32 protein-coding genes (2 of these 32 cut by a window edge) are annotated in these 44487 nt (G+C 37.1%); 11 read left to right on the top strand and 21 right to left on the bottom strand.

Annotation, left to right across the window (positions count from 1 at the left end; all coding sequences use genetic code 11):
* From IPM92_00900 to rpsA, 4 genes are all read right to left on the bottom strand, one after another.
* A protein-coding gene (locus IPM92_00900; GenBank protein ID MBK9106960.1) for a lycopene cyclase domain-containing protein crosses the window boundary here: on the bottom strand, positions 1-678 show its 5' portion. It extends 126 nt beyond the left edge of the window; only the first 678 of its 804 coding nucleotides appear in the window; it begins with the start codon at positions 676-678; the stop codon falls past the left edge of the window.
* 17 nt (positions 679-695) lie between these two features.
* A complete protein-coding gene (locus tag IPM92_00895; protein ID MBK9106959.1) occupies positions 696-1538 on the bottom strand; it encodes a phytoene/squalene synthase family protein in 843 nt (280 codons plus the stop codon).
* Positions 1535-3010 (bottom strand): phytoene desaturase, encoded by a 1476-nt coding sequence (gene crtI, locus IPM92_00890; protein ID MBK9106958.1) that lies wholly within the window; start codon positions 3008-3010, stop codon positions 1535-1537. The genes IPM92_00895 and crtI overlap by 4 nt, the downstream gene beginning before the upstream one ends.
* Positions 3011-3122: 112 nt before the next feature.
* Positions 3123-5483, bottom strand: a complete 2361-nt coding sequence (gene rpsA, locus IPM92_00885) for a 30S ribosomal protein S1 (protein ID MBK9106957.1) — start codon at positions 5481-5483, stop codon at positions 3123-3125.
* 456 nt (positions 5484-5939) lie between these two features.
* Here rpsA and IPM92_00880 point away from each other — a divergent pair, with 456 nt between their 5' ends.
* The 6 genes from IPM92_00880 to IPM92_00855 all read left to right on the top strand — a co-directional run bounded on the left by IPM92_00880 (position 5940) and on the right by IPM92_00855 (position 12939).
* Complete coding sequence (locus tag IPM92_00880) at positions 5940-7598, top strand: AMP-binding protein (protein MBK9106956.1); 1659 nt, start codon at positions 5940-5942, stop codon at positions 7596-7598.
* 244 nt (positions 7599-7842) lie between these two features.
* Positions 7843-8709 (top strand): hypothetical protein, encoded by an 867-nt coding sequence (locus IPM92_00875; protein ID MBK9106955.1) that lies wholly within the window; start codon positions 7843-7845, stop codon positions 8707-8709.
* A 173-nt stretch (positions 8710-8882) separates the two neighbouring features.
* Positions 8883-9596, top strand: coding sequence for a glycosyltransferase family 2 protein (locus IPM92_00870; protein MBK9106954.1), 714 nt, complete (start codon positions 8883-8885; stop codon positions 9594-9596).
* Positions 9597-9666: 70 nt separating this feature from the next.
* Positions 9667-10332, top strand: coding sequence for a hypothetical protein (locus IPM92_00865; GenBank protein ID MBK9106953.1), 666 nt, complete (start codon positions 9667-9669; stop codon positions 10330-10332).
* 359 nt (positions 10333-10691) lie between these two features.
* Positions 10692-12197 (top strand): replicative DNA helicase, encoded by a 1506-nt coding sequence (dnaB, locus tag IPM92_00860; protein ID MBK9106952.1) that lies wholly within the window; start codon positions 10692-10694, stop codon positions 12195-12197.
* Positions 12172-12939 (top strand): rRNA pseudouridine synthase, encoded by a 768-nt coding sequence (locus tag IPM92_00855; GenBank protein MBK9106951.1) that lies wholly within the window; start codon positions 12172-12174, stop codon positions 12937-12939. The genes dnaB and IPM92_00855 overlap by 26 nt, the downstream gene beginning before the upstream one ends.
* A gap of 665 nt (positions 12940-13604) precedes the next feature.
* Here the strand turns inward: IPM92_00855 and IPM92_00850 are convergent.
* Positions 13605-14069, bottom strand: a complete 465-nt coding sequence (locus tag IPM92_00850) for a hypothetical protein (GenBank protein ID MBK9106950.1) — start codon at positions 14067-14069, stop codon at positions 13605-13607.
* Positions 14070-14375: 306 nt separating this feature from the next.
* Complete coding sequence (locus IPM92_00845) at positions 14376-14891, bottom strand: hypothetical protein (protein MBK9106949.1); 516 nt, start codon at positions 14889-14891, stop codon at positions 14376-14378.
* Positions 14892-15056: 165 nt separating this feature from the next.
* Here IPM92_00845 and IPM92_00840 point away from each other — a divergent pair, with 165 nt between their 5' ends.
* The 3 genes from IPM92_00840 to IPM92_00830 all read left to right on the top strand — a co-directional run bounded on the left by IPM92_00840 (position 15057) and on the right by IPM92_00830 (position 18893).
* Complete coding sequence (locus tag IPM92_00840) at positions 15057-17336, top strand: aconitate hydratase (GenBank protein ID MBK9106948.1); 2280 nt, start codon at positions 15057-15059, stop codon at positions 17334-17336.
* A 53-nt stretch (positions 17337-17389) separates the two neighbouring features.
* A complete protein-coding gene (gene mscL / locus IPM92_00835; protein ID MBK9106947.1) occupies positions 17390-17737 on the top strand; it encodes a large conductance mechanosensitive channel protein MscL in 348 nt (115 codons plus the stop codon).
* 76 nt (positions 17738-17813) lie between these two features.
* Positions 17814-18893, top strand: a complete 1080-nt coding sequence (locus IPM92_00830) for a 2Fe-2S iron-sulfur cluster binding domain-containing protein (GenBank protein ID MBK9106946.1) — start codon at positions 17814-17816, stop codon at positions 18891-18893.
* A gap of 310 nt (positions 18894-19203) precedes the next feature.
* Here IPM92_00830 and IPM92_00825 read toward each other — a convergent pair whose 3' ends face one another.
* The 13 genes from IPM92_00825 to IPM92_00765 all read right to left on the bottom strand — a co-directional run bounded on the left by IPM92_00825 (position 19204) and on the right by IPM92_00765 (position 41148).
* The gene (locus tag IPM92_00825; GenBank protein ID MBK9106945.1) at positions 19204-20703 is read right to left on the bottom strand and encodes a T9SS type A sorting domain-containing protein; all 1500 of its coding nucleotides are present in this window, start codon (positions 20701-20703) and stop codon (positions 19204-19206) included.
* A 76-nt stretch (positions 20704-20779) separates the two neighbouring features.
* The gene (locus IPM92_00820; protein ID MBK9106944.1) at positions 20780-24055 is read right to left on the bottom strand and encodes a T9SS type A sorting domain-containing protein; all 3276 of its coding nucleotides are present in this window, start codon (positions 24053-24055) and stop codon (positions 20780-20782) included.
* A 766-nt stretch (positions 24056-24821) separates the two neighbouring features.
* Positions 24822-25103: a gliding motility-associated C-terminal domain-containing protein gene (locus tag IPM92_00815; GenBank protein MBK9106943.1), complete on the bottom strand. Its 282-nt coding sequence runs from the start codon at positions 25101-25103 to the stop codon at positions 24822-24824.
* Positions 25064-27217: a hypothetical protein gene (locus tag IPM92_00810; protein ID MBK9106942.1), complete on the bottom strand. Its 2154-nt coding sequence runs from the start codon at positions 27215-27217 to the stop codon at positions 25064-25066. The genes IPM92_00815 and IPM92_00810 overlap by 40 nt, the downstream gene beginning before the upstream one ends.
* Before the next feature lie 5 nt (positions 27218-27222).
* Positions 27223-28644, bottom strand: coding sequence for a hypothetical protein (locus tag IPM92_00805; GenBank protein ID MBK9106941.1), 1422 nt, complete (start codon positions 28642-28644; stop codon positions 27223-27225).
* 559 nt (positions 28645-29203) lie between these two features.
* On the bottom strand, positions 29204-31597 hold the full coding sequence (locus IPM92_00800; protein MBK9106940.1) for a gliding motility-associated C-terminal domain-containing protein: 2394 nt from the start codon (positions 31595-31597) through the stop codon (positions 29204-29206).
* Positions 31598-31606: 9 nt separating this feature from the next.
* The gene (locus tag IPM92_00795; protein ID MBK9106939.1) at positions 31607-33028 is read right to left on the bottom strand and encodes a hypothetical protein; all 1422 of its coding nucleotides are present in this window, start codon (positions 33026-33028) and stop codon (positions 31607-31609) included.
* Positions 33029-33587: 559 nt separating this feature from the next.
* Positions 33588-35972 carry a gliding motility-associated C-terminal domain-containing protein gene (locus tag IPM92_00790; GenBank protein ID MBK9106938.1) on the bottom strand — a complete coding sequence of 795 codons (2385 nt, stop codon included), beginning with the start codon at positions 35970-35972 and terminating at the stop codon, positions 33588-33590.
* A 10-nt stretch (positions 35973-35982) separates the two neighbouring features.
* Complete coding sequence (locus IPM92_00785) at positions 35983-37401, bottom strand: hypothetical protein (GenBank protein MBK9106937.1); 1419 nt, start codon at positions 37399-37401, stop codon at positions 35983-35985.
* Between the two features lie 555 nt (positions 37402-37956).
* Positions 37957-38490, bottom strand: coding sequence for a hypothetical protein (locus IPM92_00780; GenBank protein MBK9106936.1), 534 nt, complete (start codon positions 38488-38490; stop codon positions 37957-37959).
* Between the two features lie 48 nt (positions 38491-38538).
* Positions 38539-38907, bottom strand: coding sequence for a glycosyltransferase family 2 protein (locus IPM92_00775; protein MBK9106935.1), 369 nt, complete (start codon positions 38905-38907; stop codon positions 38539-38541).
* Positions 38908-38936: 29 nt separating this feature from the next.
* Entirely contained in the window at positions 38937-40247 is a 1311-nt protein-coding gene (locus tag IPM92_00770; protein MBK9106934.1) for an ABC transporter permease, read from the bottom strand.
* Entirely contained in the window at positions 40240-41148 is a 909-nt protein-coding gene (locus tag IPM92_00765; protein MBK9106933.1) for an ATP-binding cassette domain-containing protein, read from the bottom strand. The genes IPM92_00770 and IPM92_00765 overlap by 8 nt, the downstream gene beginning before the upstream one ends.
* Positions 41149-41297: 149 nt before the next feature.
* Between IPM92_00765 and IPM92_00760 the strand changes: the two genes are divergently transcribed.
* Positions 41298-41480, top strand: a complete 183-nt coding sequence (locus IPM92_00760) for a hypothetical protein (protein MBK9106932.1) — start codon at positions 41298-41300, stop codon at positions 41478-41480.
* On the top strand, positions 41468-41764 hold the full coding sequence (locus IPM92_00755; GenBank protein MBK9106931.1) for a type II toxin-antitoxin system RelE/ParE family toxin: 297 nt from the start codon (positions 41468-41470) through the stop codon (positions 41762-41764). The genes IPM92_00760 and IPM92_00755 overlap by 13 nt, the downstream gene beginning before the upstream one ends.
* A 96-nt stretch (positions 41765-41860) precedes the next feature.
* On the opposite strand, the gene IPM92_00750 is transcribed toward IPM92_00755, so the two are convergent.
* Positions 41861-42685 (bottom strand): outer membrane beta-barrel protein, encoded by an 825-nt coding sequence (locus IPM92_00750; protein ID MBK9106930.1) that lies wholly within the window; start codon positions 42683-42685, stop codon positions 41861-41863.
* Positions 42686-43506: 821 nt separating this feature from the next.
* Positions 43507-44487, bottom strand: partial view of a quinolinate synthase NadA gene (nadA, locus tag IPM92_00745; GenBank protein MBK9106929.1) — the 3' portion only. 33 nt of this gene lie beyond the right edge of the window; only the last 981 of its 1014 coding nucleotides appear in the window; its start codon lies off the right edge, out of view; the stop codon is at positions 43507-43509.

The following is a 44487-nucleotide window of genomic DNA, read 5'->3' as shown; positions in this document are numbered from 1 at the left end:
TTCTTCAGTGAATAATCCTGTCAACATCCCATTGAACAGATACATCGGAATTAAATTCCATAAAAATGACACCATAAATACGGCGATCCCTTTCCATCGCCATAGAATTGATAGACTTACAACATAAATGGCCCCAGCCAAACTCCAGGAACTATATAAATGATCAAAATTGAGCAGATATAACAAGGTCAGAACTGCCAACATGATCCAACTTAAGTACCCATCTACCTTTCCACTCCAATCAATTTTTCTTTTTACAATCTCATAAATAAACAAACTGCAAAATGGTATTATCCAAAACCAGATCCATTCCTCAATTGGCAGTCCTATCCATTGGATACCCGAATAGTACTTCGGATTGAAACCCCAAATACCCCAGCTCGTAAAAAAATAATCCCACAAAATGAAACAAGTGGACAAAATGAACATGGGTTTAACATATTGCTTCCAAAATGTCTGACGATACTGAAACCAATTCAGAATGATTCCAAAAAACAAAACCGGCAGGCCTGCTATTAAATGATGAATCAAATAAAGGTTTTTATTTTCCAGAAAACTTACAGATATCAATGGCCCTGCTTGCCTTATCTGTTCAGCTTGTTTAATATCGAAGCAAACGAGTGGCCCATAAAATAATAGGAAACCTAAACCCAATGTTATGATCAATTTTAAACGCATTCCCTGAAAACTGGAATTTATAGGAAGCCCAATTTGTATTTAATACCATATTTGACCAACATCAATATCTTATGGCCATTTGAAACCCTGAATCGCCTCAATAATACTTCAGATGCCCGGGCTTTTTGAATCGTTTGCAACAGAGCCCTGAAATACTGTTGCGCAAGATAGACTCCAAATCGCACACTGGCAGGCAAATTGCGGATGCCTTCTTCACTTATCTTTAGTTCTTCGATAATTTCATCTTGAATTTGATCTTTCATGGCGTCAGTAAACGCATCCATGCGAACTCCCGGAAAATATATTCGTCCCCGTTCTTCAAAATCGCTTTTGATATCCCTTAAAAAATTAATCTTTTGAAAAGCAGACCCCAATGCTCTTGCTGGCTTCTCAAGCTCTTTATACGCTTCCACTTTCCCTTCGACAAAAACATACAAACACATCAATCCTACCACTTCAGCTGAGCCATAAATGTATCTATCCAATTCCTGACGCGTATATTCCTTTTTAAGCAAATCCATTTCCATGCTCTCAAAAAAAGCTTCTACCAATAATAAATCAATGCCATATTTATTAACGGTTTCCTGAAAAGACTGTAATACCGGATTGGTGCTCATATTACATGTAACAGCCAAATAAGTATCCTCCTTGAATTTCTGAAGTATTGCTTTCTTGTCACATTCACTGAAGGTATCCACGATTTCATCCGCGATTCTGACAAAACCATAAATACTGTTGATAGCTTCTTTGTAATCATTTTTTAGAAATCTTATACCCAGCGAAAAGGATGTACTATATGATCTCGTCAGAAGTTGGCTGGTTCCAAAACAAAAATTCCGGTAGGTCTGAAAGTTACTCATAATTTTAACTTTTGTAAAAGTGTAGCACTCAATTGCCCCGATATCAAAGATGGTGGCAATCCGGGTCCGGGATGTGTTAACTGACCGGCAAAGAATAAATTCGTCAATTTATGATGTTTGAGTCTAGGCTTCAAAACAGCTGTTTGCATCAGCGTATTTGCCAAACCATATGCATTTCCTTTATAACTATTGTATAACTCCACAAAATCCGAAGGTCCCATTTCCATTTTGAACAAAATCTTATCGACAATAGAAGTGCCGGTCTTTTTTTCCAATCGCCGAATCACTTTTTCAAACAATTTTTGTCGCTCTTCTGGTTGGTCTTGAATTCCAGCTGCTAAAGGCACCAGAATAAATAAATTTTCTTTCCCCTTTGGTGCGACCAATGAATCGGTCTTTGATGGTACACATACATAAAACAAGGGATCCTCAGGCCATTCGGGATGATCGTAAATACTTCCGGCATGGCGCTCAAAATCAGTGTCGAAAAACAAGTTATGGTGTAACAATCCATCTATTGTTTCTCCTACTCCTAAATAATATAACATTGCTGAGGGGGCCATCACACGGCTTTCCCAATATTTTTTTGAATATTGCCGGTGCTCATGGGCTAACAAGTGTTCGTCGACATGATGATAGTCGGCAGTGGCTACAACAGCGTCGACAAAAACTTCCCGATTGTTTACCAAAATACTTTTTACATGATGTGAATCACAGTCTATTTTTTGAACATCGGCCATGAATTCAAATTTGACCCCTTTTTCAAGGGCAAGTGCATATAAAGCCTCAAATAATTTGATCATTCCTCCTTTTGGATACCAGGTCCCCAATTCCATTTCTGCATAATTCATCAAACTATATAAGGCAGGCGTCTGAGATGGTTTTGCCCCCAAAAATAAAACCGGAAAACACAACCACTGTCTTAGTAACTCATCCTTAATGTTTTTATAAACTACAGATTCCAAGGATTGAAACATTTGCAAACGCAAGGCAGCCTTCAACAAATCCCAATCAAAATATTCCGACCACTTCAAACTTGGTTTGCGGACAAAATCGCGCATACCAGTTTCATATTTATATTGAGCTTCTTTGAGAAATTTTCTAAGAAAGATTCCACTTCCCTTTTCCCGATGTTCAAACACCTCAATGCATGCTTCTACACCAGCAGGTACATCAAGGATTCCTTCTTTATGAAAAATCCTAAAAGAAGGATCCAGCCTAAGCAATTCAAAATAATCCCGGCTGGATTTGCCATAGTCGTTAAAAAACTTTTCAAAAATATCCGGCATCCAATACCAGCTTGGCCCAAGGTCAAATAAAAATCCATCTTTCTCAATTTGTCTGCCTCTGCCTCCAAAACTATTGTTTTTTTCATAGACGATAGGCTTATATGCTTTATCTGCCAACTCTATTGCGGCGGCCATCCCACTGATCCCTGCTCCAATGATTGCGACTGATTTTTTAGATGCCATACCCCAAAAAACCACATAAATAAGTTTTTGTTTAAGTTTTTGATATAAATATTTAAACAAAAAAGGGCCTGATTAAAATCAGACCCTTATAAACTTGCATTTTTTCTATGAATTATTCTGCTTTGCCCCCTTTAAGGCTGTCCTGAAGAGCTTTCAATGCATCCCAGTCCTCCGCTGCTGCTAATGCTGCTTGCTGAGCCCAGGTTCCCGGATCGTGCATTTTATATCTGGAACCTCCTTTTTCTAACACTGCGTGGAGTTGTTCCTGGCTCGCATTGGCTAATGATTGAAAACTGTCAATGCCATCTGCTGCCAGTAATTCGGCGATTTTTGGACCAATGCCTTCGATGATTTTCAGATCATCGCCTTTTGCAGCTTTGGCCTTCTTGGCTGGTTTTACAGACTCGACAGTTTCTTCAATTGGGGACACTTCCTCTGTAATTTCACTTGCCTTCACTTCAATAGTTTCCGTCACGGGCACGGTTTCGACAACGACCGGAGCTTCAACAACTGCATGCGTTTCGATAACTTCTGCAGGAGGAACAAAGGCTTGCGGCTTTGGCTGCACTTCTCTCAATTGTTCTTTTAAAGAAGCAAATCCTTCCAACTCACCTAAAGTTGAAATTTCCATTTTTGATTGTTGTTTTTCCGGAGCTTTCTTGGCTTTTGGTGCTTCCGGATCTTTAGTTTCTTTTTTCACATTTTCATCCGCTGTCTTTTTGATATCTTCCAGATAACGGCTGTGTGAAACCATGATTTTTTTATCATCCCTGTTAAACTCGATAACCTTTACAGTCAAATGTTCATCCACACCTGCCTGAGAATTATCTTCCTTTTTCATATGTTTTACCGGAGAATAGGCTTCCAATCCATATGGCAATTGAACCGTATAACCTCTTTCATCTTTACGGATTACGGTGGCTTCGTGATAAGAACCTACCGGGAAAACAGTTTCGAAAGTATCCCATGGGTTTTCTTCAAGTTGCTTGTGGCCCAGTGATAATTTCCTGTTTTCGGAATCAATTTCCAGTATTAAAACCTCCAGACTGTTTCCAACTTTCGTATATTCTGAAGGATGGTTATAACGTTTGGTCCATGATAAATCTGAAATATGAACCATGCCTCCTATGCCTTCTGTCAACTCAACAAAAACACCATAAGGGGTAAGGTTTTTGACCATACCTGAATGCCTTGAACCCTGAGGGAATTTTTCGTAGATTTTGGTCCATGGGTCTTCCGAAAGTTGTTTTAAACTTAAAGACATTTTGCGCTCTTCGCGATCCACAGTTACCACTTTTGCTTCGAGTTCCTGTCCTAAAAAGAAGAAGTCTTTTGCATGTACCGGTTGGCTATTCCAATTCACTTCTGAAACGTGTATCAGACCTTCTACTCCGGGTTGAATTTCTAAAAATGCCCCGTAATCTTCAATGTTGACGATTTTACCTTTTACAATTGACCCTTCGGTGATATCCTGTGACATGACATCCCATGGATGTGATTGCAATTGTTTTAATCCAAGAGAAATTCGCTTTTTGTTTTCATCAAAATCCAAAACAACCACATTGACCTTTTGATTTTTCTCCAACACTTCCATTGGGTGGTTAATCCTACCCCAGGAAATATCCGTAATGTATAACAAGCCATCAACGCCACCCAAATCGAGGAATGCACCGAAATCGGTAATGTTTTTGACAGTTCCTTCCAATACTTGTCCTTTTTCAAGGGTTGATATAATTTGTTCGCGTTGTTCCTGAAGATCACCTTCAATAAGTGCTTTGTGCGAAACAACCGCATTCTTAATGGTTTCGTTGATTTTTACAACTTTGAATTCCATTAATTTACCTACATATGAATCGTAATCGGTGATCGGTTTGATATCGATTTGAGATCCGGGTAAAAAAGTTTCCAGTCCATTACAATCTACGATCAAACCACCTTTGGTTTTGCTGATAACAGTTCCTTTTATTACTGTACCATTCTTATATGAATCCACCAGGTTTTCCCAGGCTCTCAATAATTTAGCTTTCTTTCTCGACAGGACCAAATGACCTTTTTCGTCTTCTGTTTTCTCTACATAAACTTCAATCAAATCGCCTAATTTGATTTCCATATCGCGAAATTCAGTCTTGGCGATCAAACCATCAGATTTGTAATTGATATCCAGAATCACACTGTTTCCGGTCACTCCTGCAACACGGCCCATGAGGACCTGGCCATCAATAATCGAATTAAAAGTAGAATTATAGTCTCTTGTATAATTGCTACGTTGTTCATCAGAATAATTCAGGGCGTTTTTTGAACCGATCATCCAATCGAATTCGTCATGGGCACCCACTATTTCATCGGGGTTTACCAGAACTTCCAGGTCAACAATTTCTTCAATAAGATCTTCTTTTTCTTCCTGGATTGGACTCATCGCTTCGATATCCTCGTCTTTGATTTCGTCCGGATTTAAATTTTTTTCATCCAACATTTTGGCATATTTTAAAGGTTAATAAATAATTTTTAGCGGCGCAAAGGTATAGTTTATTGACTAATTGAAGCTATTGAAATGAACATACAGCAATTATTAACAGGCAGTTTTAAAGCGAACCTTCCGATTTGAAAGTTATCAAAAGACAATTATGAATATTTTATATTTGTTATATGCTGATTTTAGTGGATTTGGATTGGAATTGGAGGTAAATACCGAGCTATTAAAATCAAAACTGGAAGAAGTCTAAAATTTAAATTAATTTCGAATGCCGTTGATATCCTGCCCCATTGGCTGCTTTTTTTTTGGAGCTGAGTTCGTTCCGGAAGCCGGATTATTATTTATGGGCTTAGTTTGGTTTAACTCATTAAAATTTAAAACCCAATTCGCATAAAAAGCCCAGAGGTCTAACCCTGAATGAAAGGTATGGTGTAATTTCACAACAAAAATCGAATGATGTCGGAACAGCGACCCTGGTTGAAAAATTATCCCGCTGGGATTCCCGCCAATATAAATCCGGCTGTGTATCCTTCTTTAAAGGAGTTTGTTGACGTAAATCTGGAAAAATTTGCCCCTTTGAAAGCATTTACGCTGATGGGCAAGTCCATTACTTATAGCGAGCTAAACCAGCAATCCGCAGCTTTTGCAGCATATCTCCAATATAGAGGTATGAAGCCGGGCGACCGGATTGCTTTAATGATGCCTAATCTCCTGCAATACCCCATTGCTATTATCGGGGCTTTGCGTGCAGGTTTAATCATCGTCAATGTGAATCCGCTTTATACTCCAAGAGAATTGGAATTTATCCTGACTAATTCAGGTGTGAAAGCCATTGTTATCGCTGAAAATTTTGCCCATACTTTAGAAAAAGTCATCTCTAAAACAAAAATTGAAATTCTAATTCTCACCAGCATCGGCGAATTATTAGGCGGTATCAAAGGAACATTGGTCGATTTTACGATTCGCTATATCAAACGGATGGTCCCTAAGTTCAATTTATCAAATACAGTAAGCTTTTCGATAGCATTGCGCCAGGGATCCAAACAAGCTGTCCGAAGTTTTTCAGTGCAATCCAATGAGCTTGCACTTTTACAATATACGGGCGGCACCACGGGCATCAGTAAAGCGGCCATGTTGAGCCACGCTAATTTGCTTGCCAACATCGAACAAATCAAAGCCGTGATTTGCTATTATTTGAAAGAACGGGAAGAAACCACTTTATCGCCGCTTCCCATGTATCATATTTTTGCTTTTGCTGTAAATATCATGGCAATGATTTCGATCGGTGCAAATACAGTATTAGTCATCAACCCAAGAGATATAAAATCTGTAGTAAAAGCATTTAAATCTGCTCCGATAAGCCTGATGACAGGAGTGAATACCCTTTATAATGCGATGCTGCAGGACGGAGACTTCCTCAATTCAGATTTCAAATCTTTAAAAGTCACGGTAGCTGGTGGTATGGCTTTGCAATCAGCCGTTGCAGAGAAATGGAAGGCCATTACCGGGTGTTACCTCACAGAAGGATATGGCCTTACGGAAGCTTCCCCAGTGGTCAGTTTAAACCCCATTGACGGCAAAGGAAAAAACGGAAGTGTTGGCTTACCCGTTCCATCTACAGAAGTTAAAATTATAGATGAATCAGGCAGGAGCTGCGGACCAAATGAGATTGGAGAAATTCTGGTGAAAGGCCCACAAATCATGTTGGGGTACTTCAACCGTCAAGACGAAACTGATAAAACCGTCAAAGATGGATGGTTATACACGGGAGATATTGGTTATATGGATACAGATGGGTTTTTCTTCGTTGTTGATCGCAAAAAAGATATGATCAATGTATCCGGATTTAATGTCTATCCAAACGAAATTGAAGAAGTCATTTCAAGACATCCTAAAGTTCTTGAAGTAGCAGTAGTGGGGATTCCCGATGAACGTTGCGGTGAAGCTGTTAAAGCCTTTGTTGTCAAACGCGAATCAGATCTTACTGAAAGTGAATTGAAATCATATTGTAAGGAAAATCTCACCGGATATAAATTGCCAAAATTTTATGAATTCAAGGATGCGCTTCCCAAAACAAATGTTGGAAAAGTTTTAAGGCGTGAACTCAGGAATTGATCGCTTGTTTTTCAAAAGATTAGTTCTCATAACACAGAAATGAAGTTCATAATGGGTCTTCAAATAGAAACCTGGAAAAGTTATTTGATAAATATCCACAGCTTATGAGATTAAAATAGCCTTGCCCCGGAAATTCCCAAATGTCAAATCTATTTTATTTTTCTTTTAAATGTACTGCTTTTTGCTTTTATTTGCAATCCTATAAGGGCTAAATCATTCTTTAACATTAAAAAACCAAATCATCATGAATCGAATTTCTAGTGCTGCTTACCTGCTAATTTTAGGAGTCCTTTTTACTTTCAGTTCTTGTAGTGAGGACGATCCGATTCATGTCAACCCGGGAATTAATTTTGCCAGCGGAACTGGTCTCATCAGCAGCGATATTTCAGTGCCTATTTATACACCTATTAAAATGAGTTTGACAGCCGTTAAAGGAAGTCAAGCTTTAAAATACATTTTGGTAAAAGTTGATGGTGTCCAGATGCCACCCTTATCTTTTTCAGTAAATGGTACGGGTGCACCAGCTAATCCTGCTTTACTGCTGGGTGCCGATAAGGATGGCATCACCAATACTTATGAGTTTCTTCCTTCCACAGAACCGGATACTATTGTATACGAATTTACAATTGCAGACGATAAAGACAGCCTTATCGTAAGTAGTATCTCAGTTATTTTTACGGCAACTCCTGCCACTATAAGAGCTAGTGGACTGATCGTTTATAATTATTCAGGAAACAGACATGGAGGGCTGGATTTGTATAATGCAAAAGTGGTTTCAGGCAACGATCCCAATGCTCACATTAGGGATTTTGGAGTCGTTGATCCTCAATCTAATTTTAATTGGGTTAAAAAATTCACACCCCTACAAGGTTCCATCATTAAAAACCCAGGCTCCGGCTTAAGTTTTTCAGAAATCAACTACCAGGAGGATATCATTTATTTGTTCGACAAGGGTTCCAATGATGTAGGCTCAATTGATACCAAGGTTCTTGCGAAAGGTGATTTTTTTGTTGTGAAAAACGGTACGAGTTATTTTGCAGTCAATATTGATAATTTGACTTCTACCGCTAATGATAATTTGGATAATTACGAGATAACATTTAAGAGATAATATCTCTTTTAGAATCATTGAAAACAAGCCATAAAAATCTAAGTTTGGATTAATGAAACAACTGTAAATCCAGTAAGCATTTCTTTTGAAATTAGAATAATTCATTAAGTCAAAGCGGTTTATAAAAATTTGGATATTCTGAATTCGAGTTGCACATAAATAGAATATAAAATTTGCAAACCTTATCTGTCGTCATACCTGTTTACAACGAGGAAAGAACAATACATCTCATTCTCGATGCCATTGCAGAAGTACAATTGCCCGGTGACCTGAAAATGGAAATTTTACTGGTCAACGATTGTTCCACAGACCAAACTGAAGTTCGTCTATTGCAATACATTGCAGCGCATCCCGGCAGAAATTATGTTTACCGCAAACACGAAATCAACAAAGGAAAAGGGGCAGCCCTTCATACTGGGATTAAAGAAGCAAAAGGCGATCTGATCCTCATTCAGGATGCAGACCTCGAATATGATCCCCGTGAATATCCTTTGTTGCTTCAACCTATATTAGAAAATAAAGCAGATGTAGTTTATGGATCGCGTTTTATCGGCGGTAAACCACATAGAATATTATTTTTTTGGCATTCGATTGGCAATAAATTCCTGAGCTTTTTATCAAATGTTTTTACCAATCTGAATCTGACAGATATGGAAACGTGTTATAAGCTTTTCAAATCCGATGTCATCAAGTCCCTGGATCTGGTCGAACGTCGATTCGGCTTTGAACCGGAAGTGACCGCAAAAATTTCGCGGATAAAAGGACTCCGCATATTTGAAGTTGGAATTTCCTATTATGGCAGAACCTATGCCGAAGGAAAAAAAATAAACTGGAAAGATGGCATCAGAGCCATTTATTGTATTCTGAAATATCGCTTTGTAAGCTGAAATTATTGTTAATTTCGATAGTCAATTGAATCTTTATGCCAACTTAATTGTCTTTACAATAAATACAAGCATGAAAAACCTATTCGTATTATTATTCCTTTTCTTTTTGACAGCTTTTATGCAAACTGTGTCCGCACAAGTTGAAGAATCCAAACAATCCATGAGTCTCGGAGTGCAAAATGGATTAACTGTCGTAATCCCGGAAGCTAAAGAAGATTTTATTGAAGACGTCCTGAAAAAATATCTTAAAGATTGCGGCAAACTGAAAAAGAATAAAAAGGCAGGAGAACATTTTATTGTAGCTGCCACTGTTCCAATGCTCAATAGCGGCGGACCTATGGACCTATATGTCCAAATTACTGATTATAGAGCCACTATGTTTTTTGATTTAAAAACAGCATTTCTCAACTCCAGAGAACATTCGGATTTGTATGTAAAAGCCAAAGATTTTGTCCAAGAATTTTCCTACGAAACGCAAAGGGAATTGACCCGCGAAATGTTGGAAAAAGAATCTGATAAGCTTAAAAAACTAAATAAAAAATTGAAAGATCTGGTTAGTGACAATACAGATTATCACAAAGACATTGAAGAGGCCAAGGCAAAAATCAAAAAGCGGGAAGAGGAAATTATTCAAAATAATAAAGATCAGGAAGCTGCAAAAGCTCAGATCGAAACTCAGACAAAAGCTCTCGAAAGCGTGCAAAAGAAACTTCAGGCTATTGGAAAGCTCCCATAAGACACATTATAAAATTTATTTATAAATACTTTTTCACATATAAGATTTCTGAAATTCCCTGTTTTTCAGATTTTCAGGTATTCCTGTAAAAATAATCGCCCCTCTAGCTCCCGGCGATAATATTTCTTTAAACTCCTAAAAATTTGATTGGCAAACCCTTAGCTTACATAAAATAATCATATTAATTTTTTATTTAATATGTATATTTGTAGTTGGCTTGTTCATTGGAAGTTTTCAACATTTTTTTAACATATATTTATCTGTTTATGAACATTCCATACATCATATTGAACTTTTTTATGATTTGATGAATTCTAATCTTTGTAGTCACTATTCATCACAAAACATATTTCTCATTAATGGCCGAATCCCTGAAAGACAGTTTAAAAATTAGCCAAGGAGGCTTGCGATATAAAAATCCGGAGCATAGTCCAATTGCTTATGAACGCATTCAGCCTCAGGCAAATGAACTCGAAGAAACCGTTCTGGGAGCCATCATGCTTGATAAAGATGCTATATCCATAGTATTGGATATTCTGCAACCTGAAAGTTTTTATAAGCCGGCCCATCAAAAGATCTACCAGGCTATGGTAAAACTTTTTCAGTCGAGTCAACCCATCGATACGCTTACGGTTAGGGAAATCCTTCATAAAACCAATCAACTTGAGGAGGTCGGTGGTCTTTCCTACATCCTCGAATTGGCCAATAAAGTTGCCTCGTCTGCAAATCTTGAATATCACGCCCGAATTGTGGCACAAAAATTTGTGCAACGCGAACTCATACGGATTTCTACGGGTATTATCCAGGATTCATTTGAAGACAGCAAGGACGTATTTGACCTTTTGGATGCCGCGGAGCAAGGACTCTACGATATTACGGATAAATATCTCAGGAGAGGTTATGAATCTGTGGGTTCCCTGGTTCGCATGGCCAAACACAGGCTTGAAAACATGATCCACCATGAATCCGGAATATCCGGAGTTGCCAGTGGTTTTCCGGAACTCGACAAAATTACTTCCGGATGGCAAAGGTCGAATCTAATTATCGTGGCAGCCAGACCAGGTATGGGAAAAACCGCTTTTACTTTATCCATGGGCAGAAATGCAGCTATGGATCACAATGTACCCGTAGCCCTGTTTTCCCTTGAGATGAACAATATCGAATTGGTCAACAGGCTTTTGTCGATGGAATCTGAAATTGAGGGTGGGAAAATGAGAAATGGAAAATTAGATGAAGATGACTGGACCAAACTCAATCATGCGATTACCAAACTCGGAGAAGCACCAATTTTTATAGATGATACACCATCATTGAACGTATTTGAATTACGTGCAAAATGCCGCCGTTTACATCAACAATATAAGATAGGGCTGGTCATCATAGATTATTTACAATTAATGACCATAGGTGGGGCAGATAAAAAAGGAAGCCGTGAACAAGAAATTTCAACCATTTCCAGAGCATTAAAAAGTTTGGCTAAGGAAATCAACATACCAGTTATCGCACTTTCGCAGTTAAACCGAGCAGCTGAAACACAAACCAAAGAAAACAAACGCCCACAGTTATCAAACCTGAGAGAATCCGGTGCGATTGAACAAGATGCGGATATGGTCATGTTCATTTACCGCCCTGATTATTACGACCTAGAAAGCAATTATGATATGCCCAAAGGAAGCACAGAATTGATCATCGCAAAACATCGTAACGGTGCAACCGGAACTGTAAATATGCGTTTCATCGATAAGTATGCTAAATTTGTTCCGGCCGACAATACATTTGATCCATTTAGCCACATGTCATCTGCAACTCCAAATGTGATCATTAAACAATCAGCAATGAATGATGAAGAACCCACGCCATTCTAAAAAGAAACCAGAAAAATTACCGCAAGAGCCCGTATCCAATTTTCGTTTAAATAAATTCATTGCCCATTGCGGAATTTGTTCGAGAAGGGAGGCAGCTGCATTGGTTAAAAGCGGGCATATCCAAATAAACGATAAAGTCGAAGACAATCCGGCATATATCGTCCAACCCACGGATAAAGTAAAATATCAGGGAAAACTTCTCAAAACCGAAAGCAATAAAATTTATCTTCTGCTGAATAAACCAAAAAATGTAATCACGACCCTCAATGATGAACGCGGCAGAAAAACGGTTTACGATCTCATCAAATCTGAAATCAATGAGCGGGTATATCCTGTTGGAAGACTCGACCGCAATACTACGGGTTTGCTGGTTTTGACCAACGATGGAGATCTGGCTCAAAAATTATCGCACCCATCTTATAAAATCAAAAAACTCTACCACGCCAAACTCAACAAACACCTGACCAAACGCGATTTTGAAACGATTGCAAATGGTGTTAAACTCGAAGATGGCATAGCAGAAGTTGACAGTATTGATTACGCCAATGAAAAACGAGACGAAATCGGTATCCAGATCCACAGTGGAAAAAACCGGATCGTACGCCGCATTTTCGAACATCTCGGTTACGAAGTTGAAAAACTAGACAGGGTCTTATTCGCCGGGCTCACTAAGAAAAACCTACCCCGTGGACGATACAGATCTTTGACAGAGCAGGAGATCATTCATTTGAAATATTATTAGGAAAGAAGGCTAAAGTCCAAAGTTGAAAAGAAAATATCGGGAGGAGTATGGATTATGGAGAATGGAGCAAAGAGTTTGGAGCAAAGATTCCTGATATGAAGAAATTATTCCATCAATAGTTGATGATAATTTCGGAAGGAGCTAATAATGCAGTAGATAGACTTTTGTTAAATAATGCCTTTAAGCTAATGTTTGGAAGCAGAATTTCCTGATTTAAAGAATTTGCAGAATTGGAATTAAGTGAAAATGGTAAAACTGACCATGATCTAAGAAATTAAAAAGAATTTCCGGTTTAATGGAAAAGTATGCTTTTGGGATTTCGAAATTCCATAAAAATTTATGACTCCAATATTTTGATCTATAATTTGCAATAAATCGCTGTAAAAGGCTCGAAACAAAGAAAGAATAATAATCTAAAATTAGCTGTAGTCCATTGAACAAACACTTGTTAGTTAAACTAGCAACCTACAAATCAGTAATAAGAAGTTTGCAGTTTTTAGTTCTCAGTTTGAAAAAGCCTAACAGACTATCAGACAAGCAGACAAGCAGACTAACAGAATTCTTCCAAGCAGTCAAATAGTCAAGCAGACTTCTTCCTACCTGCCTGACAAATCGCCAAACATCCAGCTTGCTCCGGGATGTTTCAAACCATCAAAACTTATTCCTTAAAATGCGTAACCCAAACTAAAACCTACATAATAAGGCCAGAAAAATCCATCTGCCAGTACTGGTGTAATCGCTGCTTTCCACATAAACCCCCCATCTTCAGGTTGCCTGCGATAACCGAAAGTCATCGTGCCTACAAAATGATCGATATCTTCTTCAAAAAATTCTTCAGTTCCGCCAACATAAGTTGCACCCAAGCCCAATTCAAAATATTTGCCATTTTTTCCTAACAGCCAGTTGAGCTGGAAGGGTATCAGTACTGCCCCATTATCTCCTTTTCCGATGTAACCCAATCCTGCGCGGCCCCCAATTCCCGTAGGTTTAGCTGTAAAACGCGTATCGTAGTTAAAGCTGAAAATCAGTCCGTTGCCCAATAACTCAGCATACACAGATTGGTTGCTTTGGGAATAGCCCATATTCAAAGTAAATACGAGCGCAAAAAGATAAATAAATTTCTTTTTCATCATCATAAATTTATACTCAAACATACGCATTTTAATCAAATTAAACGCATAAGTATATTGGGGAATAGGCTAAAGGTGAAAGGACAAAAGGAGACCAGATTTTGGAGCACAGAGCAATGATTATGGATTATGTGCAAAATTAATAGTCTAAATAATAATTTTAAACAGCTTAAATTTATTTCAACTAACATACGTTAGTATATGATGTCCCCAAACAGTCATGGATTGAAATTTTATAATGATCATCCATGATTAGACCATAAACCAAATATTTCCACTTACGGATTTTGGCTTTAAGCTTTTCCCCTACTTTAAAAACACATCAAATTGCACCACCACAAAATGCTCCGACACTCTTCCCGGCACCGCCCGAATATTCAATTCCAATTGTAAAACAAACTCGGGTAGCATGATCAATTCCTTAACATCTGACAATCCCGGAAGCAGAAACAATTGCTCTCTGTCATCAATATTATCGTAGATATCGCCGATGTACAATTTATTGCCTGGATCAGAAGGATCATATAAACTTACATGGGCTTCTGATACCAGTTTATAACTGATTTCATTGTCCAATACCGGACTGATCAACACCTCTCGTGGACGGATCAGGCGGATATTTTCATTGCCCAAATTATTTCCCAGTAAAAAAGCTACCCAGGCTGTGGGTAGCCTTTGTTCGTAAACATGAGTGAGCAAGGGATTTGCAGCAGCATCTAATTCGATCCGCATCCGATATTCCAGTTTAAAGTCTCCTACTTCTTGTTTGGAACAGGACAAACCCATAAAACCGAATACCAGCAGGATTAAACATTTATGCATACCAAAGAATAAGGTTCATAACGCAAAATACTATTCACAAATTATAAACAAGAAAGCATCAATTCCTATGTGAAATACAGGAACATACGCCTGACTACTTTGTTCTTTCTTTGGAATCCGCTATCATTGCGGCAAATTTCAAAATAGCTTTAAAATCTATACGACATGAGCAATTTACCATTCGATATTGATATGCTCCGCAAGCATTATTCCAGTTTCTCAAATCGGGTTGCGCAGGTCCGCAAAAGTTTAGGTCGGCCACTGACACTGACTGAAAAAATATTATTTAGTCATTTACACCCTGATTCTCCGCTCAGAGACTACCAAAAAGGCAAAGATTACGTGTTTTTTGCCCCTGATAGGGTAGCTATGCAAGACGCTACTGCTCAAATGGCCTTGCTTCAATTTATGACCTGTGGAAAGCAAAAGACAGCAGTACCAACAACAGTTCATTGTGACCATTTGATCCTGGCGGAACATGGAGCACAGCAAGATATGAAGGCCTCACTGAAAGACAATGAAGAAGTTTTTGATTTTTTAAAATCCATATCTAACAAATACGGCATTGGTTTTTGGAAACCCGGCGCCGGGATCATCCATCAGATTGTACTTGAAAATTATGCATTTCCGGGTGGAATGATGATTGGTACGGATTCACATACACCAAATGCCGGTGGTCTCGGAATGATCGCAATAGGTGTTGGCGGCGCAGATGCAGTTGATGTGATGTCCGGCATGGCCTGGGAATTAAAAATGCCCAAAATCATTGGCGTACATCTTAAAGGAAAACTTTCCGGTTGGACTTCTTCAAAGGATGTAATCCTCAAAGTTGCCGGCATACTTACCGTAAAAGGCGGTACGGGTGCCATCGTCGAATATTTTGGAGAAGGCGCCCAATCGCTGTCCTGTACCGGAAAAGGTACTATTTGTAACATGGGTGCTGAGATTGGTGCTACTACCTCCACATTTGGTTATGATGAATCGATGAGCCGTTATTTTAAAGCCACCGGTAGGGCAGAAGTCGCTGAACTTTGCGATGCGATTGCACCGGATCTCACCGGAGATTTTGAATGTTACCACGAACCCGAAAAATATTTTGACCAGGTCATCGAAATAGACCTCACCACGCTGGAACCCCATATCAACGGACCTTATACCCCAGACCTTGCCTGGCCCTTGTCAAAATTTGCCCAGGCCGTTAGAGACAACAATTATCCCCAAAAATTAGAAGTCGGACTCATTGGATCTTGTACTAACTCTTCTTACGAAGACCTTTCCCGCGCTGCTTCACTGGCCAGACAAGCTGTAGCCAAAAACTTAAAAGTGAATGCTGAATTTACAGTCACACCAGGCTCTGAACAAATTCGCTATACGGTTGAACGCGATGGACTTCTGTCAGATTTTGAGAAAATGGGTGGAGTTGTATTAGCCAATGCCTGCGGGCCATGCATCGGACAATGGAAAAGGCATATCGACGATCCAAATAGAAAAAACTCTATCCTCACATCGTTCAATAGGAATTTTACCAAAAGAAATGACGGACTCACGAGCACACATGCGTTTGTGGCTTCCCCCGAAATAGTTACCGCTTTGGCGATTGCAGGTGACCTTTGTTTCAATCCGATGACGGACACCTTGACCAATAAAAATGGGGAACAAGTCAGACTCGATCCGCCAACTGGAGTAGAATTACCACCTGCCGGATTTGATGTCAAGGATGCTGGTTTTCAAGCACCGGCAACAGACGGAGCAGAAGTGAATATCATCGTCAATCCCGAAAGCAAACGCTTACAATTATTGGCACCTTTCGTCCCTATAAGTTCTAATGAGCTTGCTTCCATGCGATTGCTGATCAAGGCCAAAGGAAAATGTACCACGGATCATATATCCATGGCAGGTCCCTGGCTGGAGTTCAGAGGACATCTCGAAAATATTTCCAACAATTGTTTAATCGGTGCGATCAATGCATACAATGACGAAGCCAATAAGGTTATTAATTTCGTGAACGGTGAATACATGGCAGTTCCTGATTCTGCGAGGTTATACAAAGCCAAGGGTATCTCTACTGTAGTTTTCGGGGAAGAAAATTACGGTGAAGGTTCTTCAAGAGAGCATGCAGCAATGGAGCCGCGGTATCTCGGCGTAAAAGCAGTGATCGTCAAATCCTTTGCTCGTATCCACGAAACCAATTTGAAAAAACAGGGAATGCTAGCTTTGACATTTGCAAATCCGGCAGACTATGATAAAATACGGCAGGACGATCTCATCGATCTCGTAGGTTTTGATGAAATGAAACCGGGCAATCCATTAACTATTAAACTGAATCATGCCGACGGAACTACAGATTCCTTTGAAGTTAATCATACCTATAACGAGCAACAAATCAATTGGATTCGCGAAGGTTCGGCCTTAAATAAAATCAGGAAAGAACTGCAATCTGTTTAATTTAGCGATGTTAAGTTTGTTTATACCATTGTTCATCTCTAAATGAAATAATTATGTTTAAAGAATTTAAAGAATTTGCAATTCAGGGAAACCTCGTTGAAATTGCAGTTGGCCTGATCATGGCTACCGGTTTTGGTGCAGTTACAGCTGCATTTGTAGACGGCATCGTCATGCCCGTTGTTGGAAATATTTTTCAGATTGGTGATTTGAACGCTGCCAAAATTTTACTGGCACCCGAAGTAAAAGATGCAACGGGTGCGGTCACCACACCGGAATCATCTATTTATTACGGCAAATTCATTTCGACCTTTATCAATTTTCTGATCATTGCCTTTGTCATGTTTTTGATCCTAAAATCAGTCCATAAACTTAAAAAAGAAAATACCGCTCCAGCCGGTTAATGCTTAAAAATAACGAAGGCGATCCGGATACTTCTACCTATACGCAGAAGTATCCGGGCTCCTAAAAAAACAAACGATGGAATTTTATAAAGTCAATGTTGCAGAAGTCATAAAGGAAACACCTGATGCCATAAGTATAGGTTTCGAAACAGAAGCATTAAAAGAAATTTTTGATCACTTTATTCCAGGCCAACATCTGACTTTAAAACTGAATATCAATAATAAGGAAGTCAGAAGATCTTATTCTATTTCATCTATCCCGCATGAACCGCAATTGAGAATCACCGTTAAACAGGTTAAAAAGGGATTGGTATCTAATCACCTCGTTGAAAAAATTGATAAAGGCAGTGTCCTCGAAATCTCTAAGCCCGAAGGACATTTTACGATTACGCCCGATCCTGAAAAATCGCATTCTTATTACTTCTTTGCAGCCGGAAGCGGTATTACTCCTGTCCTTTCGATGATCCGTTCACTACTTGAACACGAACCCAAATCAACTGTGCATCTTTTATATGGAAATAGAAAAGAAGATAATATTATTTTTTACGAAAAGTTAAAATCACTGCAAACAAAATACGAGGGTCAGTTTTTTGCTGAGTTCACGCTTTCTCAAAGCGGCAAAGGATTGCTTCCATTTTTCTCATCTTCGAAAGACCATTGGACCGGATGGAAAGGGAGGATCAATAAAAAACTCATAAACACATTTTGTGAAAAATATCCATCCAGGACCAAAGAAAAGAGTTTCTACATCTGTGGCCCCGGCAATATGATTGAAGATGTAAAAAAAGAATTAACCGCATTAGGTAACGATCCAAAAACCATACATGCTGAATATTTCAGCACACCGGCCACTACCGCAGGTGATTCAAAAGCTGCATTCGTTTCATCCGCAAACATCACCTTCCATCTCAACGGCCAGCAGCATCAACTTCAGATACCCGGCAACAAAAAAATTCTTGACAGCCTGATGGATGCCGGTTTCGATCCACCCTACTCCTGTTGCAGTGGGGCTTGCTCCACCTGTATGGCCAAAATCATTAAAGGCTCCGTCCACATGGATGTAGCGCTGGCCCTTGAACAGGATGAAATTGCTGCAGGTTATATTTTGACCTGTCAGTCGAGACCAACTTCAGAGGAATTGGAGATTAAGTATTGAAAGATCTAGGCTGAAGGGTAAAGGCTAAAGTGAGTTTCTGTTAAAACTCATCCTATTCCGCAAATTCTTTAATTCTGTAAATTCTGATGCTGATGAAGAGAGGCTAAAGGTATAAGTTTGAAAGGGTAAAGGAAAGAGGAGCGTTTACAAGTTTAAGCTATAAACTAACGTTCGTAAGTTATGTTTATCAGGCTGTATCAACTTTAGCACGTAAGCTTTACATTCAATCCATCATCAACCTGCATCTATTCCACTAATCTCTATTTCTATGCATTTTTAACAATAATACACATAAAGACTATGGCATCCTCTATTCAAATTTAACTAGCTTTCCTTTAGCCAATACTCCTTCATTTGAATAAATAAAATATGTATACAAACCGGAAGGCAAATTTGATAAATTAAACAAATAATCTGTCTGAGAGAAGTTTAAGTTCTCTTTAAAAACTTCCACTAAATTCATATCGTAGAGCACAAAATGAACATTTGCCTGATTCACCAGTTCAATTTCCAGTTGAATCTGATCGTGAAATGGATTGGGATACAATTTTGTGAAGACAGAATTTACTGGGATCTCAATTTTTGTAACAAACTTTATTGAACTATCGCACATAAGACCTGTCCCTAGACGATAATTTGGAAAATGAGGCAGGCTGGCTCCATGAGTGCTGGGTAAAGCCAGACCTTGCTGTACAAGATTACATGCTTTCCCTGGAAGGTCAGGATATTTTATCACACTCAGCCGATCTGTGCCATTATAACTCGTAATGTAAATCCTGCAATCCGGACCCAGTTGGGTCATGCAAAAAAAATTAAAAAATGGGGGGAATGGACTACCTACCCAATTGAAAGTATCGATCAATACTTTCGAGCCTTCAAAATCGGTTGCTTCCAAATCAAATTGAAATAATTTCTTATACGAACTGGCATATACAAATCTTGAATTTGGAGACACAGCAACCCCACCAACGCCTACCGGCTCGTTTAATACAACATTTTTAAAATTAGAAAGCAATCCCGTCTCCCTGTCAATGTCGTACACATATAAACCATCTATTGTATTGTACCGAACAAATTTCTTTCCGTTTGGTGAAAAACAGGTATTTCCCCTAAGTACACCATTAGTATTAAAACTATCGCCAATGGTCTGATAATATGGCCCTAAAACTTCATTATCAGTTACCAAAAAGCGAATATATGTATTGCTATTATACTTCGTATTAAATACCCACCAATACCGGTTATTGGCATGCTTTATAGCAGTCATTTCTCCTGTTTGAACACTGGTATCTTCAAGTAATGGGACATTTTTTAAATAAACATTATTGTTGGTGTCTGGCTTTAAACTTCTTGGTACAAAGCCAGCAGGATGGCTGAAATCTACCACTGTATAGTATAAGTATTTGGTACGTATATCAAGTCTTGGCTCATAAACCCAAACAGTACTTACATGAAATATGTAATACTGATCTGGATTTCCAGGATTAGGAATACTGATCATGGTTTGATGACCGGCATTATAGCCACCTCTATTACTACAATCATCATTTCTTAATGATCCTGTATTGAGTTTGTCACCATCTTTTATAACCTGATGTTTTGAATTAAATATTTTACAGCCATTAGAATAAAAAAGTAAATTTCCATTTTCATCACTAATACTGGTATTGGTTGATGTAATTCCAGCATTGGCATCTTGAATACTTAAGCGGAGTGAATCCCGACCAAAATTAAGGATCATGGCATCTCCATAGTAAGATCTGAAAACCCAATTTTGATCATGCAATTGCTGAGTAAAACATCCAGACAAAATACACACATTTATGAAAGAGAATAGAATAACGAACCTATTCCAAATTGTGATTGATGAGTTGGCCATAGGAAGCTTATTTATTAATTATCAACTTTTTAGTAGAAACACTGCCATCTCCAAATAGTAATTTTACAAAATAGCAACCAGGTAATAATGATACATTCACCTCGAGATTATGATGATCAAAAAGCGAATTATACACTCGTCCATGCATATCTAAAACAATTACATTTGATATTTCTGTCTGCTCAGCGTTTTTCACACAAAACACCCCACTTGATGGGTTTGGATAAATGATAAATCGCTCATCTGATTTTACTGTTTTGTTACTCAAGATCAATGGTTCTGGCAAATTACATGAAATATCATCGTCGTATTCAGGTTCTTCACGAACAAGGTCAATTAAAAATCTTGCCCGCAAAGTAGCATAGCCCCCTTCCTTAATGCATAAGTTAGCAATAGAATCTAAAACTAAAATGTTCTCTACTATTATTTCTTTATCATGATCTCTAAAATATTGAAGATACACTTCATTAATCGCTTTCAGACGTGCACCGCTAATCGTGCTTGGAACAACCAATTCATTTAGGATAATCGTTGAATCGACCCCGGCAATCAAAATAGAGTCTATCGTCGAAGCAATGTCATTTGCTTCCATCTGCAATGTATCAATCTGATTTTGCAAGAGAGTTATCAAGCTATCCGCATTTCCCTCTTCTAGTAAAGTTGAAATTTGCGCTGATAATGAATCAATTTGATTACTTAAGCCTTCTAAGGCAGTCAAAGGTGTGAAAATTGCTTCTAATCCCTGATTTGTAAATCTTTCTTCAACCCTGTACAATTGTCCAATTTCACTGGGAGTTTTTAAATTATAAAAATCCACAATGTTCGAATGCCAATTTCCGCAGCTGTCAAATGAATTTAGAATTGCATATGATTGCGCTTCAGCTTGCCATTGGAGTGCTTCCCCGAAGTCTTCTCCCATAAATACCGAATCTAATATTAATTCAAATTGCCCAAAATCGCAGACCAACGGTGGGAGTTCTTGACTGGAACTGCCGCACTGACCGGGGCAAGTTGGTGCATTGCCAGCATTTGCCAATGGGACAAACCAATCTCCTTGCCCATTGGCAGACCAACTTGGCAAAAAACAAGTTCTTTCAATTGGATCAACTATAAATTGGGATGCCATTATTAGTGGAACATTTGTATTCGCATTAAAAGCATTGCTCGGGTTGTATGCATCCGGAAGATCCCAGCAATTGCCCTGATGAGATTTTACTCCTATGATGGACCCATTGTCGATGTATAAGCCAACTCCTCCATCCATGTTATTTCCAAAAAATAGGGACCCCATGCAAGGCAATGAGAAGAAAAACCCTTTATCAGCAAATTGACTTGTATTACACCGTAAATAAGGTCCAGTCAGCGTTGAATGGTAAGAAATTTGATCGGAGAGTAAAGTCCCTACAACATCATTGCAAAATATTCTATTAAATACTCCCGATGTAGAAAAGGATTGTGGTGTTAAATCTATACCCTTCTTATTTGAACCTATCAAATAAATATCATTGTGATCTATTAGACCTCCGGAATTATTTTTTAATAGAATTCCATGTTTCGCCAGTCCGTTTACCCAAATTTGATTGTACTTAATTTCACAACTTTTGCTTTGGCAATCAGCAAGTTTAATTCCTGCTAAGTCTAGTTTAAAGTTTGAGCCCAAAGGTGGATCTATAGTTATGGTATTATCTTCTATTCTAAAATTTTGATTATAATTACCAACTATTTCTATTCCGATTTGGTTGGCCGTTATTGTGTTTTGGTAAATAAAATGGCTTCTATTTGAATTCGTTATTTCGATTCCTTTGCGACATTGATAAATATTGGAATTCATAAATTCTACCTGATTCCTTATACTCTTAATTCCAATATCACAATTATAAATAGAATTGTCTGCGAAACCATATATTGCCCTGCTTCCAGTACCAGTACTATATACAGCCACTCCGGTATAATCAATTGAACCTTGATTTTGCAATCTTGGTATGGTTTCTATTTCTGCACCTTGCAAATATATACCGGCGTTGCTCTCCGCATAAATGCCTGTATGTGCTTTTCTGAGACCACTATATGTTAATTCTGCAGATGCATTATTACTTAATTTTATCCCAATATTTGTATAAGTCCCAATTTTTACTAACTGTTGGCCAGAATAATAAGGTAGCCAATTGGTTTCTTCGGAAGTTAAACCCGAACCAGCTATATAACTATACGAATCATCGGATGTAATATGTATCACATTATTATGGAGCACAATCCCATCAAGAAAAACAGATGATTTTGACAGCGAATTTATACCAATTTCAGCATCTCTGATTTCACAAATACCTGGATTTCCGTTCGAATCATACATATCAATAAATAGATGAGTTCCAGGTTTTACTTCAATGCCTTTCCACATATGAGAACAGCCATGGATTACAACATTGTTTATCCGTTTTGAAGATGAAATATCATCGACAATTATTTTCCCGCCTGGACTAACAAGTACATCAGTGTTTTGAAAACCATAATCATCGTCCAAATACATCTCACCATCTACATAATATCCTTCGGCATTCATTTCGTCTCGAGGTACATTTGCATTTTCAATATATAAATCGGTTAAACTAGCTGAAACCCGGTATCCTTTGACATTAGTATACTGATCGTATCTGTCATTACTTGTGTTATTTTTATCGTATGTATATATAGTAGAATATTGAAAGTTTGCAGAAGTTCTTGAAATAAAATCAATTCCGCATTCAAGGGCCTCAATTTTATCATTGTCCTGGTCCCAGTAAGAAGGTATTATTCCTTCATAAATGTACATCATGGTTGTCTCCGTTTCTGTCAATGATATTGGGAAATATTCAATATGCTCTTCTGGAGTACCTGCATCAACAAGCACTTTTAATTTGGGCTCAATTAATTTATAAAATTTCTTATAAACTTCGATGACAATTTCCAGTGTAGCAGTTTTACAATTTGAAGTAGTACTTACAAAAAATGGTACACTAAGCACTCCTTTATCACAACCTACTCTAAAATAATTTCCATTAGAATTTTGAGAACCCTCATTGATACTAATACAAGCATTCAAACTATAATTATTGCCGGAATTTCTTTGGGTAAGCTTTGTTTCCTGGGAAGTTAAAACGATTAACTCCTTTTTGCCTTTGTAAAAAGAATCTTTCTTGTTTTTACCCTCTTCAACATTCAATTTAAAAGGATAACAAATGTTCCTGCAAACATCAATATCTTTAATAGTTGTGTCAATATTGTCTAAAGCGATATTATTATTCAAATGTTTTACTTGATCTTGACAATAATGACTCAAGCTTTTTGAATCCCAGTAGGATAATTCAAAAATGTCTTTGAGAAAACGAGAACACACGGTTGTAGATAAAATTATCGGATTGGAGCTTAATTCTGAGACATTAATCGCAATAACAAAACAAAATATTATTCTGCCCCCCCCCCATTTTCAAAAAATTAAAAAAGGTTTTCATATATTAAAATTAGAGGTTAAAAAATCAAAATTAAGTTTTTGAGAAAACAATTACCTCCACTCTTTGCAATTCGCATTGCTAATATATTACAAGAATACCAGGAATCCAAATAAAATGTGGAATATTTTTAATACAACTTAAAGAAAATTCTGATTCAGAGGTAGAGAGGCTGAAGGTGAAAGGCTAAAGACCAAAGGCTAAATAGATGACAAAATACCATTACAGTTAAACCCGTCCTATTCTGTAAATTCTTTAATTCTGTAAATTCTGCTTCTGACGAAGAGAGGCTCAAGGTGAAAGTTTGAAAGGGTAAAGGAAAGATAGGATAAATTAGCAGATTTTAAAAACAAACTAACGTTCGTAAGTTGATTTTATCAGACTATATCAACATTAGCACGTAAGCTTTACATTCAATCCATCATCAAAATTCTTCTTCAGACAATCCGAATCTCATCAGAAGCAGAATTTACAGAATTAGAAAATTTCCAGAATCAATAATTCCCTGAATATGTTTTACATTTGGCATAGGCAAAACTTTAGAAAAAGCAATTCCATGAAGTACTATCGCAACAAGCTTATCGTACCCACCACATGCTTCACCTGATTTTGATCGTCCGTCAATATCAATTTAAAGACATAAACACCCGGCAAACATTTTTGGCCTTTGTTAATGCCATTCCAGCCGGTGTCGCCACTGCCGATTTCATCTTTTAACATAGCATAAGTCCTGTTACCCCAACGATCAAAGATCTCCAGTGATACTCCTCTATATCCACTTCCAAAGGTGACATTCCAATAATCGTTTACGCCATCTTCATTTGGTGAAAAACATTTGGATAAAATACATTATAGTCGAGATCTAAAATTACAACCAGTACATATTCTTTACTGCAACCATTGCTGTCGGTTGCGACGATCATATAATGACCTCCCTTTTCCGGATTTATTTCATATTGCCACTTTCCAAGCATTCTACTTCCTTCCTCCGGAAGCAATTTCATATTCGCGATGTTCTGATTTTGATCCAATATCGACAATAACTCCGGAATTCTATCTTTGACGATGATCGTATCCTGATAACGAATTGAGATCTCCGGTGGCTCGAGCAATTCAAATGTATCCAGATATAAACACCGGTATTTGTCATAGAATCCTAAAATGTATTCTCCTGAAGCCAATCCATCAAATTTACCGTTGGTATTTATTTCTGTTCCAAGAACATATTCATGAATTCCGTTCTGTTGTTTTACAGACAAGTTGCCATTTCTATCTCCAAAACATTTAGGATGGATCAACTCCAATTCATAATGAATTGGCTCCGGTTTTGATACCTTGAACTGTACATCGTATTGACAATTGTTTTGATCAGTTACTTTTGCCTGAAATTCTCCATCATCTCTTATCTCAATACATCTGGAGTTTCCACCGGAAGACCATATATAACTCTTACCCCCTGAAATACACAATTCATTTTTGGAATTATTACAAATAATAGAATCTCCCGTTATTTTGATATCTTCCTTTGCATACGAATTTATCATAAGTAACTCTACTGAGTCGCAACCATTGATATTCTTCCCATGCAATTTAACCATGGTATCTCCGGGATAATGGACTCTACCACGGACATCCATTAACGAATCATAATAACAAATTGCTGTGTCTGTGCTTATCATTTGCAACTTACTAATATTCAAATTACAAATGGCTTGCCGGCTGACATTGCCTTCAGCAAATATTTTGATGACAACTGCGCGATCTCCTTCAGTTCTATTTAAAATGCCATCATGGACATAACGCAGTGATTGGATGTATACTTTAAGCTGATTTACATTTACAATCCCCGGCAATATGAAAGAATACAATGAATCATTTCTTTGTCTTAAATTGTTTTTAAATGTTGAATCCGCTAGGATGATTCGCTCTGCGCCCAAATCTTTCATTCCACTTATCCTGATCTGCATACTATCAACCCCGAGATCCGATTCAATATACAGATCCTTATCAGATATAGGCAATGCGTCTCGTCCACAGATGATTTGCCTGTGTTTGAAATCATATGGATATAATCCCGAACTATTGTCCCGGTCAAGGTCCAACAAAAATTCACATTCAGGGTCGCTTGATAAGATATCGTCAAAAGAAGTCAGGCTTTGTAAAAAGGTCTCTTGCCCATGAGGATAAATATGTTCGCCCAAAGGGGTAAATAAATCATTGATATAATCATATTCAAAAAGATACAAGGTATCTCCCAAGCGGTCATTTGGCATTTGAAATAAGCAATCCCATACAGCATGAGAATAGGGGTATCCGGAAACAATTAATTTTTTGTCCTTGCAACTATTATACTTAGTGGTGAGGCCTGTGATTTTAAAATCGGGCTGACGTAAATTGATTACATTGTAATTAGTATCTAATACAATAATTTCATTAGAAAAAGTATTTAAAGCTAATACAACATCATTAATGATAACAAAGTCTCTAATTTGATTTATTGTTCCATTTTCAAGATCTACTAATAATTCAATATTTGAAAAATCAGGCTGGCTTCTAAAAAATGTTCTCCGTCCTTTATTATAACTAGATTCAAAATAAAGCCTGCCTAAATAATCAACAAATAAATCTGAAAATGATGACCAAAAAAAGCCAATATTTCTAGATACAATATTTGTATCACAAACATTAAGATCCAGTAATTTTAAATCTGTAATGCCTCCTCCCATTGCTGGCGACCCAGGAGATTGTCTAGCCGTAGTATAAAGTAAACCATTTTGATTATATGAAATTCGGTACAACCTAAATGTTTTATTACAAAATATATCTTCAAAATCTATGTAATTATTAGATACTTTTACAGAGTGGTATGTTGCACCGCCATAATATGCTAGTATATCTTGTGCGACTATATCTACACAAAAGCCAAGAACTGAAAAATACAACAGCCAAATTATTCTCATCTACATTATTCATTTATGTATTTGAAAACATAATTTGCATCTCCATCTATTATTCTTATAAATAAATTATTAAAACCCGAAATGTTAATTTTTAGCGGATTAAATCCAGAACTTACAATCACCCTCTCAATTTTTAAAATCCTACCAACTAAATCCAAAATTTGAAGCTCGATTTCAGCTGGATTCATCCCATAATAATAAATCCCATCTTTTAAAACTACAAAGGAAGTATTAGCAGAACTATTATAACTCAATTCTAATTTTGGCTTTAGACTTGCTAAATTATAATCACCCGCTTCAAATTTTTTTCGCTGGTCAATATATAAATAATTATTTATATCATCAATATTTTTTACTACTTCCAATTCAATTCTAATAACGTTCTCATTAGCAATACTCTTTACTACTCTATTAAAATTATAATTTAAATACCATGCAAAAAATTCATTTTTTGATTCATTTATCTTGTATTTAATATTTAATTTTTCATTTGTAAACACACCTTTTACTTTAAGGTAGTCAAAGTCAACTTTAACAGGTAATTGAAAATATGTTATACCAAGATCAGACAATTCAAAATAATAATCCAATTGAACTGAAGTGCCAATTTTTAGGGAATTAGTTTGGTGGTCATTTTTTCCAGAAATAAGTCTATCCACTCCTTCCTTATCTGGTTTAAAACTATAAGAGTCGCAAACCCAATCATTTGGGTTGGATTCATTATTATCTAATTCTCCAATTTTTGTCGTCCTGAAATAAGAATATTGAGGTTGCGTAGTCGACGAGCTAAGTGTAGATGAAGAAACATTTAGCCAAAATATATTACCTGACCATCCATCGGATATGGTCCATGAGTAGGGATCGCTTTGAAATGAACCCCAGTTGTTGTTAATCTCTTGAGCACTAAACCATTCCCAGCTATTACGCGTGAATTCAATGTCTTCTCCAACTAAATCCTCAATTTGTTCAGCATCATCACTATCAATTTCATGGTTATCATTGCAATCGGCAGCCACCATTTTATAAGGATCAGTAATGTATTCCACATCATTTACATGCCTTAAAATAATTACCGCATCAGCGACTGAAATCCCATTTTGATAATCTTCTAAATCATTAGCACTATAAGGTGTAATTGAAAGATCATTATCACTTCCATTTAATGTCGGGCTTACTTTAATTGAATCACCATACGAACTTGGGCATGACCCGGTGCAGGGTTGTTTCATATCATCATCATTAGGAAAAATGTTTTCTACCCTAAAACAGTGATTCATTACTCCAAAACTATAATTTCGAAATAATGATTTTCCTGTAAAATAGATTCGAGTTGTTTGTGAATTCAAATCAATCACAAATAGAGCTAGGGTCAAACAAAATATTATTCTGCCCCCCCCCATTTTCAAAAAATTAAATAAGGTTTTCATATAATAATATTAGAGGTTAAAAAATCAAAATTAGGTTTTTGAGAAAACAACTACCTCCACTCTTTGCAATTCGCATTGCTAATATATTACAATAATACCAAGAATCCAAATAAAATGTGGAATATTTTTAATACAACTTAAAGAAAATTCTGATTCAGAGGTAGAGAGGCTGAAGGGGAAAGGCTAAAGACCAAAGGCTAAATAGATGACAAAATACCATTACAGTTAAACCCGTCCTATTCTGTAAATTCTTTAATTCTGTAAATTCTGCTTCTGACAAAGAGAGGCTAAAGGTGAAAGTTTGAAAGGGTAAAGGGAAGAGGATAGATTAGCAGGTTTTAAAAACAAACTAACGTTCGTAAGTTGTGTTTATCAGACTGTATCAACTTTAGCACGTAAGCTTTACATTCAATCCATGATCAAAATTCTTCTTCAGACAATCCGAATCTCATCAGAAGCAGAATTTACAGAATTAGAAAATTTCCAGAATTAATAATTCCCTTAATATGTTTTACATTTGGCATAGGCAAAACTTTAGAAAAAGCAATTCCATGAAGTACTATCGCAACAAGCTTATCGTACCCACCACATGCTTCACCTGATTTTGATCGTCCGTCAATATCAATTTAAAGACATAAACACCCGGTAAACATTTTTGCCCATTGTTAATGCCATTCCAGCCGGTGTCGCCACTGCCGATTTCATCTTTTAACATAGCATAAGTCCTGTTACCCCAACGATCAAAGATCTCCAGTGATACTCCTCTATATCCACTTCCAAAGGTGACATTCCAATAATCGTTTACGCCATCTTCATTTGGTGAAAAAACATTTGGATAAAATACATTATAGTCGAGATCTAAAATTACAACCAGTACATATTCTTTACTGCAACCATTGCTGTCGGTTGCGACGATCATATAATGACCTCCCTTTTCCGGATTTATTTCATATTGCCACTTTTCAAGCATTCTACTTCCTTCCTCCGGAAGCAATTTCATATTCGCGATGTTCTGATTTTGATCCAATATCGACAATAACTCCGGAATTCTATCTTTGACGATGATCGTATCCTCATATCGAATTGAGATCTCCGGTGGCTCGAGCAATTCAAACGTATCCAGATATAAACACCGGTATTTGTCATAGCATCCTAAAATGTATTCTCCTGCAGCCAATCCACTAAATGTACCGCTGGTATTTATTTCTGTTCCAAGAACATATTCATGAATTCCGTTCTGTTGTTTTACGGACAAGTTGCCATTTCTATCTCCAAAACATTTAGGATGGATCAACTCCAATTCATAATGAATTGGTTCCGGTTTTGATACTTTGAATTGCACTTCATATTTACAATTGTTTTGATCAAATACTCTTGCCTGGAAAACTCCATCGTTGCTGATCTCGATACATCTGGAGTTTATACCTGAATACCAAATAAAGTTGCTACCCCCTGAAATACACAATTCATTTTTGGCATTATTGCAAATAATAGTATCTCCAGTTATTTGGATATCTTCCTTTGCTAAAGGCTTTATTATAAGGAGCTCGACAGAGTCGCAACCATTGATATTTTTTCCCTCCATGTTAACCATGGTATCTCCGGGATAATAGATTCTGCCTTGTTCATCCATTAACGAATCATAATAACAAATTGCAGTGTCTCTTCCTATCAGTTGCAACTGACTAATACTCAAATTGCAGATGGCTTGCCGGCTGACATTGCCTTCAGCAAATATTTTGATGACAACTGCACGATCACCCTCTGTTCTGTTAATAATGCCCTCATGGACATAACGCAGAGATTGAAGGTATGCTTTAAGCTGATTTACATTTACGATCCCGGGCAATATGAAAGAATACAATGAATCATTTCTTTGCCTTAAATAGTTTTTAAAGCTAGAATCCGATACGATAATTCGCTCTGCGCCCAAATCTTTCATTCCACTTATCCTGATCTGCATACTATCGACACCGAGATCAGATTCAATATACAAATCCATATCGGATAAAGGCAATGCGTCTCGTCCACAGATGATTTGCCTGTGTTTGAAATCATATGGATATAATCCCGAACTATTGTCCCGGTCAAGGTCCAACAAAAATTCACATTCCGGATCGCTTGATAAGATGTCGTCAAAAGAGGTCAATGATGGAATAGTTGCTCTTCCCATGTGCGCATAATAATGCTTACCCAGGAATTTGAATGTGTCGACTTTGTAATCATAATCAAAAAGATAGAGCGTGTCATTCAATTTATGGTTAGGGTTCTTTTTTAAAGAATCATATACAGCATGTGTATAGGGGTATCCTGAAACAATAAGTCTGCGGTCTTTGCAATTGATGTATTTGGAAGTCAACTTTGTAATGTGAAATCTAGGGTTTATTATTCTTTGTATAATATAATTAGTATCCATTATATACAGTTGATTGTAATTATTGTTCAATACAATTACATCTGTTCCCAAAATGACCATGTCATGGATCAGAGGTTCTGGAAAATCACTCACACTCCTTAATACTTGTATGTTATTAAAACCTTTATCGCAACAGTATAACTTTATTGAATCAAACGGATTCATCCTATCGCAACAATATATGCGACCCGAGTAGTCAACAAATAAATTGAGAGGAGAAATAGTATTTTCTGAGGTATGAGTAATAATTGTTGTATCGCATTTTAATAAGTCAACATACTTTAAATCAACATTAAATACGATTGAATTGCCTTTTTTACTGTAATAGCTACTTGTAGAATAAAGTAATCCATTTTGTTGATAACATACTGTTCCAAACCCATAAGTCTTATTGCAAAAATTATCTTTAAATTGAGTGAAATCATTTGAAATCAATATCGAATGATAGGTATTGTACCCGTAATGCACAATAATGTCCTGCGAAGATGCAATTTGTGAAAATAAGATGAACAAGGCTAAATAATAGTTGAGCCGCATAGACGTAAGCTATTTAACCATTTTGATCAAATGTGTTTTTTCAATATCAAGGATACGAATGAATGATATGCCTGATGTTGATTTTAAAATTGCATCATCGTTGTATCCTGGAGTTATCCATAATTTTTTTGAATACACCAATTGCCCGGATAGGTTAAAAGTCTGAATTTCCACTGGCTTACTCTCAATCCCTGAATAATAAAGTCTATCGGCACATAAAACATAAAGATCCTTTGGATACGCGATATCCCCAATTTCTACATAGGGTATTAAATTTTCTAAATCAGGATTACCCGCCTCAATCTGCCATTTACGGTTGATAGAAATCACTTCATCCAGTTTTCTTACTTCCTGTATCACCTCTATTTCCAGAGTAATCAGATCTCCATCAAAATGACTTTCCTTTTGCTGAAATGCATCTCTATTGAGAGCATAAGCAATGAATTCGTTGTTTGACACTTTTTCCTTATACTTTATGCTCATATTGCTGGACATATGTACATTTTTAATCCTCAGAAAATCATAATTGATCTTCAATGGCATTTGAAAATAAGCCACTCCTCCTTGTTGTTTTTCACACTTGAAATACAATTTAAAGCTAGTTTTGGGTTTGAATATGGTATTAAAGACTTCCGCATCTTTGGATTTGATTTGGTGGGCCTCATCGTTATCACCCACCAAACTGTAGGTTCCGCATACCCAGTCATTGGGATTACTTTGGTTGTGCACGTCCCCCACTTTGGTACAGGTGTAATAAAAAAACTGAGGCTGGGTGGTTCCAGAAGTTAAAGTAGACGTGGACACATTCAACCAAAAAATATACCCTGAATATCGATCTGAAATTGTCCAGGAGTAAGGGTCACTTTGGAATGAGCCGTAATTATCAATAATTTCTTTTTGATTAAACCATTCCCAGCTATTCCTCGTAAAAAGCAAATCCTCACCGATTAGATCTTCAATTTGTTCAACATCATCTTCGTCGATTTCGTTGTTGTGGTTACAATCAGCTGCAACCATTTTGTATGGATCGGTAATATATTCTTCATCATTCACATGTTTTAAAATTACAGCAGCATCTCCTATGGTAACTCCGTTAATGTAATCATCAAAATCACAAGCACTATATGGGTGTACGGAAAGATCATTGTCATTTCCGTTAGAGGCATCGCTTGCATCAAATTCTCCTCCATAAGAGGAAGGACATGATGATGTACAATCCGTTACAGGTGTAGTTGGGCCATAATTATCAATTCTGTTCTGAACAGTGAAACAATGATTCTTGACTCCAAAATTGTAATTTCGAAAAAGGGAATTCCCGGTAAATGTGACTGGGGTGCTTTGTGAATTAAGATCGCCCATGAATAAACTAAGGAAAGAACAAAATATTATTCTGCCCCCCCCCATTTTCAAAAAATTAAATAAGGTTTTCATATAATAATATTAGAGGTTAAAAAATCAAAATTAGGTTTTTGAGAAAACAACTACCTCCACTCTTTGCAATTCGCATTGCTAATATATTACAAGAATACCAGGAATCCAAATAAAATGTGGAATATTTTTAATACAACTTAAAGAAAATTCTGATTCAGAGGTAGAGAGGCTGAAGGGGAAAGGCTAAAGACCAAAGGCTAAATAGATGACAAAATACCATTACAGTTAAACCCGTCCTATTCTGTAAATTCTTTAATTCTGTAAATTCTGCTTCTGACAAAGAGAGGCTCAAGGTATAAGTTTGAAAGGTTAAAGGAAAGAGGAGCGTTTACAAGTTTAAGCTATAAACTAACGTTCGTAAGTTATGTTTATCAGGCTGTATCAACTTTAGCACGTAAGCTTTACATTTAATCCATCATCAAAATTCTTCTTCAGACAATCCGAATCTCATCTGAAGCAGAATTTGCAGAATTAGTAAATTTTCAGAATTAATAATTCCCTGAATATGTTTTAACATTTGGCATAGGCAAAACTTTAGAAAAAGCAATTCCATGAAGTACTATCGCAACAAGCTTATCGTACCTACCACATGCTTCACCTGATTTTGATCGTCCTTCAATATCAATTTAAAGACATATACACCCGGCAAACATTTTTGGCCCTTGTAAATTCCATTCCAACCGATGTCGCCATTGCCAATTTCATCGTTAGTCATAGTATAAGATCTGTTACCCCAACGATCAAAGATCTCCAGTGATACTCCTCTATATCCACTTCCAAGGGTGACATTCCAATAATCGTTTACGCCATCTTCATTTGGTGAAAAAACATTTGGATAAAATACATTATAGTCGAGATCTAAAATCACGACCAGTACATATTCTTTACTGCAACCATAGCTGTCGGTTGCGACAATTTTATAGTTACCTCCACGTTCCGGATTTATTTCATATTGCCACTTTCCAAGCATTCTACTTCCTTCCTCCGGAAGCAATTTCATATTCGCGATGTTCTGATTTTGATCCAATATCGACAATAACTCCGGAATTCTATCTTTGACGATGATCGTATCCTGATATCGAATAGAAATCTCCGGTGGATCGAGCAATTCAAACGTATCCAGATATAAACACCGGTATTTGTCGTAGAATCCTAAAATGTATTCTCCTGCAGCCAATCCACTAAATGTACCGCTGGTATTTATTTCTGTTCCAAGAACATATTCATGAATTCCGTTCTGTTGTTTTACAGACAAGTTGCCATTTCTATCTCCAAAACATTTAGGATGGATCAACTCCAATTCATAATGAATTGGCTCCGGTTTTGATACCTTGAATTGTACATCGTATTGACAATTGTTTTGATCAGTTACTTTTGCCTGGAAAACTCCATCATCTCTTATCTCAATACATCTGGAGTTTGCACCGGAAGACCATATATAACTCTTACCTCCTGAAATACACAATTCATTTTTCGCATTATTGCAAATAATGGAATCTCCTGTAATTTGAATATCTTCCTTTGCTAACGGTTTTATCATAAGCAGCTCGACAGAGTCGCAACCATTGATATTTTTTCCCTCCATGTTAACCATCGTATCTCCGGGATAATAGATTCTGCCTTGTTCATCCATTAACGAATCATAATAACAAATTGCAGTGTCTCTGCTTATCAGTTGCAACTGACTAATACTCAAATTACAAATAGCTTGCCGGTTGACATTGCCTTCAGCAAATATTTTGATGACAACTGCACGATCACCCTCTGTTCTGTTTATAATGCCCTCATGGACATAACGCAGAGATTGAAGGTATGCTTTAAGCTGATTTACATTTACGATCCCGGGCAATATGAAAGAATACAATGAATCATTTCTTTGTCTTAAATTGTTTTTAAATGTTGAATCCGCTAGGATGATTCGCTCTGCGCCCAAATCTTTCATTCCACTTATCCTGATCTGCATACTATCGACACCGAGATCAGATTCAATATACAAATCCTTATCGGATAAGGGAAAGAAGTCTCGTCCACAGATGATTTGTTTGTGTTTGAAATCATATGGATATAATCCCGAACTATTGTCCCGGTCAAGGTCCAACAAAAATTCACATTCAGGGTCGCTTGATAAGATGTCGTCAAAAGATGTAAGGCTTTGTAAAAAAATTTCTTGCCCATGTGGGTATATATGTTTGCCCAAAGGGGTCAATAAATCATTGATATAATCATATTCAAAAAGATACAAGGTATCTCCCAAGCGGTCATTTGGCATCTGAAATAAGGAATCCCATACAGCATGAGAATAGGGGTATCCGGAAACAATTAACTTTTTGTCCTTGCAACTATTATACTTAGTCGTAAGCCCCGTTATTTTAAAGTCGGGCTGAAGGATGCGTTGAAAGTTAAAATTATTGTCTATTACAAATATTTCATTAAGCGTACTTAAAACAAGTATTGTATCTCCTAATATGACCATATCTCGCGATATTGTGCTACCAAAATCCACTAAGGTATCAATATTAGAAAAATCTACATTACATCTATACATTCCACGTTTATTCACAGTTTTAGATCCTTGGTATAACTTTCCCAAATAATCCACAAATAAAAAATAAGGGCCCGAATAAAAAATTCCTCGTGTTCTGCTAATAAATGAGGTATCACATTTAAGAACGTCAAAATATTTTAAATCTGTAATTATTCTGCTCATCCCTGAAATATGATCAGCAGCTATATGATTCCATGAAGTATATAATTGCCCCTTTTCTTGGTAAGTTAAATCTCCATGGACAAAAGTCTTATTACAGAATATATCTTCGAACTGCGAATATCCATTTGATATTTTAACTAAATGATAACTTGTTCCTCCATAGTAGGCGAGGATATCCTGCGCTTTTAAATAATCCAGATTTAAACTAAAAAGTATCAATACAACTAATACTCGCATACAACAAATATCAGTAATTCACTTTTATCGTATAAGCTCTGTCATGATCAATAATTCTAACAATTTGATATGTCTTAACTCCTATTATTTCCTGAAAATCATTGTAACCCGGATTTAACATTACAATAAGCTTTCTTATCAATTGCCCTGACAAACTAAAAAACTGTAGCTCTACTTTATGGCTAAGTGCTCCAGAATAATAGATCCGTCCATCGTTTATGTAATATGGATCACTTGGCCGTTCAATATCTTTAATTTCTATGTAGGGCTTCAAATTTAAAAAATCTATATTACCTGCCTCCAGGTTTTTCTTACCATTGATGGATAGTACCTGATCAAGACTTCCGACATCCTGTAAAACTTCGATGTCTAAAGTTACAAGGTATCCCCTACAATTATTTTTCTGATTGTCCATTAAATTTTTATTGATGCAATATGCAATAAATTCATTTTTTAATTCATTTGGTCTGTGCTTTACAATCATATCCGGACATGTACTTATCTTATTAATATTCAAATAATTATAATTTATTATCAATGGCATTTGAAAATAAAATACATTTTCAGTTGCGTGCTCATACTTAAAATAAACTTTAAATTTAGTTCCAGGCGCCAGTGATGTGGTTAACCTATCAGCCTTAATTATCCGGAGACTATTCTCTTGATCGTCATCGCCCTTTAAACTATATGTACCGCATACCCAGTTATTGGGGTTACTTTGATTATGTACATCGCCTACTTTTGTACTTAAATAATAAAAAAATTGTGGCTGAGTTGTTCCCGAGCTTAAAGTAGAAGTGGAAACATCCAACCAAAAAATATAACCTGAATATCGATCTGAAATAGTCCAAGAATATGGATCACTTTGAAACGACCCATAGTTATCTATAATTTCTTTTTGATTAAACCACTCCCAACTATTTCTTGTAAAAGGAATATCCTCACCAATCAAATCTTCTATTTGCTCCGCATCACCTGCATCTATTCCACAATTTTCATTACAATCTGCAGCCACTAACTTATAAGGATCTGTAATGTATTGTTCTTCGTTTACATGCAGATATATTAATGCTGCATCAGCTGTAGTAACTCCATTTATATAATCATCAAAATCATTCGCACTATAGGGATGAACTGAAATATCATTGTCATTTCCATTTAAATTTTCACTAGCATTAAATTCACCTCCATAAGATGATGGGCAAGTTGATGTACATTCGTCAGCTTCGCCAGGTGGGTCAGTTGTTGAATATCTATTAGAAATTTCAAAACAATGATTCTTTACTCCGAAATTATAATTTCGAAAAAGCGAATTTCCCGTAAAAGAGACCGGAGTTTGTGAATGCACTTCAATCACAAATAAAGCTAGGGTCAAACAAAATATTATTCTGCCCCCCCCCATTTTCAAAAAATTAAATAAGGTTTTCATATAATAATATTAGAGGTTAAAAAATCAAAATTAGGTTTTTGAGAAAACAACTACCTCCACTCTTTGCAATTTGCTTTGCTAATATATTACAAGAATACCAAGAATCCAAATAAAATGTGGAATATTTTTAATACAACTTAAAGAAAATTCTGATTCAGAGGTAGAGAGGCTGAAGGGGAAAGGCTAAAGACCAAAGGCTAAATAGATGACAAAATACCATTACAGTTAAACCCGTCCTATTCTGTAAATTCTTTAATTCTGTAAATTCTGCTTCTGATGAAGAGAGGCTAAAGGTGAAAGTTTGAAAGGGTAAAGGAAAGATAGGATAAATTAGCAGATTTAATACAAGCCTAACGTTCGTAAGTTGAGGTAAACAGGATTTGTAATCTCTTGGCTCAAATCAGTATTCTGCAAATTCTACCTCTGGTAAAGATAGACAAAAGAAAATGTGATTTTGATATTACTATGTCAAGAATTTCTGCAAAAGTAATTTAAAGGTGGTTGCGGGTAAAGTTTTTCCTTTTCAGCTTTTCCCTTTTATCCTTATAAGCTTTATCAATCCCCAACCACCTTCCAATTCCTATACCCAAACAAATGCCTTCCTCCAAGGCATTGCTGCTCTATTGCGCTTAAGATTTTGTATTTTAATTTTTCGTGTTTCAGGGATGGACGAGCCGGCTTATAGTTCTTTTCAAAATGCAACCGATCTTTCCAGTTGAAACGGTTTATAAAATCTTTTAACACCTGTGGATGTGTATCTTTAAATACGGAATAATCATTCATGTTGCCATAATCGAAATCGGACGACCGTTGAGCGTGTCTTCGCTTTACTTCATCGGCGTCGTGATAGGCCCCATCCATCACCACCGTTTTTTGTTGCATCATCGAGGGTGGACGTACCCAACCGTAATGGTAAATTTCGGCATCGATTTTTCGCACGCGCAAAGGCCTGCTGTTGATTTTATCCCGGTAATTCAATCCATCAAAGGCTTTGAAACTTCGAAAGGATTGTGCATCTCCGAATGAATGTATATCAGGCAGATTTCGGATGAGACGAATCTCCGCCGGATACCATGCATGCGATTCCACAAAATGCTGGTAATCGCCCCAAAAATGTTTGTAGCGAAATAAAAATCCCTAGGTCTTTACATCTTCCAAATACAACGAACAAACGTTTGTTAGTACCTCATGATAGCGCTCATGAATGAGTTCATCAGACTGCAGATACAACAACCAGTCACCCGTGCAAGCCTGTTTCGCAAGATCTGTTTGTTGTGCATACACCATGCCTCTGGGATATCTTGCTACATCCCACTCAGTGTGAATAATTTTTAATTTATCGGAAGTAACAGCACGCAATTGCGCTTCGGTTTGGTCATCGGAATCCCCTTTTCCAAGGGCGACCACAAATTCATCAACCACCGGCAATACTGATAAAATTGATTCTACAAATGGGTAATACAGTTTGGATGTATTCCGCATGAAGCTAAACCCGCTGATCCTCATGCATCAGATATTTTCAATTTTTATAAGAATCAGGCTTTGAGTATCCATTTTGCAATCTCTTTCAAACTCGCTTTCTTCCCGTACATCAAAATGCCTACTCTGTATATACGACTGGCCATCCAGATCATAAAGTAACAAAATGCAAACAATACGACCAGTGAAGACAACACTTTCCACCAGGGCGGATCAAAGGCCAGCAATGCAGGCATCGTGATCGGACTAAAGAATGGGAAAAAGGCAGCAAAAGTAGCGAGGCTGCTTTCCGGCAATCGAATCGCCTGAAACATCACGTAAATCGCCAGGATAATCGGTATGGTCACAATAATGGTAAGTGATTGTGCATCGTTGATATCATCTCCTGTTGCTGCTCCAATCGCAGCAAACATGGATGCATATAAAAAGTAACCGCCGATAAAATATAAAATAAATACTACACCGATCTTCAACCAATTCAAGGCTGCGATTTCGCGAATGATGGTTGCCAATTCATCCTGATCGATAGGAGCCTGTGTCGTCATTGGCTGACTGGCCTCCTGCAATTGTTGTACATCGATGCCTGCAATTTGCATACCCAGGAAATAAATAATGGGAATTAATATAAGCCAGATTACAATTTGTGTCAAACCCACCAGTCCAACTCCTATCACTTTCCCCAACATCAGTTCGACGGGTTTTGCAGAAGAGATGATCACTTCAACGACGCGATTTACTTTTTCATCTGCAACAGATCGCATAACGGAAGCTCCGTACAAAAAGATGATAAAGAAAATAATATATCCCATCGCACCTCCGATCACGGTCGCTATTTTTACAGTATGTGCCGAACGGTCCTTTTCTTCAGGTGTGATCGGTTCAGGATCGATGCTGACTTTTGTTTTAAGTTTATCGAGTTGTCCCTTATCGAGTGCAAGTAATTTGATCTTGTGATCGCGAATACCTTCTTCCAGGTAGTTTTCTAATCTGGATTCCATTTCGATATCCAGCGGATTATTCGAATAAAAATAAGAAGTATAATTCGCTACATCCACTCCCGCCATTTCAGGTAAGACCCAGATGCCATCCATTTCCGATTTTTCGTATTTCGATCGAAGGGTCTCCATCGATTCCGAACTCATTACAAAATTGAATTTTTCCCCCTGCGAAGGAAGATTCAACTCCATATTACTTTTATTAACGACTGTTATTTTATAAGTTTTGTCTCCTTCGTAACTGAAGATAATTCCAACCACAATAAAAAATATGAGAAATCCCAAAGGAGTAAGTAAAGTTGTCAGAATAAACTTCCAGTTCTTAACCTTGGTGAGATATTCCCTGCTGATGATGAGTCCAAGTTTATTCATGATTGATCTCGTTTACGGTTTTAATAAATATTTGATTGAAGCTTGGCAGCAATTCGTTGAATCCGGCGATTTCAGCACCGTTTCTAATGAAAAAATCCAGGATCGCATTGCCCGTTTGTCCGGGCTTAAGCCTTACGTGATAATGCAAAGAATTTACCTGAATGATTTCCTGAAATCCATGTTCCGGCAAATGAATTTCTGAATGTAATTTGACCTCAAATAAATTTTCCTTAAAGCGATTTCTTACTTCACCAACTTCTCCGTTTAAAACTACTTTTCCCTTATTAATGAGGATGATGTGTTCGCACATCTCTTCAACCTGCTCCATGCGATGGGTTGAAAATAAAATGCTGGCGCCTTCATTTTTTAAGCGGATGATTTCATCCTTGATGAGATTGGTATTGATGGGATCCAATCCTGAAAAAGGTTCGTCGAGAATGATCAGTTTGGGATTGTGGCTTACTGTTGCAATGAACTGTACTTTTTGGGACATCCCTTTCGAAAGCTCTTCTACTTTTTTCGACCACCAGGATTCAATCTCAAATTTCTTCATCCAGTAAACGACATTGCGTTCGGCATCCGTTTTGCTCAGACCCCTTAGTCTTGTCAAAAAAATCAGCTGTTCGCCAACTTTCATTTTTTTGTATAGACCCCTTTCCTCAGGCATATAACCAATCGAAGGGTTCAGGGTTTTATAAACGCTTTTTCCGTTGAGTAGGACCGTCCCGGAATCGGCCTGGGTGATCCCTGTAATGATCCGGATCAGTGAGGTTTTACCGGCGCCATTGGGGCCCAATAAACCCATAACACATGAATGGGGCACATCAAAACTGACATGGTCCACTGCTTTGAGGCCGCCGTAGTCTTTGACTACATTTTGTAATTCAAGTATTTCAGGCATAGTTGAAAATGAAGGCTAAATTAAGAAGTATGGACAAAACTAAACTTTATCCCTTAGTTATCTGAAATTGATCGACCATTCTATTGAATTTAACGATGAGGATATTCTAGCAAACTACCTATTTTGTATTTTTACATAAAATATTACCCATGATAAGCAAAGATAGAATTATGGCAGAACTGAATCTGCTACCTGAGCAATTTTCACTCGAAGATTTTATTGAAAGGCTTATTTTTCTTGAAAAGCTAGAAGAGAGAATTTGTGAATCGGAAACAGAACTTGTAGTAGATGAAGAGCTTGTAAAGAAGGAAATAGAAGAATGGTTCAAGTAAAATGGTTACATTCTGCAAAGACAGATTTAAAGGAAATTTATTTATATATTTCAAAAGACTCAAAGAAATATGCAAAATTTCAGGTTCTAAGAATTCAACGGAAGATAAGCCTTCTTCGAAAGAATATTTTGATAGGCAAAATTTTACCTGAATTAAACAGACCAGACATAAGAGAGCTCATTGAAGGGCATTATCGAATAGTATATAAAGTGATTCATAGCAATCAAGTACACATCTTATTGATTCACCACTCAGCGAGGGACATCACCCGTCGGATTCCCTAAAAAATGAAGCAAAGAATGAAATATTGTACAACTCGATTGAAACTTAAAATAAAACTTAGTTAAAAATATTTGATTCGGAAAAATCTAAAGTCCGTTTTACAGGTCCGGATACGAAATAGGCGGACAGCGCAATTTCCCAAAGTAATAGATCAGGTTTACTCCAAAACTCAGGAATTTGTCTTTTTCGTTATGGTCACCTCTTTGCGTACCAGGAGTTCCAATTTTAGCTGAACCATCCACGGGTATGGAGCGATCTGAAAGGTCCACGGCAATTTGTCCTCTATTGATGAGCAATTCGGTATCATCGGGATAATATCCGCTGACATCATCCAAAAAATCTGTAGCTGTCAGACGGTAACCCAGATCAAAATTGAGGCTCCATTTATCATTGAGATCCAGTTTTACACCACCGCCAATCAGCCATGCACTTCCGATCTCGTTGTATTCTTGTCCGGAAATCTGCCCTTCTGTACCCAATTCGCGCAAGGCTACATTTTCACCCTGGTATTCCGTTTTAGGATTATAGTGAAAAATGCTGATGCCTGCATACATGTAAGGGCTCACAAATTCTTCCCGGGAACCGTGTTTCAGCGGGAAAAAATTAAATTCCATACAAGGCGCTACCTCAAAAACATCTGAAAAAAAATTGAGGTTTCTGCGGAGATCAAAAGCATTTCTTGATTTCGCATCATTTCCAGCTATTCTATGGTAATTAAGCTGCATTCTTACAGAAAGACGGGTATCAAAATTATACCTTCCAGTAAACCCAAATGCCAGACCGGGCTCATTGAGCCGGTAAAGATTGTTGAGATCGCCAAAATAATGCGCAGCTCCGATCCAGCCACCCAATTCATATCCTTTTTGAGCTATAACCGGGCTTCCCAAAATTCCTAAAAAAAGAATAAAAAATATGGTTTTCAATGATTTAAGCATAGTCAATGGAGGGTAACGTAAATTCTTCCGGAATATTTTGATAGATGGGCTCGAATTTGGTGCGGAATGGGTTGGAATTGATTTCCGGAATGGGTTGAAACCCATTCCTATTCATAGCCTATTCTAAAATTTAACTTTTTTTGGGTTTCCGTCATTTAATGAATTGGATGTAATTCCGACTTTTTATTCCGGCTGAAGCCGGCTGACAGTGGATGTTTTATTGTTCTCCATTTATAAAACATTTCCAGATATCGAAAAATTTATTTGATTGATCTTTTCTGATTGGACAAATTTCATTTTCATTTTGTTCCTCATATGGAATGGGTTGAAACCCATTCCTATTCATAGCCTATTCTAAAATTTAACTTTTTTTGGGTTTCCGTTATTTAATGAGTTGGATTCGATTCCGGCTTTTTATTCCGGCTGAAGCCGGCTGACGATGGATGTTTTATTGCTCTCCATTTATAAAACATTTCCAGATATCTAAAATTTATTTGATTGATCTTTTCTGATTGGACAAATTTCATTTTCATTTTGTTCCTCATATGGAATGGGTTGAAACCCATTCCTATTCATAGCCTATTCTAAAATTTAACTTTTTTTGGGTTTCCGTTATTTAATGAGTTGGATTTAATTCCGACTTTTTATTCCGGCTGAAGCCGGCTGACGATTGCTTGTATTCTGATTTTTGGAATCATTCTTTAGCCTAAAGCTATAAGTTTTGTACCTTTATGAAATAAATTACTAACAAACGTTTGTTAGTTTTTCACCTCTAACATCTAACATCTATAATCTATCAACCATCACCATCAACCGCCCAGTCCAACAGCTGCGGAGATTTCGAGCATTTTGTCGATGCTTGCTTTTGCTTTGAAGATGACATCATCAGGTAAGATGATTTCAGGTTGTTCATATTTCATACACAGGTATAGTTTTTTAAGTGTGTTGCGTTTCATGTGTGGGCATTCGTTACATGCGCAGTTGTTGTTGGGTGGCGCGGGGATGAAAGTTTTGTCGGGGCATTTCAATTGCATTTGGTGGAGTATGCCACTTTCTGTGGCCACGATGAAAGACATGGCCGGATTTGTTTGTACAAACTTCAACAAACCGCTGGTAGATCCAATATATTCTGCGAGTTGCAATACAGCTTCTTCGCATTCCGGGTGTGCAATTATGATCGCTTCCGGATGTTGTAATTTAAGTTTAGTGATTTTCTCTCTGGAAAATATTTCGTGCACCATACAGGCGCCATCCCATTTGACCAGTTTTCTTCCTGTTTGCTTTTCGAGATAGGCGCCAAGATTTTTATCCGGTGCAAAGACGATTCCCTTTTCGGGAGGGATGGCGTTAATGATATGAACTGCATTCGATGAAGTACAACAAATATCCGTTAGTGTTTTCAAATCAGCAGTACAGTTTACATAAGAAACAACTACGTGATCGGGATAATTTTCCATAAATTTTTTAAACAGCGGTGCAGGGCAAGAATCGGATAAAGAGCATCCTGCCTTTAGATCAGGAACTACGACTTTTTTCTGAGGTGAAAGAATTTTTGCCGTTTCAGCCATAAAATGGACTCCTGCAAATGCGATCATATCGGCTTTGGTGCGTGCCGCTTCCTGGGAAAGCTGCAAACTATCACCTACAAAGTCAGCCAAATCCTGTATGTCTGAATCCTGATAATAATGTGCAAGAATGACTGCGTTTTTTTCTTTTTTTAATTTTTGAATTTCTGATTCGAGATCCATTTCAGGATCGAGATCTACATCCAGAAAACCCCTTTTGTTTAA

It is taken from the genome of Saprospiraceae bacterium (assembly GCA_016719615.1).
GTDB lineage: Bacteria > Bacteroidota > Bacteroidia > Chitinophagales > Saprospiraceae > Vicinibacter.
The sequence above is the reverse complement of the archived record's forward strand: the minus strand, read 5'-3'. Positions and strand labels throughout refer to the sequence as shown.

Excerpts from the sequence above, each read along its gene's own strand:
- IPM92_00895 (MBK9106959.1), bottom strand. The coding sequence starts at position 1,538 with ATGAGTAACTTTCAGACCTACCGGAATTTTTGTTTTGGAACCAGCCAA.
- crtI (MBK9106958.1), bottom strand. The coding sequence starts at position 3,010 with ATGGCATCTAAAAAATCAGTCGCAATCATTGGAGCAGGGATCAGTGGG.
- rpsA (MBK9106957.1), bottom strand. The coding sequence starts at position 5,483 with ATGTTGGATGAAAAAAATTTAAATCCGGACGAAATCAAAGACGAGGAT.
- IPM92_00880 (MBK9106956.1), top strand. The coding sequence starts at position 5,940 with ATGTCGGAACAGCGACCCTGGTTGAAAAATTATCCCGCTGGGATTCCC.
- IPM92_00875 (MBK9106955.1), top strand. The coding sequence starts at position 7,843 with ATGAATCGAATTTCTAGTGCTGCTTACCTGCTAATTTTAGGAGTCCTT.
- IPM92_00865 (MBK9106953.1), top strand. The coding sequence starts at position 9,667 with ATGAAAAACCTATTCGTATTATTATTCCTTTTCTTTTTGACAGCTTTT.
- dnaB (MBK9106952.1), top strand. The coding sequence starts at position 10,692 with ATGGCCGAATCCCTGAAAGACAGTTTAAAAATTAGCCAAGGAGGCTTG.
- IPM92_00855 (MBK9106951.1), top strand. The coding sequence starts at position 12,172 with ATGATGAAGAACCCACGCCATTCTAAAAAGAAACCAGAAAAATTACCG.
- IPM92_00850 (MBK9106950.1), bottom strand. The coding sequence starts at position 14,069 with ATGAAAAAGAAATTTATTTATCTTTTTGCGCTCGTATTTACTTTGAAT.
- IPM92_00845 (MBK9106949.1), bottom strand. The coding sequence starts at position 14,891 with ATGCATAAATGTTTAATCCTGCTGGTATTCGGTTTTATGGGTTTGTCC.
- IPM92_00840 (MBK9106948.1), top strand. The coding sequence starts at position 15,057 with ATGAGCAATTTACCATTCGATATTGATATGCTCCGCAAGCATTATTCC.
- mscL (MBK9106947.1), top strand. The coding sequence starts at position 17,390 with ATGTTTAAAGAATTTAAAGAATTTGCAATTCAGGGAAACCTCGTTGAA.
- IPM92_00830 (MBK9106946.1), top strand. The coding sequence starts at position 17,814 with ATGGAATTTTATAAAGTCAATGTTGCAGAAGTCATAAAGGAAACACCT.
- IPM92_00810 (MBK9106942.1), bottom strand. The coding sequence starts at position 27,217 with ATGAGAATAATTTGGCTGTTGTATTTTTCAGTTCTTGGCTTTTGTGTA.
- IPM92_00805 (MBK9106941.1), bottom strand. The coding sequence starts at position 28,644 with ATGAAAACCTTATTTAATTTTTTGAAAATGGGGGGGGGCAGAATAATA.
- IPM92_00800 (MBK9106940.1), bottom strand. The coding sequence starts at position 31,597 with ATGCGGCTCAACTATTATTTAGCCTTGTTCATCTTATTTTCACAAATT.
- IPM92_00795 (MBK9106939.1), bottom strand. The coding sequence starts at position 33,028 with ATGAAAACCTTATTTAATTTTTTGAAAATGGGGGGGGGCAGAATAATA.
- IPM92_00790 (MBK9106938.1), bottom strand. The coding sequence starts at position 35,972 with ATGCGAGTATTAGTTGTATTGATACTTTTTAGTTTAAATCTGGATTAT.
- IPM92_00785 (MBK9106937.1), bottom strand. The coding sequence starts at position 37,401 with ATGAAAACCTTATTTAATTTTTTGAAAATGGGGGGGGGCAGAATAATA.
- IPM92_00775 (MBK9106935.1), bottom strand. The coding sequence starts at position 38,907 with ATGAGGATCAGCGGGTTTAGCTTCATGCGGAATACATCCAAACTGTAT.
- IPM92_00770 (MBK9106934.1), bottom strand. The coding sequence starts at position 40,247 with ATGAATAAACTTGGACTCATCATCAGCAGGGAATATCTCACCAAGGTT.
- IPM92_00765 (MBK9106933.1), bottom strand. The coding sequence starts at position 41,148 with ATGCCTGAAATACTTGAATTACAAAATGTAGTCAAAGACTACGGCGGC.
- IPM92_00760 (MBK9106932.1), top strand. The coding sequence starts at position 41,298 with ATGATAAGCAAAGATAGAATTATGGCAGAACTGAATCTGCTACCTGAG.
- IPM92_00755 (MBK9106931.1), top strand. The coding sequence starts at position 41,468 with ATGGTTCAAGTAAAATGGTTACATTCTGCAAAGACAGATTTAAAGGAA.